Origin of the sequence: Pseudogracilibacillus sp. SO10305 (assembly GCF_037072005.1) — a bacterium.
Taxonomy (GTDB): domain Bacteria; phylum Bacillota; class Bacilli; order Bacillales; family Amphibacillaceae; genus Pseudogracilibacillus; species Pseudogracilibacillus intestinigallinarum.
Genome location: NZ_JAXHDE010000005.1, coordinates 57,672 through 115,342, shown reverse-complemented (window position 1 = coordinate 115,342; position 57,671 = coordinate 57,672). Strand labels below are relative to the sequence as shown.

The window sequence follows — 57,671 nt, the reverse complement described above, 5'->3', positions numbered from 1 at the left end:
ATAAACATGACCGATTTTTTAATATAGAAACTATTTATATTTTAGCCTACTTTTATTGCATACAATTAAAAGTGTACAATAGACGAAAGTTACTTTTTTGGTATAAATAAAGGTACACAAGCCGCAAGTAGCGCGATAATAGCAAATAGGTAGAAATTATATTTATAATTTAATTCCATTGTCATAATAATTCCTACTAATATCGGGCCTGCTACTGCACCAAAACGACCTACAGCACTTGTAAACCCTAAAGCTGTTGCGCGATTGTTAGCATCATAATACTTCATGACAAAACTAGCTAAAACAAATGTTGTACCAGTTGTTCCAAATCCGGCAATTGCAATTAATAGATATAGTAACCCAATATGTAATTTAAAGCTTAATAAAAATATACTTAACATTGCCAAAGAGTACGTCATACTTATGACATATTTCGGCTCCATTTTATCAGCAATATTTCCCGCTAATAAACCACCAAAAATTGCACCTAAATTAAAAATTAATAAAAATGCCATACTGGAAGTCATCGGATATCCAGCTTGTTCCATTATTTTTGGTAACCACGTATTCATTCCATAAATGAGTAAAAAAGCCATAATATAGATCATACTAAATAATATTGTTGGGACAATATATTTTTTTGTAAATACATCTTTTATACCGTTTGATGCTGAACCGGGTTCGTCTTCTAATGTAAAATCAATTTTATATTTATGAATGACCCGTTCTATTTCAGCTTCACGATTTTTCACTTTTAAATATTGTAAAGATTCAGGTAAAATCATTATAATAATCGGTACTAATAAAATTGGAATGACACCTAGCCAAAATAAAGATCTCCAGCCTAAAGTATCCATGAAAAGCATCCCAGATATGGATGCACCGACTCCACCAAAAGCAAAACCTGAATACATGATGACGAACATTAAAGAACGATATTTCATAGGAGAATATTCTGTTGTTAGTGCCGCTGTTGCAGGAACTAAACCTCCAATACCAATCCCTGCTATAAATCGATAAATCGCAAATTCAGTTGGAGAAGATGCCATAGCCGTTAATGCCATTAATACAGATAAAAAGATTAGTGAAAAAATTAATACGTTTTTTCGGCCTATTTTATCTGATAGTATTCCACCAATAGTAGATCCGATAAACATTCCTAATAAAGCGTAACTTCCCATCGAACCGGCTAATCCCGCAGATATGCCCCATTCTTCCGGTGTCATTAATACCGGGAGTACCACTCCATAAACGACTAAATCATATCCTTCAATAAAAATCGCTAACCAACAAATGACAATAACTAATTTCGTCGTTTTACTTACCGAAAAGACATTTTGTTTTTTTTGTAATGCTTTTGTTTCTATGGACATGATGCATTCCTCCTTTAATTGATAATATTTAATGAATCAATCGAATGTAAATTTTTTATTGTTTGTTTTGAAAAATTCCCGTTCGGCTTTTCTTTTAATGTTCGTTGTAAAAACTTTATAATATGAGGGTATAAATCGACATTTGGATAATCTGATATACGTCCACCCTCTACATAAGTCAGTTCATTAAACCAGAAGTGCCCAACATCTTCATATCGATATTGTTCTACTTGGACACCACGCTCCTCTAACGCCTTAATAAAATTAATAGATTGAGTTTCTTTAACAATTTTATCTTTAGCACCCCAAGTTATTAAAAATTCTGTATCAAAATTACTTGATTCTGTTGCATAATCAATATAATTTATCGGGGAAGCGAGTGTATAAAGTTCTTGGTCCTCTTTTAAATCTTTCCCTAAAAATAAAGAGAGCATTTGCTTTGTTCTTACACTCGTAGGATGGTTGTACTCCTCTATTAAGTCGTATATTCCGTAAGCACCAACTACTGCATTTATTCGATAATTATAAGGACGATTGGTCAATGTGTAATAACTGGCTAAATAAGCCCCTGCTGAATCTCCGAAAAGCCCAATTTGATCCAAATTTAAATGTTCTTCATTCGCAATTTTTATTAAATAATTGAAAGCTTTATCCATATCAGAAAAGACTTCAGGGTAAATTTTCCTGGTAGTATGTGCTAATCGATAATTAATCGCTATAACAAAATACCCTTCTTTCGCAAGTGCTTTTCCCCAGTCCACATACATTTCTTTGGAACCAGTTTGATACGCGCCACCATGAATGAGCATAATTATAGATAAATCTCCTTCATAATGAAGCGGTTTATAAATATCAGCAATCAAATATCCTAAATCATTTTCACCATAAACTATATTTTTCTTAATTTGAATATCCATACATCTCATTCTCCTTTTTACAAATAAAAAAACCATAGCTATATAAAGCTTACAATGTCATAAGCTTTGAATAGCTATGGTTTGTCCCTGTCGAAAAGACCACCCATATTCATAAGTTTGATGTGCAGAAAAAATGGAACACATTTTTTCCACTTGTTACGTATAATTTTAATAGAATTTTCCGTCAATTGCAAGCGCTTTAACAAAAAACTTTCTCTTCTAAGCGCAAAACACATATTGCTACATCAGCTTCCAAATTCCACGACTCAAAATTTTCGATAATTTTCGTTCCAATAAACTGTTCGAATTGAGTTAATCTATAATTTTTATTTTGTTCCATAAATAAACGACGTGATTCTAACACAACATTTTTTCCTTCGGGTGTTTCCATTAATATTTTTTCTCGATTCGTCAATATCCCTCTTAAATAATAGATAATTGTATCTTCCGTTACCCTAACCTCCGTCTCCTTTGGCCCTTTTCCACCAATATTTTTAACATATGCATTAACAAAATTACTAAAATCTAATTGAAATGATTGTTTCTCTTTCATCATTTTATAAACCTCCAATAAAATAGGCAAAAAGAGGACAAAACAAACGTTTTGCCCTAAAATACTTACTTGCTTATCTAAAATTACTCACATGATAAAGAAACAGAGCCTAATCCTTCAAATTCAGCTGTCACAGTATCTCCAACTTCAATTGCTATCGCTTCAGACATTGCTCCACTTAAAACGACATCACCCTTTTTAAATCCTTGACCACGTTTTGCCAACATGTTCGCTGCCCACACCATCGCTTTTACGGGATGTCCTAAAACGGCTGAACTTGAACCTGTTTGCTCGACTTTACCATTTTTAGACATTACCATACCGATATTCCCTAAATCGATATCATCCGTTAAAGACAGCTTACTACCAACTACAAATTTTACTGAAGAACAGTTATCCGCAACAACATCGACAAGAGTGAATTTAAAATCTTTATAACGACTATCAATAATTTCCAATGCAGGTGCTACGTACTTTGTCGCTTGTAAAATATCTTCAGCTGTAATTTTATCTCCTTCTATATCTTTATCAATAAAAAACGCAATTTCCGGTTCTGCTTTAGGATGTATTAATTCAGCGTGTTGAATTGGTTCCCATTCGGTTTCCAACATATCCTCATGTAAATAACCGTAGATAGCTTCATTTACACCCATCATTTTTTGTTTCGCTTCACTCGTGAGACCTAATTTAATACCGACTCTTTTCGTATTGTTCTCTTTTAATCTGCGCGCTAAAAGTCCGTCCTGAATATCATATGCTTCATCAATTGTTAATGATGGATACTCGTCTGTAATTTTTATTACTTCATGCACATCTCTTTCCGCATACAGTAAATATTCAATAATATTCTCTTTCTGAATGTCTGTCAAAGCCATGTCAATGCCTCCAAAAATAGTTTTTATTTTTTATTTGCTAAATTAGCTGCAACATCAAGAATCATATCTTCTTGTCCGCCAATCACTTTCATCTTCCCAAGTTCAATAAGAATATCACGCGCATCAATATGAAAGCGTTTCGCCGCTCTTTCTGCATGGAGTAAAAAGCTTGAGTATACGCCGGCATACCCTAACACTAAACTACCTTTTGTAATCTCTTGTGATTGGGTTAAAATTGGGCTAACGATGTCTTCTGCAAGATCCATCATTTTATAAATATCAATACCAACATCATATCCTAGCTTATCCATTACAGCTAACAGTACTTCTGTTTGTGTATTTCCTGCTCCAGCACCTAAACAACGAACACTTCCATCAATTCTCGTTGCTCCTTCTTCGATTGCTGCTAATGTGTTTGCCACAGCTAAAGATAAATTATTATGTGCGTGGAATCCGATTTCAATGTCTAAGGAATTTTTTAAAGCTTTTATTCTTTCACGGACTTCGTTTGGAGTTAAAGCTCCCGCTGAATCAGTTACATATACAGCTTCTGCTCCGTAACTTTCCATTAATTTTGCTTGCTCCACTAATTTTTCAACAGGAACGGAATGTGCCATCATTAAAAAGCCTAGAGCTTCCATCCCTAATTCTCTTGCATAATGAATATGTTGGGCAGACACGTCGGCCTCTGTACTATGTGTTGCAACCCGAACTAACCTAGCTCCTCTGTTATTTGCTTCTTTTAATTCATGCACCGTACCGATACCAGGTAGTAATAATACTGCAATTTTAGATTGTTTTGCTTCCTCTGCAGCTGCCTCGATTAATGTAAGCTCATCTTCTAGTGAGCGACCATATTGAATAGTCGAACCACCTAGCCCATCACCATGACTCACCTCGATATAATGCATTCCTGCATCATCTAATGCCCGAGTAACATCACGAACTTGTTTCTCTGTAAATTGATGCGCAACTGCGTGACTTCCATCACGTAATGCGACTTCTGTAATTTTAATATCTTTCCCTTTACTCATTATTTCCTTCCTCCCACTCTTATGATACTGCGATTAAATTACGCGCAAAATCTTCTCCAACTCTCATAGCTGCGGCAGTCATAATGTCCAAATTACCAGCGTATGGTGGGAAGTAATCTCCTGCTCCTTCTACTTCTACAAATACCGTGACAACATTGCCATCAAATAACGGTTCTTGTTTCAATTTGTATCCCGGGACATACTGCTTTACAACCTCCACACGGTCATGGATTGCTTTTGTAATTTTCTCTTCATCGACATGTTTAACTTCACAATATATGGTGTCACGCATCATAATAGGTGGATCTGCTGGATTTAAAATAATGAGTGCCTTCCCTTTATCAGCACCACCAACTTCTTCAATTCCTCGACGTGTCGTAATTGTAAACTCATCAATATTGGCTCTCGTTCCAGGACCAGCACTTAAACTTGAAATCGTCGCAACTATTTCTCCGTATGTAACATCTGCGACTTCATTAATGGCATGCACAATCGGAATCGTCGCTTGCCCACCACAAGTAATCATATTTACATTTTCTAAATCTGTATTTTCTCCAATACTTTCCACTGCAGGTGAAAAGAAAGGTCCAACAGCTGCGGGTGTTAAATCTACTACAATTTTGTTTAATTCTTTTAAAACCTTTGCATGCAATTCATGTGCTTTTGCCGATGTAGCATCAAAAAATATGTCGGCAATATCTGGATTTTCTATTACCCCATCAATACCATTTGTAATAGTCGTGTATCCTCGTTCTTTTGCACGAGCAATCCCGTCTGAATCCGGATCAATCCCGATCATCGCCGTTAGTTCTATCACATCACTTCGTTCTAATTTATACATTAAATCCGTTCCGATATTACCTGAACCAATAATGGCTGCTTTTACTTTTTTCATCTTTATGCACCTTCTTTTATCGTTTATTCGAATGATACTTCTACAGATCCTAAAGCACCAAAATCTGCTTTAATATGAGCACCTGCTTCAACTTGGACCGCACCAGATAAAGCACCTGGTAAAATTAATTCTCCTTTTTTAAGTACAATATCAAAGGAAGATAATTTATTAGCTAACCAAGCAATCGCTTCAGCAGGATGCCCTAGTGCTGCAGCACCAGCTCCTGTTGAAATCATTTCATCATTTTTAAATAATGTCATACCAACTGTTCTTACATTTACTTCGTGTACATATTTCTTCCCTTCACCAATGACAACTTTTGCGGATGACCCATTATCTGCGACCGTATCAATTAACTTAATTTTCCAGTCTTTGATTCTACTATCAATTACTTCTAAAGTGGGCACAACATAATCTGTTGCCATTAGGACATCTAAAAATGTAATATTAGGACCAACTAGATCTTCTTTTAACACAAAACCAATTTCTGCTTCAATTTTTGGCGCAATCATCGTCTCTGTAGAAATAACAGCTTTATTTGCTAATTCCATATCTTTAAATAAATGACCATAGTCTGGTTCATTTACTTGCAACATGTCTTGCATCGCTTTACTTGTTAATCCAACTTTCTTTCCAATAATACTATTGCCTTCTGCTAGTTTTTGTTTCGCGATTTCCAACTGTATTTCATATGCATGCTCAACTGTTAATGATGGATTCGTCTCTGTAAGAGGCTCCATTTGTTTTCTATTTTTTTCTGCATGATATAATTGTGCTGCATAATCTTTAATAGTATCCATGTATAACTACCACCTTCTTTATTATTCCTTCAAAACCAAACAAGAGAAAGGTGAACAGAACCATTCACCTTTCCATCACATTACTTTTTCATCGTAATTGTTTTTGCTTCTGTATAAAATTCAAAACTATTGCGACCACCTTCACGACCAATTCCACTCGCCTTCGATCCACCAAAAGGAGTACGTAAATCGCGAATATACCAACAGTTCACCCATAATAAACCTGAATCAATCGCAGCTGCCACCCTATGCCCTCTACGTAAATCGTTTGTCCAAACTACCCCTGCTAATCCATAAATAGAGTCATTTGCAATCTGAATGGCATCTTCTTCTGTTTTAAACGGAATGATTACTGGTACAGGTCCAAAAATTTCTTCTTGTGCAACTCGCATTTTATTATCTACATCATACAATACAGTCGGTTTATAAAAGTTACCTTCTTCTAATCCTTCAACTCTTTCCCCACCGTATGCTAATTTTGCTCCTTCATCTAAACCAATCTCAACATATTCATGTACTTCTTTTAAATGATTTTTAGAAACGAGTGCACCCATTTCCGTAGATTCATCGGTCGGATCGCCGACTTTAATTTTCTTCACTGCTTCGACAAATTTCTCTAAAAATGTATCATAAATACTTTCTTGAACGAGAATTCTTGACCCAGCTAAACAAACTTCTCCTTGGTTCGTGAAGATTGCTTCAATCGAACCTGCTACTGCTTCCTCTAAATTAGCATCTTCAAATACAATATTGGCTGACTTTCCACCTAACTCCAGTGATACTGGTGTTAAGTTCTGTGAAGCATTTTGCATAACCGTTCTACCTGTACTCGTTTCACCAACAAATGCAATCCGGCGAACATCTTTATGAACAGCCATCTCTGTTCCAACTGTGCTTCCTGGACCAGTGACAATATTTAATACACCAGGTGGTAAGCCTGCTTCATTAGCTATTTCTCCTAATATAATGGTACTTAACGGTGTATACGATGCCGGTTTTACAACAACACTATTTCCTGCTGCTAATGCTGCAGACGACTTCCAAGTCATCTGCATAAATGGTAAATTCCAAGGAATAATAAGGGACGTTACACCAACTGGGGCATACTGTGTATACGACATAAATTTTTTCATATCATAATGTTCATGAACTAAAAACTTTGCCATTTCTGCAAAAAATCTAAAATTCTTAGCTGCACGTGGAATATCAAACTCTCTACTTTCGGAAATTGGTTTTCCTACATCTAAAGTTTCAATAAGACTTAATTCTTCCACACGCTCTAAAATTAAATCAGACATCCGACATAAAATATCGGATCTTTCTTCCACAGGCATTTCACTCCAAACTCCACTATCGAATGTACGTTTAGCTACTTCTATCGCATACTTAGCGTCTTCAGCTCCCCCATTAGCAACACTTGCTAATTTTTTATTATTAGCGGGATTAATGGAGTCGAATGTTTCGTTTGACATTGCATCGACAAATTTTCCATCTATAAATAACTTTGAATCTTTCACAAACGAATCAATATTGCTCATCTAAAAATCCTCCTAATCAGCCACTTCAACAATCATTTCTATTTCAATCGCTGTATTGTTTGGTAATTGTGCCATTCCGACAGCAGATCTCCCATGTTTTCCTTTTTCTCCGAAAACTTTATCTAAAAGATCTGAAGCGCCATTTGCAACTTTAGGTTGTTCTATAAAATCTAATGTAGAATTTACCATGACTAATAATTTGATCACTCTAGTCACTTTGCTTAATTCGCCTATTTCGCTTTTAACCGCCGTTAAAAGGTTTAATAAAGATTGTTGCGCTGCTTTATATCCTTCTTCAACTGTTAAATCTTGGCCAAGTTTACCGTGATATTGGTCCACTCCTTGTCCAGCGGTGAAAATTAAGTTACCTGTTTTTACACAGCTAACATATGAACCCCATGCTGGTCGAGGTGCTGGCAATGCCAGACCTAATTCCTCAATAATTTGTTCAGGTGTTTTCATTTTAATCCATATCCTCCAAGTCTACATTCAGAAATTGTAACGCATTCCTTCCCAAAATCGCTTTTCTCTGTTCTTCTGTTAATTGTTTTGTTTCATCGACCACTTTCCCTGGATCTATTTCTCTTAATAAAAATGGATAATCAGAACCCATCACTATTTTGTCGTCTCCAAACCGATCGATTAAATATTGTAAATTTAAAGGATCATAGTTTAATGAATCAAAATAAAAGTTTTTCGTATAATGGCTTGGTGGGTGTTCTGTTTTCCTTAAATGCGGCCAGACTTTCCAACCTTGATCAAGTCTGGGAATAATATATGGGAATGAACCTCCACCATGTGCAAAACAAACTTTTAAATTAGGAAACTTTTCTATTACTCCACCATTTACCAAACTTGCTGCCGCTAACGCAGTTTCGCTAGGCATTCCTACTGTATACATAAAGTTATGGCGCGGAAAACGTTCTCTTCCAAGTGTTTCCCATGGATGAATGAATAAAGGGACTCCCCATTCTTCACATTTAGCGAAAAATTCTGTGAATTTAGGATCATCTAAGTTTTCCCCGTTAATATTCGTTCCAATTTCAATTCCTTTCAACCCTAGTTCGTGAATACATCTGTCCATTTCTCTAATAGAAGTTTCCACATCTTGTAATGGTACAGTACCTAATCCGATAAAACGTTTAGGGTATTTTTTTACTGTTTCAGCAATAAAATCATTTTGGATTTTTGACATTTCTTCTGCCGCTTCTGCATCTGCCCAATAAGAAAAAGTAACAGGAATAGGAGAAAGTACCTGAATGTCTACCCCTTCTTTATCCATATCCTTAATTCTCTTTTCCGGATCCCACACCTGGTCTGTCACTTCTCTAAAAACATTTCCTTCGACCATAATATTTGCACCACAAGAACATGTTTTTTCTAAAGTTGGCCATCTATCTGCACCATATTTTTCATTAAAATCTGGGATTTGTTCTGGAATAATATGTGTATGAAAGTCTACTCGTTTTTCCATAGTGACACCTCTTCTGGCATAACGTGTTGACAGTTATCACATGTTCTTAGTTCTTCACTTCCATTAAAATTATCAATCGCTTGTTTTAATTCCACCGCAATATCCGTTAGTTCTAATGTGACACGGTGCATTTCATGGTCACAGTTATCACAGAACCAAACCATATGTTCTTCCACACCATCTCCTCTAGGTTCTTCGATTACCATACCGATTGTGTCTGCGACACGATGTGGTGAATGTGGTACATTTGCCGGGAGCATGAACACTTCTCCTTCTTTTACCGTCACTACTTCTCTTTTACCTTCATCATTAATAATTTCTACGTAACAATCACCTTTAATTTGATAGAAAAACTCTTCCGCCGGACTAATGTGAAAATCACGTCGTCTGTTCGGTCCGCCTACCATCATGACAATCATATTAGAACCAGGAAATAATTCTTTATTATTTACTGGTGGTTGTAATTGTCCTTCATTATCCTTAATCCAACTCTGTAATCCGAATGCTTTAAATTCTCTTGTCATTTTATATTGCCTCCCAATATATTATTTTTTTTCTTCAGATTTAAGAACGCCCCCAACAGCCCATCTGTTTCTAGGAACTTCTGTTACTAATACTCTGATACTTTCTTTTGGTACACTTAAGTTTTTTTCAGCAGCGGAAGTTATATCATCAATTAATAACTTAATATTATCTTCAGATCTTCCTTCCATTATTTGGACTTGTATGATTGGCATTTCTCTAACAACCCCATATCGTCAAATTATTTATGAAAATAAAGGCTCAACTAGATCGTTTTTTCCCTCAATTATTAATTTACGAATTCTAGTTGAAGAAATACGCTCACCGTTCGGACAACATACTGGCTTTATCGTTTCTACATTGAAATATTCTTTTAACAAATGTATATCTCCAGTACGACGATTGCCAAAGCGAAAATCTTCCCCTACAATTATTTTTTTCGGATTTAAACGAATTAGTTCATTAATAAACGACTGTGCACTTGTTCGAATATAAGTATCATCAAACGTGGCAATAATCATTTTATCAATACCTAACTGTGATACTCGTTTTGTTTTTTCTGTAAGATCCGTTAAAATTTTTGCATTTTGAAAAAAATGTCTCGGTGGTGGGTCAAATGTGTAAATAACACTTGAAACATTAAATTGTTTTGCATATTCAACTGTTTCTTTTATGACAGTTTGATGTCCCTTGTGGATTCCATCAAATGCACCAATTGCAATAACTGAGCCATTTAGTTCAATTTCCTTGGAAGATCGAAGTATTTCCAATGCCTTTACCTACCTTTCTAGTCTCTTAGCTTCGTTAATTTTTAACTAAATTTAATCCTTCTTCCAATGCTCTTTCAACACGTGGATAAGTTGGATTTTTTCGTTTATGAGCATTATAAAACATTCCTGCTTTTCTTACCGGGTCACCCGAGTAATAACGTTCATATTGTGCTAATCTCTGTCCAAATGCTTCTCCGCATAAATCCCAAGCAAGCTTAAATAGTCTTACACGTCTTTCGGAAGATACATCTGTTTTGCCGACATAATATTGTTGCATATGTTGGCTAATTTCTGGATTGTTAAAGTCCGCTTCCGTTGGTGACATTAATAATCCACCAGCACCAATTGTTTGTAAAATTTGCACTGCTTTCGGATATGCTTCTGGTAAAATTCCACGAATCGTTTCTAGTGGTACGATACTCGGACGAACTTCACCATGTTCTGTTACTTCATATTCTCTTTCAGCTGTTCTTACTAATGCTCTTACTGTTTCTGCGGCTTGAATTAATTCCGTCAGCTGATTTTGAACATTTAAGAATCCATCTACTCCAATCGAATCGGCTAAAGCACAGGCAACATCGGCAATAAATGTAATTTTTTCACAACCACGAACGGCTGATTGATGGGAAGGCTGTTGGTTTACACCTGTAGCAGCATATAATCGGTTTCCAGCTTCTACATTTTGATTAATAAAAACACGGTCCCATGGAACTAACACATCATCAAATACTAATAATGCATCTGATTCTTCAAAACGTGATGCTAATGGATGATCCCATGTAGAACGCTCTCCTGTTTGTGCTGGTTCACGACAATACATATACAATCCTTCCGTTTCAGATGGCAATGCAAATGAAATGGCATATTTTTCATCACCAGGACTAAACCCTGGATATGAGTAAACGATGACTTCATCTGTAATCGGTGCTAATGTTGCAAGCATCTTCGCCCCTCGTACGATTAAACCTTCATCTGTTTCTTTGACAACACCTAAATGTGTAAATTCATCTTGTTGACCATGTGATGATTGACTTCTATCATTTTGCGGATTTACAATCGCATGTGTTAAAAACAAGTCATTGTCACGAATATATTTGTAATAATTCACAATATTTTTTGCATATTCTTCTCCACCATATTCCCGATAAAACCAATCATTGGCAGCCATTCCAGTTACAACTGTATTTAAAAAATCTGGTGTTCTTCCCATTAATCCAAATGTCGATTGTGCAAATACTTCAAACACATTACGACGTAATTGTAAATGTTCTGGTTCAGTAGGATTTAAAAATGAATTGTTCACTCTTTCTCCTGTTTCCTCACAAACATGTGTAATTTTATCTTGGTATGCTGGATCGTGTTGTATATCATAAAGTTTCGCAATTTCTAAAACTTGTGATTTAAAATATGGATGATCGACGACATTATCAATTTTTTCACCATTTACATATACATTTGGTTTCTGTTTTCTAATTGCCTCAATATAATTTTCACCTGTCCTAATTCCCATTTTTCTTACCCCTTATTCTTTAATTTTAATAATTTCATTATTTTCTGATTGTAAAAATTGACCCTTATAAAAAATTAAACTTTCGTTTTCTGTATAATCAAAATCTTTTACTTCTCCAACGAAGAGTGTATGATCTCCTCCAGGATATTCAGCCCAACATGCACATTCAATTGTAGCTAAAGTGCCTCCTAAGACTGGACCATATTCTGTCTCCTTCTCCCATTCCACCATTAAATCTTCTTGAGGTTTCCCTGCAAACTGTAGTGCTAATTGACGTTGATCTGATGAAAGAATGTTAATCACAAATGAATTTCCTTTTAATTCATCTAACGAATTTGCCTTATTATCTATTGATATAAGTGCTAAAGCCGGATCTAATGAGACAGATGTAAATGAATTTAATGTAATTCCTTTATTATTTCCTTCCTTGTCCTTATAGGTGACAATTGTGACTCCAGTTGCAAAATGTCCAAAACAATTTCTTAATACTTTCGTTTCTATTTTTCTCAACCTCCATTTCAATTGATGTTATACACATTATATTGTTAACGCTTACAAGGGACAACGACGAAATTTCATCACGTGAAACTTTGTGGAAAATTCTGATTTTTTTGTTAAATTATTTTTCGACATTTTATGTTTTTGTGTCTATAAACACCGATGTGATGCTATGTAAGACGATTCCTGAAATAATTAAAAACATTCCAATAAATGATGTAAATTCTGGTAATGGTGCATGTAAAAATAGTAATTCTCCTAATAAAGCGAAAATTACTGCTCCAGTTACCGTCGCTTCCACTCCAGCCAATTTTACATTATCGTCTTTTACTAATTCCGTCGCATAAAAATATAAAATAGTTGCAATGACACCCGCAAATATAGCAACAACAAATGTTTGCCATACTTGATTTACACTTGGTGCACCAACCGTAAACAAACCATAAACAGATAAAATAATCCAAAATGGCATGGAGGCAATCGTCATTCCTAATATTCGTTGTGTCGTTGATAAATTATTTTGTACTACTTGCATCATTTTTCTATTTCCAACTGGATAGGAAACTGATGCAACTATTAACGGTACAATTGTTAATAACACACTTTGTAATGGAACGCTTTTTACATGCTCCATTTGCATTACTGCAACCCCAGCAATAATAATAAAGGAAATAAGTACGGACATTATAGGAATAGATTTATTTTCTTTATTTATAATAGGTGTTAGTAATGAGCCAGCTACTATATTTAACTGGAATGTAGCCGCTACTAACCATCCAGGTGCATGTACCGTTGCATAAGATAAAGTGGAATAAAATAATCCGAAACCAACTGTACTCCATACAATCCATTTCAACGGTTCTTTTTTCATGTTTTCAATTACTTCTACTATATATTTCTTTTTTCTTAAATAAATAAGCAATAAAATGAACATAAAATAATATCTTAATGAAGCACTCCAAATCCAACTTCCTCCCGCAAGCTCCATTGATCGATTGAATATAAATGCTGTTGAAAAAAATAATGAACCAATTATTCCAATTATGATTGGACGCAAAATAACACCTCATTTAATAATTTATAAAATTATAAAAACCCTAATTAGTCTTATAAAATAAAACTAATTAGGGCAATACAAATTTCATTTTAAATGTAGCACAATAAAGGAAACCACTTATTCTGACATTAAATTAGGTATGAACAATACCGCATCTTCCCAATAAGTTAAGATTAATAACATTAATATTGAAACGAGTAAAAATGGCAAAATAGCTTTGACTAAATTTTCAATACTTACTTTTGCGACAGATGAAACAATAAATAAACCTGTCCCAACTGGTGGTGTTAATAAACCAATTGTTAAGTTAATCGTAATGATTACCCCAAAATGAACCGGATCTATGCCATAGGTACCTAATAATGGTGTTAATACAGGAACTAAAATAATTAAAGCTGCAATTCCATCAAGTACCGTTCCTAGTAATAATAATAAAATATTTACTAATAATAAAAATACAAACGGATTTTCTGAAATAGATAACATCATATTCGCTAATGTTTGTGGTATTTGCTCATATGCAATGATAAAACCGAACATATTTGCAGCAACAATTAAAAATGTAATAACAGCTGTATTGATAACTGTATTAATAAATATTTTCGGCAAATATGCTATTTTTAATTGTTTGTATGAAAAACCGATGATCATCGCAATGATACACGCTACTGCTGCTGACTCTGTTGGTGTAAAAATACCACTTAAAATACCATAAATAATAATGAATGGAATCAATAATGCTGGTAAAACATTTAAAAACGATTGCATTATTTCTTTCATCGTTGCTTTTTCAGCTTTCGGATAGTTTTGTTTTCGGTTCATAAAGCCAATTACTATAATAAAACCAACTCCGATTAAAATACCTGGAATAATACCGGCTAGGAAAAGTTTCCCAATCGACGCTCCTGTTAATGTTCCATAAATAATAAATAACATGCTCGGTGGAATAACTGGCGCAACGATAGAAGAAGCAAGCGTTAATGCAGATGAAAAATCGCGTCTATATCCTTCCTTTTCCATTTCAGGAACCATGACTTTACTCATCATAGCAGCTTGGGCATTTGCTGAACCTAAAATAGAAGCTAAAAACATATTTGCTACAATAGCAACATATGCAAGACCACCACGGAAATGTCCGATTAGTACTTTAGCAAAAGAAATTAAACGAGTTGTAATCCCACCATAATTCATTAACTCTCCCGCAAGCATAAATAATGGGATAGCTAGTAAACCAAAATTATCCAATCCTGAATACATTTTCTTTGGTAAAGTTTCTAATAATGTAAGATCCCCTGTAATAAATAAGTAGCAAAGCGATGTGATGGCCAATACTAATGAGATTGGTACACCAATGATTAATAAAATTATGAACACTACAATGGTTAGGAATAAACTCATATCGTATTCTCCTCTATTTCTTTCCCTCTAATATATTGAATAAAATGAGTGAATAAATGTATAAACATAAAACTTAAACCTACTGGTACACTTAAATAAGGGATCCACATCGGAATTCTTAAAGCACTAGATTTTGAATGCGAAAAATTAAAAATCCAATAATAACTAACATATATTAAGATTGCTAAAAAAACTAACATAATAATATGTGTAATAATATTTAAAATTCTTTTGTTTTTAGTTGATAACGAATTAGATAAAAAAGTAATAGATGCTTGGCTTTTATATTTAAAACTAAGGCTACCACCTAAAAATGTTAACCATGCCATAATAAAAATACTTATTTCATTTGCCCAAAACAGTGGACTATTTAAAAAATACCGATAAATAACAGCAAGAAATAAAATGAATGTTAGTGCTGCAATTAATATAATCGAAACAAATTTCTCTATCTTTTCAATGAATTTACTAATCTGATTCATAGCTACCTCCTCTTCCCAAGAACAAAACATAAAAACACGAAGATCATTTATGTTCGTTGTCTTAAACCTATCTGTATAAACAAGTTATCATTTATGTAAACAAAAATTTATTCACATACAATAATCTGATGATTGGTAAAGAGTTTAATGGACGATATAAATGATCATACGTGTCAATAAATATCCAACGTAATTATTTTTATTACATTATTTTCTAAATTGATTAATAAACTCTTCGATAATTGGATCTTTCTCTTTATATTTTTCATCGAATTCTTCTACGAATGGATCAAATAAAGCTGTATCAATTTCGTATAATTCCATACCACGATCTTCTAAAATTTCCATAAACTCCTCTTCTTGATCTGCACGTTTTAATGTAGCGTATTCAGAAGCTGTTGCCATTGCTTCTTTTACAATCTCTTGATCCTCTTCAGACAAATCATTGTAAACTTTACTACTAGCAATCATGACAGAAGGCCATACCATATGATTTGTTAAAGCTCCATAACCTGTTACCTCATTGAAGTTAGATGTCACAGCAGCATCTAAGTCCATTTCCATTCCATCAATAACTCCCGTTTGTGCTGATTGATACACATCTGGTAAAGAAATGGATTCAGGGCTCGCACCGAGTGATCTATACCAATCTTCTAAAGCTGGGCTCGGTGTTACACGTAATGTTAAACCTTTAATCTCATCAGGTGATGTAACTTTTTCTCTAAACATCATCGTACGGTGACCTGAGAAGAAGTAATCTAGAGCAGTTAAACCTTGATCATCCAATGTAGATAAAATTTCTTTCGCGATATCAGTATCACTTGCCTCTAATGCTTCTTCATAAGAATCGAATATGTACGGTGCAAACCATGCACTAAATGCATCAGACTTTGATGTTAAATAAGCATTTGTTATAAAACCAAAATCTAATGAACCCGCTTCCAATTGTTGAACCATATCATCATCACTACCTAATTGTCCGCCTGGATATAATTCAACTGACATTCTTCCATCTGATAATTCATTTAATTCATCTGCAAACTTTTGTGCTGCATCATTCCAAATATGATCTGGTGGTGCAATGTGACCTAATTTAAATTCATATGTGGCATCATCTGCACTTCCACTATCTTTTTTGTTATTAGAACTTGCATCATTATTCCCACCACATGCAGCTAATACAAACATTAAAAAAACAATCCCGAATATAAATGATTTTTTCATTTACTTCCCCTCCTGAATTTAATTTTAATTAAGTAAGTCTATATAACCTATTTCTCTTGATAATTCCTTAGACAAATTAATCACATTTCTAACTAACTGTTCTTTGTTAATAGTATTCATATAACTAGTAGGCGCTACAAAGTTTACTGATGCTATAGTTTGACCTGAGTATGATTGTATCGGTGCAGCTACGGCATATGTGTGTGTATCATTCTCATTTATACTAATAGAGAATCCTTGTTTTTTTACCGTACTTAATTCCTTCTTTAATTCAATTACTTCTGTAATAGTGTTTGGACCATGTTTTTTTAACCCTTGTGCAATCACATCTTGTAAATAACTTCGATTAAAAGCGAGTAATACTTTTCCTGAACTCGTCGTATATGCTGGTTTACGATTCCCTAAAAAAGTTGGAACGTAATCTGCTTGTTTGGAAGATACTCGTAATACGAATACAACATCACCTTTGTCGTACATGCCTATGTGAACTGTACCAACATATTTTTCTGTCAATTCTTTGGCAAATGGTAGTGCTTTATGATAAATATCTTGTTGATACATCACACTATTACTCCACTCCATGAGCTGCCAACCAAGTCGGTATTTTCTGTTTGTATCCCGTATTAACACTCCTTCCCTACATAATGTTTTAACGATGTGATGTGTCGTACTTGGGCTAAGTTCAAGTTTTTCCGCTATTTCTAAATTACTTAAAACAGGATCCTCAACAGAAAAACATTTTAATATATTACATGCCTTTTTAACCGATTCAATCAAACCTTCTACCTCCTTCTCTCTAATATCATAAAATCCAACTATCGTGAAAGCGTTGTCATAGTTTCCCAATAATTATTATATACTTTTTAATTGTTCACACATTAATATTGGGAAAATTCTGATTATTATACTCGGAGTTAATTGGCTATTCTATTTTACAACCAGGCTGACGAAAAAGAATGTAATTTTTGCTAATACCGCTCATGACATAGTAAGAAACAATAACGACCTTACGTGCAATATATCGTAGACATTTTTATTCTTCGTGCTTATTTTTCCCAACCCCCATTTATATTAATATACATACATTTTATTGATAACGCTTTCACAAAACAATAATCTAATTTCACATGATGAAATTAGATTAAAAATTTTGACTCTTTTGTGAATTTATTTCTTTACAAATGTTTATCTCTTTTGTTTCAACATATACCAGCATAACAATGAAGTAATAAGCATTAATGAAGTTACAAATAACCAACCATATGTATAATCATTCGTTACATCGATAATTTTGCCAAAAATTGGCGGTAAAAAAACAACTCCTAACGATCCAAATGTAATACTAATTCCAGTAGAAATTCCGGCTAGTTTTTTATCGACGATTTCTGTTGTCGCATTCATCCAAACTCCATTAAACCCTGATACGGCAAATCCAAATAAAAAAACGATGGTAGCCAATAAATAAAATGAAACATTTTCCGTTAGAAAACTAATAGAACTAGATGTTAGGGCAACAAAAATAGAAATTAATAATAAAACTATTATTCTGTTTCCTTTAAAAATTTTATCACTTACAATCCCCCAAACTATACGTCCGGCGGAGCCACCAATCTCTGCTATGATAAGTAAACTGCCAGCTAATATTAAGGAGATTTGTAATTCATGATGCGCATATAAAATAATAAATGTATTTAATATCATTTGTGAACCACTTAGCATCATCGCACAAATAGTAATTAATAAAAGTATTTTATTTTTAAATAAAGTAATGACGACACGGAATGTATGTTTTTCGTTTTTTACTTTACTTCCTTCAAAAAAATCTTTCGGTTCATAATAAAGTTTATATAATATAAGACCAATCATTAATAAACTTAATGCCGCATATAAAACAGCAACTTTCCATCCAAAATTATTTGCAATTGGAAGTAAAATTAGTGCTGAACATGCAGATCCAACTGTCACCCCCATTTGCTTGATGCCCATTGCCGTTCCTCTATCTTTCAATGGAAACCAATAAACAATTCCGCGATTGGTTGTTGGATGAGAAGCACCATACGCAATTCCTGCAACAATAATTAATAATAATGTGAAAGGAAATGTCTTTGTCATTGATAATAAAAAGAATGCACTACTTAACATAATAATAATTACTAACATCATATATTTTGAACCTAATTTATCTACTAACATACCTGATGGAATAGATACAATCGATTGTCCTAAAAACAATGCCGATGGAAACATTCCAATTTGGGCTGCTGTTAAACTTAAATCTTCTCCAATTAATATTGCTAACGGTGCTATACTTCTAGCTACAAAAGCAATAATAAACTGAATAAGTACTAGATATAAAAGCATTTTCCATTTTGAAGTTTCATTCATATATGTCATAGTCTACATCAACTTTCTCTTTGTCTTTTCATTTTTCAATAAAAAATGAAACACAAATAATAATTAATAGCACCTTCTAATATCTTTAAAATATAGTGAATTAAATATTTGTGTTTCATTCCATACGTGATATTAAATTTTAGTAAAAAGCTTATGCAAATCGAATTTCTTTTACTTTTTCACTGTCTAATTTTTTAATCACTTCAACGATTAATTTTACTGCATTGTCGAAATCGTCACGATGTAACATTGCTGCATGAGAATGGATATATCGTGTTGCTATTGTAATGGATAATGCTGGAACTCCATCTTGTGAAATGTGGATTGCACCAGAGTCAGTTCCACCACCTGCCATGGATGAATATTGAAATGGAATATTCTTTTCTTCCGCTGTTTCCACAACTAGGTTACGTACACCTTTATGCGAAATCATAGAAGCATCATATAAAATAATTTGTGGACCTTCCCCTAATTTACTATCTGCTTCTTGATCAGAAATACCAGGTGTATCCCCCGCGATTCCAACATCCACACCAAAGGCAATATCCGGATTGATGAGGTGTGCAGAAGTTTTTGCTCCACGTAATCCTACTTCTTCTTGAATTGTCCCAACACCGTATACGATATTTGGATGCTGTTCATTTTCTAATTGTTTTAATACTTCAATCGCAATGGCACAACCGATACGATTATCCCATGCTTTGGCAAGTAACATTTTTTCATTATTCATCTGAGTAAATTCAAAATAAGGGATGACTGAATCTCCTGGGCGTACTCCGAACGCTTCCGCTTCCTCTTTACTCGAAGCACCGATATCTATAAACATATCTTTGATTTCCACAGGCTTTTTACGTGCCTCTGGTGATAAAATATGTGGAGGTTTTGATCCAATGACACCTGTTAAATTTCCATTTTTCGTTTTAATCGTTACTCGTTGTGCCAACATTACTTGGCTCCACCAACCACCGATTGTTTGGAAATATAAAAATCCATTTTTATCGATACGAGTAACCATAAAACCAACTTCATCTAAATGACCTGCAACCATAATTTTCGGACCATTTTCATCGCCCGTCTTTTTCGCGATTAAACTACCTAAATTGTCTGTATATACTTCATCTGCATATGGTGCAATATATTTTTCCATCACATCACGTGCTTCTTTTTCATCTCCAGAAATGGCATTTGCGTCTGTTAAATCTTTTAGCATCGTTAATGTTTCATCTAATTTTGCCATCATTTCTTCTTCCTCCTTTAATAATTAATATCCCTCATCTTGTCGTTGAAAATTCACTTCATTTTTTTCGTAATATGCTTTCATAATATCTTGCTCTGAAAAACCAAGCATACTCGCCAATTGGATATACATTTGGAACATCGCTTTATAATGTTCTTTCGTCTGTTCTTTATAAAATTGCATACATGTAGCAAACAACTTGTTAAATGTAATTGTCATATTTTTTTGTTCCGCTTTTTGTGTAGTTTCTAATGTAGAAAATGTATACCCTTTATGTAAACCTAATGACAATAAAAAGTGGATATTATCAACATATTCTTCCAAAATTACTTCTTTCGTTGACGCTGCCTTTTTACTCCAAAATTTAAAACAACGTGTTTCATTTGCTAGCTCCCCAGTTTCAACGAGTAATGCCAAAAAACGCTCTTCTAATAAATCTTTTCCATCTAATTGATGGTTTTTACTTATGTAATCATCTAATTTTTGTTGCATATCAAATAATGTATCCCAGTTCACTGTACAACCTCCCCAAAAATTATTGTATCATATTTTTTATGGAATCGTATACAAGTGCTTTGTTTCTTTTTCTAAAAAAGTTTATACTAAACGATAAAGGAAGGAGTCGATCGTAATGGTTCAACAACATATTCAGCAATATATAAATGGAGAATGGGTGGATGCAACGAATAAAACTACTATCGGTGTCATCAATCCTGCTACAGAGGAAGTATTCGCTCAAGTTGCAGACGGGTCAGCAGAAGATGTCGATAGAGCAGTACATGCAGCAAAAAACGCTTTTCGATCTTTTTCTAAAACAACTGCAAAAGAAAGAATGGATTTATTGCAACGTATTATCGATGTATATGAATCAAGAAAAGATGATTTCATTACAACGATTTCAAATGAATTAGGGGCTACCTTATTTTTAAGTGAAAAAGTCCACTATGTATCAGGCTTAGAACATTTTAAACAGGCAAAACAACAATTGGAAACATATTCGTTTGAAGAAAAACAAGGTGACACCATTATTCGTAAAGAGGCAATTGGGGTAAGTGGATTAATTACACCTTGGAACTTCCCGACAAATCAAACTGTTATAAAGATTGCAGGAGCTTTAGCAGCTGGAAGCACGGTTGTATTAAAACCATCAGAATTAACACCGATTTCAGCCGTTATTTTAGCGGAAGTATTACATGAAGCTGGAGTACCAAAAGGAGTATTTAACTTAGTGAACGGTTATGGACATTCGGTAGGACATGCGATAAGTGGGCATCCAGATATTGATTTTGTTTCATTTACAGGTTCCAATGAAACAGGAAAAAAGATTTCTATTCGTGCCGCAGAAACAGTGAAAAAAGTTGCATTAGAGCTTGGTGGAAAATCACCAATGATTATTTTAGACGATTTTGATATGGAGAAAGCAGCAAAAATCGCACTTTCAAATGTAACATTTAACTGTGGTCAAGTATGTACGTTAGCATCTCGGACATTCATTCCAGCCCATAAAGAAACGGAATTTTTACAAGCATTAAAAGAAATTTATGATAGTTATGTCGTTGGACTACCGACTGATAAATCAACTCGTATCGGCCCTGTCATTTCTGCCAAACAGTTTGATCGGGTGCAATATTATATTGAAAAAGGGGTCGAAGAAGGTGCAACATTATTTTTAGGTGGGACTGGAAAACCCCCTGGATTAGAAACGGGCTATTTCGTAAAACCTACTATTTTTACCAATGTACAAAATGATATGACGATTGCTCAGGAGGAAATTTTTGGACCCGTCATGTCGGTTATGACGTATGATTCCATTGATGAAGCACTAGAAATGGCAAATGATACGATTTACGGACTAGCTGGTTACGTATTGGGAAACAATCCAGAAACTGTAAAATATGTTGCAAATGAAATTCGTGCTGGTGAGATTTCCGTCAATGGTGGTGCGACAGATTATAGTGCACCATTTGGAGGATACAAACAATCTGGCATTGGTCGAGAATGTGGTGTGTACGGGATGGAGGAATATTTAGAAGTAAAAGCCGTCTTAGGCTTTACATGAGTTATAAATTAAAACTACCAGTGTGAACTGTAGTTTGTTCTGTGGCTAAATGCCTTTGTGATCGGCTACAGCTCTTAAAAGGCCCACAGAACGACCTCCTTTTGCACTTCATTATTCACTTTTGGGTTGCATTCTTGCAACTTTGGTATGGATTCTTGCAACTTTGGGTTGCATTCTTGCAACTTCGGGTTGCATTCTTGCAACTTCGGTATGGATTCTTGCAACTTTGGGTTGCATTCTTGCAACTTCGCACCGGATTCTTGCAACTTCGCTATGTATTCTTGCAACTTCGCACCGGATTCTTGCAACTTCGGTATGTATTCTTGCAACTATGGGTTGCATTCTTGCAACTTCGCGCCGGATTCTTGCAACTTCCTGTTCCCGTTTTTGTAGTTTACATTTGCATAACAAAAAATCATCAGGCCACTTTTATCTGAATACCCATATATTGAGATATACGTAATTTTTAGTGGAATACTTACTTCTACACTGTGTCTACATTAGGATTGCCCCTTCTGTTATAAGAGAATCCCATTTTAGCTTAACAAGATAATATGCATTTTCAATAACATCCTAAAAGCTACCGCCCCCTCAGTAAAACTAGGCGTTTTCAAATGTATAATAAAAGGTATGGTACGAAGCGCTTCGTACTTTGCCTTATCATGTTACTTTTTCTCAACTTCTATACTTTTATTTTTTGATTGTAAATGACGAATGAATGCATTTTTTTCTTTAGGAGAAACAATGACCATGTCATATTTATTATAATGTATTTCAAGGCGATCAACTGATAGTGCGGGGGCTGATAAAAGGGATTTTGTCGGCTTTATTTTTCTAATTTTTGCTATATGTACGATAGTCCGAAAAGGTCCTGACACGATATAAAGTTGTTCCTCCGTTACTTTATAATTCGTACCAAACCAAATCCACAAAAGAAATACATTTATTAAAATACCGACAACATATAACATTATGCTTCTATCTATAATCATGAGTAAACACATGAATATAATGGTCCCCCAAATAAACAAAGCTAGCCAAATATCTTTTTTCGATGTAAAATTCACTTCATTGTTTGTATCATAATTTGTCTGTTTCACTCTTGTTTCGTTCCCCATTCTTCAAAAAATTGTACTAAAAATTGTTCCATAAATCGATGACGTTGTTCGGCAATTTGTTTCCCTTCTTCTGTATTCATCGTCTCTTTTAATAAGAGCAATTTCTCATAAAAATGATTAATAGCAGAAGATTTTTCGTTACGATATTGTGCAAGTGTCATATTTGTTCGTGGTTGGATAGTTGGATCATATATCGCTTGCCCTTTTGCCCCACTATATTGAAATGTTCGTGCAATTCCAATCGCCCCAAGTGCATCAAGACGATCTGCATCTTGCACGACTCGTGCTTCTAATGTCCGTACCTTTGTTCCCGTACCACCTTTAAATGATATTGTTTGAATGATTTCCATTATATGATCGATCGCTTCATCCGATACCTCTATTGTTTGGAGCCAATCGACGATTTCTTGTAATGCAGCCGTTTCATCGTTAACGATTTTATCGTCTGCTACATCATGCAATAATGCCGCCATTGTTACGATAAATAAGTTTGCACCTTCTCGTTCTGCTATCTCTTTTGCTAAATTTGTAACCCTCACTATATGATGCCAATCGTGCCCAGTCGTTTCATTTAATAATTTATCCTTTACCCATCGTTCCGTTTGTTCTATTTTGTCCAACGTATTCTCCCCCACCATTATCATTATCTAGTAAAATTATTACATCTTTTCGTCCGAATTACTACCTTTTATACAATCTAAAAGTACATATCCAAAAACTAATCCAACTACTGTCGGTAAAATATAATCTCCAACGATGAACACATGCATAACAGTGAATAAGTTGAAATAGGAGAGAACAAATAAAATTAATACGAATAAATTCGGTAATGCAACAACAAAAAATTTCATCCAATCATATGACCACTTGTTATATTGCTTCCATTCTAGTATCAATTTTGGTAGACGAAGCAACATACCTAAAATTATAGGAAAAACAACTGTAAAAATCATTAAAGGAAGAAAAAGAAATTCTTCTTTCATTAAAATCACAAGAGACATTCGCCACTGTATTGCATAATAAAATAAAAAACCTATGACAAGCATCCAACAAAACATATACAAAAAGCGTTTCATCATGTACCTACTTTCTAATCGTGTTCTTTCTATCTTAACATGTTTTTTGTATTGTAAAAGCAATTTTTTCGTGCTATTCCATTATATTAGGGTTTCTTTCATAAGCGAAAATAAAAAAACACAAAACCTTCCATAGAAAGTTTTGTGCTTTATTTATAGTGTCTTATTTAGTTGCTGCTTTAGCTTGATCTACTAATTTAGCGAATGCGTCTGCATCGTTTACAGCTAATTCAGCTAACATTTTACGGTTAATATCTACTCCAGCAACTTTTAAACCGTGCATTAATTTGCTGTAAGAAATATCGTTTAAACGTGCTGCAGCGTTAATACGTGCGATCCATAATTTACGGAAATCACGTTTTCTTTGTTTACGGTCGCGGTAAGCGTAGTTACCTGACTTCATCACCTGTTGTTTTGCGTTTTTGAATAATTTATGTTTTGCACCATAATAACCTTTTGATAATTTTAGAACACGTTTACGACGAGCGCGCGTAACTGTTCCACCTTTAACTCGTGCCATTGTTTCTACCTCCTAAGATTGTTCCTCTAATATATTGTGTAATTTTCCTATTATCTAGGTAACATTTGATCGATACGTTTTAAATCACTCTCAGAAACCATTGAGTTTTTACGTAATTTACGTTTTTGCTTCTGTGATTTGTTCGCGAATAAGTGACTTGTATATCCTTGTGCGCGTTTTAATTTTCCAGATGCAGTTCTTTTGAAACGTTTTGCAGATCCTCTATGTGTTTTCATTTTTGGCATGTCAATTTCCTCCTTAAATAATCCAGTAAACAAATTACTTTTCAGTGATTGGTGCAAGCATCATGAACATTTGACGCCCTTCCATTTTAGCTTTCGATTCAACAGTAGCGATATCTTTTACCTCTTCTGCTAAACGATTTAGGACTTCTTGACCTAATTCTTTGTGCGTAATGGCACGCCCTCTAAAACGGACAGATGCTTTTACTTTGTCACCATTTTCGATGAATTTACGTGCGTTTCTTAGTTTCGTATTGAAGTCGTGATCACCAATTCCTGGAGATAAACGAACTTCTTTCACGTTGATAACACGTTGTTTCTTACGTGCCTCTTTTTCTTTTTTCTGTTGTTCGTAACGATACTTACCGTAGTCCATAATACGACATACTGGCGGTTTAGCACCAGGAGCTACTAAAACTAAATCTAAGTTTCTCGTTGCTGCAATCTCTAATGCTTCATCACGAGATTTTACTCCTAGTTGATCACCATTTGCATCAATTAGACGTACTTCTCTTGCACGAATCGACTGATTCACATTCATCTCTTTGCTAATATCTAGCCACCTCCGAAAATTTTTGATCCAGAATGACAAGATGATGAGCTTATCCAATTAAAAAATGTGGGCACACGAGTGCACCCACATTTATCTTCATCATTTTGAAAGATATTTAACCAGCCAACGACATAATGTGTTAGTCAGGTGAGAAGCGGGTGCTCCTACTTGTCTTTTAGATCGTGTCGAATGAATTCATTCAACTTTTATATAATAACATGCTACATTGCATTTGTCAAACAGACTTTTACTTTTTACTTACCTTTTCTGTAACTTCCTGTTGGATGAACGTAACAAACTCATCAAGGGACATTGTTTCTGTCTCTTTTTGACCATAACGACGAATATTTACTTCATCAGATTCCATTTCCTTATCTCCTAATACTAATGCGAAAGGAATTTTCTTCGTCTGTGCTTCACGGATTTTATAGCCTAATTTTTCTTCACGAACATCTACATCTACACGAATGCCTGCCATTCGTAAAGTATCTTCGACTTTTTTCGCATAATCTGCATGAACAGCTAATGATACTGGAATAATTTGTACTTGTACAGGAGCAAGCCATGTTGGAAATGCACCTTTATATTCTTCGATTAAATATGCTACAAAACGTTCCATCGTTGACACAACTCCACGGTGAATAACGACAGGTCGATGGTGTTTCCCATCTTCTCCAATATAAGATAAATCAAATCTTTCCGCAACTTGATAGTCAAGCTGAACTGTTGATAATGTTTCATCATGTCCTAATGCTGTTTTTACTTGAACATCAAGTTTCGGTCCATAAAACGCCGCTTCCCCAATTGCTTCAACATACGGTAATTCGAGTTCATCCATCGTCTCTTTCAATGCTGTTTGTGCCATTTCCCACATGTAATCATCGTCAATATATTTCTCTTTATCTTCAGGATCTCTATAAGATAAACGGAAATAATAATCTGTAATGCCGAAATCTTTATATACATGTTTAATTAATTCGACGACACGAATGAATTCATCTTTAATTTGGTCTGGACGAGCAAAAATATGGGCATCGTTTAACGTCATTCCTCTTACACGTTGTAACCCTGCTAACGCTCCAGACATTTCATAACGGTGCATCATACCAAGTTCAGCAATTCGAACAGGTAAGTTACGATAACTATATAAATTGTTTTTATATACCATCATATGGTGTGGACAGTTCATTGGACGTAGGAAAAGCTCTTCATTGTCCATATCCATAACTGGGAACATATCTTCTTGGTAGTGGTCATAATGTCCACTAGTTTTATACAGCTCTGCACTTCCTAATACAGGTGTATAGACGTGGTCATATCCTAATTTTTCTTCTAAATCTACAATATAACGCTCAATAATACGACGAATTGTTGCTCCTTTTGGTAACCATAATGGTAAACCTTGTCCCACTTTTTGAGAAATAGTAAAGATCTCTAATTCTTTTCCTAATTTTCGATGGTCGCGTTCTTTACGCTCTTCTAAAAGTTGTAAATAATCTTTTACTTCTTTTTCTTTTTCAAATGCCGTTCCGTAAATACGTTGCAACATTTGATTGTCACTATCTCCTCGCCAGTAAGCTCCAGAAATACTTAATAGTTTAAATGCTTTAATTTTCGAAGTTTGTGGTACATGAACTCCACGACAAAGGTCAAAAAATTCGCCTTGCTTATAAATCGTTACTTGTTCGTCTTCAGGAATGGCATCGATTAATTCTAATTTTAAATCGTCCCCAATTTCCTCGAACATTTTTTTCGCTTCCTCACGTGATACTTCAATACGCTCAATTTCTAAATTTTCGTCAATAATACGTTGCATTTCTTTTTCAATTTTTGGTAAATCTTCTGGTGTAATAACATGTTCTAAATCCATATCATAGTAAAACCCTTCTTCGATTACCGGACCAACACCAAATTTCACATCACCAAATAAACGTTTGACAGCTTGAGCTAGTAAGTGTGCTGTCGAGTGACGCATAATATCAATACCTTCTTCATCACGGTATGTAATGATCTCAATCGCGGCATCTTTTTCAATTGGGCGTCGTAGATCATAATGTTCACCGTCTAGCTTAATTGCTACCGCTTGTTTTCTTAAACCGGGTGAAATTGATTGGGCAATTTCTTCCCCTGTTACCCCTTGTTCAAACTCTTTTGTATTTCCATCAGGAAACGTCATTGTAATCATTCTAAAACACTCCTTCTTATATAGTTGAAATTATGCTTGTAAAAATAAAAATACTCCTCCCTTAAAAACTAAAGGGACGAGTATATATTCGTGGTTCCACCCTCATTTTCGAAACGTAATAAATACGTAAAAATGATTCGACTTCATTCTTTCGTTAACGGTGAAATCCGCTACAATATACTATTATTTCCATTGTAGAGTTCAAAGGTGGTAATTATTTCGAATCAATAGCAAAAGCTCTCAGTCAATGGCTTCTTTTCCTGTCTATGATTACTTGAAACAATCGTGTCCTTTTCATAACTTCTCATATCAACTTTTTCTATTAAAAAGTATACCAATAATATAAATTTTTTTCAATTAATTTTCCTTCACACGAAACGGAAAATACTTTTTTTGCAATGGGGTCACTTTTTCTTCAAAAATATTACGTAAAGCTGTTACCTTTGTATCTGCTAAATCGTCTGTATACACATATATTTGTTTTGGTAAAAATGTAATGACTGGTGTGACATCATATTCTAATGTATCGATTCCAAATAAATATAACGGTTCTTTTTCTAAATGATGCTCAATTTGTTCTTGCACAATTTTTTCTCCACGATATGTAAAAAATTGAAATGTATCTTCATGTAAAATATGTATTTCATCTATTTTGCTCGGTCGGCTTTGAATGTATACACGAATTGCATGAATAAAATGCTGGTATCGTTCCTCTTCTTTCCACTCATCAATTGCATAACCGACAATTTGGGTCATTTTTCGTTTTACTTCTTGGCGAGAAAATAAACACATCTCATCAAAATGGATATATGTTCGATCAAAAATATAACGTGAAAATAATGGCCGTAAAAATTTTTGAAATGTTTCATGGTGCTTGTACAATCTCTCATGATGAATATTCGCAGTAATGACCCAATCTGTCCAATGCATAATCGCTTCAACCTCTTCATCTTTATCGTAATGAAATGTATCTTGAATGATTTCTTTCATCATACGGTGAAATCGAAATTGCATAAAAAGTTGGATCATACATGCTTTTATACTATCATCTGGCACATGTTGTAAAATGGTCAGTTCATTTTTATGTCGACTTTGATTTTCCCAATGTAAGTGGATTTTCTTTTCTTTTTGAAATAGAAGTTCACAAAAATACATGAGTTCGTCTTCGCAATGAAAATAAATTTTTCGCAAATAAACACCGTCCTTCATCCATATATGTATTATCACTATATGGATGTATGAACGGTTTCATGAATGATTTATATAAAATTGTATAACTTTATAGCTTACATTATCTTCTACGATTTTCTCCATTTACAGGCACTTCGATGCTAACTTGTTTAATACGTTCCATAATACGACCTGCTTTAACCTTTTCGACATCGCCTCTTGTCGTTGTTGCTAAAATTTCTTCTAATTGAGCCATCGTATAATTCGATGTGAAAAACACGGGCAATTTCTCCATCATACGGTATTGCAAAATTGCGCCAAGTACTTCATCACGGAACCATGCAGATAATGTTTCAGCCCCGATATCGTCTAACATAAGAACATCGGCTCTTTTAAAAGCATCAACTTTTTGTTGTACTGTATTGTCTTTAATAGATGCATTCATTTCTCGTACGAATTCTGGCATATAAATAAGCATCGATGAAATATTAAATTGTTTCAATCGATTAGCAATGACGCCAAGTAAATATGTTTTTCCAACACCGAACGGTCCAGAGAAGAAAATCCCACGTTCTGGTAGTTTTTCTTCTGCCGCATTTAAAAACTGCGTCATATTTTTAATGGCATTCGTACGATTTTGATCAATATGCACATCATCAATACGTGCTTCTAAAATCTCTTTCGGCATATGAACACTTCTTATTAAATCACTCTGCTCAGTTTGTGCTTCTTCAGCTAATCGATTCCGACATTTTTCATACGATATATGGATTTCTTCATTCTTGTATTCCAGAATGGGTGAATATCCTTGCAACATATTTTTACACGTTTCAACACTCGTACAACGATCACATTGATGTGATTGTGTAATATATTCATACAATTTATTTAAATTACGTTCAATTTGCTCATCGGTTATTTCTTCGTGTGCTTGTAAAAATTGACGGACAAGCGGATGGGATGTAATTTCACGTTTCATCGCATTATGTCGTTCCTGAAACGATTCATTATTTTGAATCCATCTTTGAAGTGAATGTTGAATTGGTTTCATGTTCATCAGTCCTTTACAACATTAGTTGTTCTCAGAAGCATGTCTACGTAATGCCTCAAGCAATGCTTCTTGCTCTTTTAAATCTGCTTCTGATATAGCTGGCTTTTCTTTCTCTTCCTTTTTATGCCGTTCATTAAACCATTCTGGAATAACTTCTTCTTTTCCAGATGCTCGGCGTTGATAATTTTTTTGTACGGATCGTTTTTTCGGTTGGTTCATCTGCTCCCGGGCAAATTCCACTGCTTCTCTAGCTGTTTTCAATTTTTTCCGTGACCAATGGGCCGCGATCGATTCAATATAATTACGTGTCAGTTTATCATTCGACTGCAATAGCACATAATGGATAAGTACATTCATAACAGGAATAGGTAATGCTTGTTGGAGCATAATATCACTAACTAATTTTAAATCTTGACTTGTCGCATTATGACCCATAGATTGATCTTCTAAAATATCTTTCGGGGAGGCTGTTTCAAACCATTCGATCAGTCGATCTAATTTAGTAGAAGAACGCTTATTATTAGTAGCTTTTACTTGCGATGGTTTCTTTTCTTCTAGCTGTACTTGAACGACATTGTGTTTTGCTTGGAACAAATCATGACATGCTTGTTTCAATTGAGCAATATCGATTTTATTGTCATCTGTCAATGCCCAATTAACAGCTTGTTCCATTTCATACATTTCCAAATCATATAAATGCAACAACTGGGTCATGATTTGACGATGTTGATCTGTCATCACTTCTTTTACAGAAATGTTTTTTCGCTGTAACATAAAATAAATCGAATCAAAAGAAACTTCTGTCAACGGGACTTTTGGTATTTCTTTTTGTTTTTCCTCCATAGAAACCGGTGGTGTTTTCGGTGTAAATGTTTGAAATATATCGTTAAATGAAGCTGTCACTTCTTCGCCACGTTCGATTTGGTTTGATGTTGCATAAAATTTGCGAAGTGTCTCGAATTTTATTTTTCCAATATGACGATACAATAGTTCCGATAACATCATATCTTGAAAAAAATACGCCGGACGAAAAGGTGCTTGAAGTACATAGGTGAAAACAGTTTTGTTTTCCAGCACGGTTTCAAATGTTTTTAATAAACCGATTCCTTCTAGCTTTCGTCTAGCGACATATATTTTATCTAATGGCATAGATAAATAGTTCATTAATGTATGATGTGTTTGTATTTGTTCGTCTGTTTGTAATGGTTCTTCTTTTAACAATAAGGTATATAAACTAATCGGTTCTATCCCAATTAATGGTTGATATAAATGGATGAGTGACGCGTCATAATCAACAGGAAGACTGTCGATCAATTGTACGCGATATCCGTCTACAGGCAATATCTTCCCTATATGTTGCATCTTTTTCACCCTTTACTTCTCCTCTTTTACGTTCGATTGTAAAATATCTTTTAACTCATCTAAAAATAAAGTAATATTATCAAATTGACGATACACAGAAGCGAAACGAACATAGGCTACATCATCTACCTTTGCTAATCTTGACAGTACCATTTCACCAATTTGTTCACTACTAATTTCCGCCTCATCACATTGGCGGATTTCTTGTTCTACATCTAATGCTATTTCTTCTATTTTCTCAATCGTCACTGGACGCTTTTCACATGCTCGCATTAATCCACGTATTAATTTTTCACGTTCAAATTCTTGACGTGTTCCATCTTTTTTCACGATAATAATCGCTGTCTCTTCTTTACGTTCATATGTACGAAAACGATAGCCACAACTTTCACATTCTCGGCGACGACGAATTGCGTCCCCATCTTCAAATGGTCTTGAATCTAAGACTCGTGAATGTTTATGGTAACATTTTGGACACTTCATCCTTTTCAACCCCATTCAATTTCCTTCATCTATTACTATACATTTTAACACGTTTCGATCAATTTACATAACATAAAAGAGATTAGTGGATAAGGAACCTTATCTACTAATCTCTTCGTTCATTATGCATTTACTTTTTCGTCAATTTTTTTACCGATAAAATTCGCTAAGTCAACAACTCGTGAAGAGTAACCCCATTCATTGTCATACCAAGCTAACACTTTTACTTTTTTATCTCCCATTACCATAGTGGATAATCCGTCGATGGTTGCAGAACTTTCAGTTGTTGCATAGTCAATAGATACTAATGGTAATTCGTTATAATCTAAAATTCCGTTTAATTTTCCTTCTGCTGCTTTTTTGAATGCTTCATTCACCTGTTCTGCTGTCACGTCTTTTTCAACGTCGACAACTAAATCAACTAAGGAAACATTTGGCGTTGGAACACGTAATGCCATTCCATGTAATTTACCATTTAAATGTGGTAACACTTCCCCTAATGCTTTTGCAGCTCCTGTTGATGTTGGAACAATTGATTGGCCGCAAGCACGTGCACGGCGTAAATCTTTATGTGGGTTATCTAAACTAACTTGGTCACTCGTATATGCGTGAACAGTTGTCATTAATCCATTTACAATTCCAAACTCTTCGTCCAACACTTTAGCAACTGGTGCTAAACAGTTTGTCGTACAAGATGCGTTTGAAACGATATGTTCTGTTTCAGGATTGTATGTTTCTTCATTTACACCTAATACAATTGTGTTATCCACATTTGTTCCTGGTGCAGTAATGATTACTTTTTTCGCTCCAGCTTGTAAATGACGGCTCGCACCTTCTTTTGAGTTGAACTTACCTGTCGCTTCGATAACAATATCAATATCTAAGTCTTTCCAAGGTAATTTTTCTGGTTCACGAGAGTTTGTATGAATAATCTTCTCACCATTAATTTCAAATCCGTCTTCTAAAATATTAATGTCACACTCAAAGATTCCATGTACACTATCATATTTGATTAAGTGTGCTAAAGTTTCTTCTGGATAACTTGCATTTATCGCAACAACATCAATATCCTTATTTAAAATCGCTTGACGGAAAACCATACGTCCAATTCTTCCAAATCCATTAATGGCAATTCTTGTTCTTCTCATTTAGAGTCCTCCCAATATATGTGCTACACTGTTTCTTTTTTCTCACAAATTAGTATAACACATTAGCGCTTAAATGTGCTACTAAATATGTCATGTTTTCTTGAAATTTTATTTTATTGGGATATTCCAATTAGATAAAATATCTTCTAATTGCTTATATGACGCTTCTTTCGTGCCATTATTATCAACGACAGCATCTGCCATTTTTTCCTTCTCTTTGACAGGAATTTGCGAATGGATTCTTTGTAAAGCAGCTTCTTTTGTGCTTCCATCACGTTCCATAACTCTTTTAAGTTGTGTTTGTTCTGAAACAGAAACAACGATAACCTTTTCCACATAGTCAATTAGATTGCTTTCATATAGTAATGGAATATCTAATACGACACAAGGAACACCTTGAGCTACATATGCTTCACGTTGACGGATCATTTCTTTTCGAATTTCTGGATGTGTAATTGCATTTAATGCTTTACGTTTCGCTTCATCTGAGAATACTATTTTCCCTAATGCAGGACGGTTTAATGTGCCATCTTCATCTAGCACTTCATTGCCAAATGTTTCTACAATTTCATTGTACGCTTTCTTACCAGGCTCTACAATCTCCCTTGCCACAACATCTGCATCTACAATTGGAATACGTAAAGATTTCATATGATCGGCAATCGTACTTTTTCCTGTTCCAATACTTCCAGTTAATCCGATAATTAATGTCACTATTCCCTACCCCTTACTGTTTAATAATTTTTGTCGTCTTTTGACATGTCGGGCAATAATGGGTGCCACGTCCAGCAACTTTTATTTTCACAATAACATCATTACAATGTTTGCACGGTTCATCTTCTTGTCCATATGCAAACAATTGTTGTTGAAACATTCCCATTTCCCCTTCACCATCCACATAAGAACGGATAGTCGTTCCACCTTGCATCACCGCTTTATCTAATACTTCATATGCATAATAAAAAATCGCATCCAGTTCTTTTTCTGTTAACGTATTCGAACGACGCTCTGGATGAACTTTTGCTAAAAAAAGCACCTCATCTACATAAATATTTCCAAGTCCTGCAATAATAGTTTGATCAAGCAATGCTGCTTTTATTAACCTAGTTGTTTTTAATAATTTTTCTTTCACATATGGTTTTGTATATGTCGGATGAAATGGATCAGGCCCCAATGTTTGTAATGGGGCGACCGTTAATTCTGTTCCAATTGGAAATACGTGCATCGTGCCGAATTTACGTACATCGTTGTACCGTAATTCTGTACCGTCTGTAAAATGAAAAATGACATGTGTATGTTTATCCATCGGTTCATTTTTATCGACTACACGATATTTCCCTTCCATGCGTAAATGGGAAACGAGGACAACATCATCAAAGTAAAAAAGTAAAAACTTTCCATGTCGTCCCATTTTTCGAATTGTTTCTCCAACTAATAACTGTTCAAAATGAATAATATCATCAGGATGTTTAATTATTTTCGGCCATTGAACTGTAATGGCATCTATTGTTTTGCCAAGTACAAATCGCTCTAATGTTCGTTTAATCGTTTCTACCTCTGGTAATTCAGGCATCTCTCTTTCCTACTTTCTCTTATGCATCAAACCAATTTTTCCCGTATGAAGCATCTACCTTTAATGGAACTTGTAATGATACTGTTTTTTCCATTACTTCTGGAACAATTTTATTTAATATGTCCATTTCTTCCTCAGGCGCTTCTAAGATCAATTCGTCATGCACTTGTAATAATAATCGTGCACGTAAGTTCTCTTTTTCTAATCTTGCCTCTAAATCAATCATCGCTTTTTTAATAATGTCAGCTGCACTACCTTGAATCGGTGTATTCATCGCCGTTCTTTCTGCAAAGCTTCGAATATTAAAATTGCTACTCGTAATTTCCGGTAAATAGCGACGACGGTTCATAATAGTCGTTACATATCCTTCATGTTTTGCATCTTGAACTATTTCCTTCATATAATTTTGGACGTCGGGATAAATTTCAAAATATTTATCGATAAACTCTTTCGCTTCTTTTCGAGTAATTTGTAAATTTTGTGATAACCCATAATCACTAATTCCATAGACAATCCCAAAGTTTACTGCTTTTGCCTGACGTCGCATGTCTGATGTAACATCTGCCTCATCTACATGGAATACGTCTGCAGCGGTTCTCGTATGAATATCTTTGTCTTCTTTAAACGCTGCAACAAGTCGTTCATCTTCCGATATATGTGCAAGTACTCGTAATTCAATTTGTGAATAGTCGAATGCGAAAATAAGCCAATCTTTCTCAGATGGAATAAATGCTTCACGAATTTTTCTTCCCTCTTCTAAACGTATTGGGATATTTTGTAAGTTCGGCTCTGTAGAACTTAAACGACCAGTCTGTGTTAATGCTTGGTTAAATCTTGTATGAATTTTATTGGAATCAGGATGAACGACCTTTAATAAACCTTCTACATAGGTTGATTGTAGTTTTTTCAATTGACGATACAATAAAATATGTTCGATGATTTCGTGTTCACCTTCTAGTTTTTCTAATACATCTGCAGCGGTCGAATAACCAGTTTTCGTTTTCTTAATGACTGGTAAACCTAAATCTTCGAATAAAACGACCCCTAATTGTTTTGGTGAATTAATATTAAAATTTGAACCAGCAAGCTCATGGATTTTCTTTTCTATTTCATCTAATCGTGTAAGTAGGCCTTCTCCCATCTCTTTTAAACGATCTACATCTACTTGGATTCCTGTATGTTCCATTTTCGCTAAAATTTTTGCTAATGGAATTTCTAAGTTTTCAAAAAGGTCTATCTGCTCATTATCTTCTAACAATGTTAAAAATGTATCACGTAAAATAGAGATATTTGCAGCCTTTCTAGCGACATAGTCATGGAATACTTCCTCTTCTGGAACGGCTTGTTTTTTCCCTTTACCATATACTTCCTCATGGAATGGCAATTGGCTTGTCGCATTACGACGTGCGATAGCGGCTACTTCTTCATTATTATCTGCTGGATTAATAATATAGGCAGCTAATAGAAGGTCAAAATCAATTCCTTTTATATCGATCCCTTCATGTAGTAAAGAAACGATTACTTGTTTTGCATCAAAAACTGTTTTCTTTTTCGTTTCATCTTCTAACCATGTTTTAAAAGCATCATCTTTTAACGCATCTTTTGTCCGAATAATATACGTTGTTTCTTCATTTGCAATCGCAAAAGCTTCAATCGGTGCTTCATGATAATTCTCTGTCATCATTTCTACTACAATCGTGTCATTTCCTGTTAATGTCGCATCTTCTACAGTTGAAATGACTTCAAATGAAAAGTTATCGTCCACTATTTCTTCATCTTCAGAAGGTTCTCCACCAATTCGTTCTAACAATGTACGAAAACCTAAATCCATAAAAATTTCATACAGTTCATTTGTTTTATATCCTTCATATTGTAACTCTTCCAAAGATACATCGATTGGCGAATCGACATTAATCGTTGCCAATTGTTTACTCATGAACGCATCTTCTTTATAAGTAATTAAATTTTCTTTTAACTTTTTCCCGGAAATGTCATCAATATGTTCATATACATTTTCTAATGTATTATATTCTTTTAGTAATTTCGTTGCTGTTTTCACACCGACACCTGGGACGCCAGGTATATTATCAGATTTATCTCCCATTAATGCTTTTAATTCAATGATTTGTTCAGGTGTTAATTCCATTTCATCTAATAATGCCTCTTTTGTATAAGATGCAACTTCACTTACCCCTTTTTTCGTTAGATCTACGGTCACATGATCTGAGACAAGCTGTAACATATCTTGGTCACCAGAAATAACTTTTACTTCAAACCCTTTTTCTTGTCCTTGTTTTGCTAACGTCCCGATTATATCGTCTGCTTCATACATATCTAATTCATATCGTGCAATATGGAATTTATCTAATAATTCTCGTGCAATAGGAAATTGCTCTCTTAATTCAGGTGGTGTTTTTTGTCTACCACCTTTATATTCTTTATACGTCGAATGACGAAAAGTAGTCTTACCTGCATCAAAAGCCACAAGCATATGTGTCGGTTTTTCTTCTTCTAAAATTCTTAGTAAAATATTCGTAAATCCGTATACTGCATTCGTATATACTCCACGGTCATTGTTCAGTAATGGTAATGCATAAAATGCACGGAATAATAAACTGTTGCCATCAATCATGACTAATTTGTTTGTCATTTATTTTCCTCCTATTTAAACGCTAGTCCTCTCTTTAGTATAATGTAAAATCGTTTTCGTTCCTAGTAATGATGTTTTAATTGTCTACAGTAAAAAAACTTCCATAACGGTATTATATCGTTATGGAAGTTTTTTATTTGTTAGCGCTGTTCTTTTGGGAAATAGATGGAAAAAGTTGTACCTTTCCCTAGTTCACTATCTACTTTAATCTCTCCATCATGCAATTCAACGATATGTTTCACAATCGCTAAACCTAAACCTGTACCACCTGTATTTCGACTACGAGCTTTATCTACACGATAAAAACGTTCGAAAATACGTGGAACGGCATCTTGAGAAATTCCAATTCCCGTATCTGATATGTGAAAACCAATACGATCCTCTTCATCTGAAATAGATAAAGAAACTTTCCCTTGTTCGGGTGTATAACTAATCGCATTCGATAATAAGTTTATTAACACTTGCTTCACTTTTTCTTCATCTGCTGAAAATGCTAGTGCCATATCTTCAGGGAATTCCACTTCAATTTCTTTACGTTTTGCATGTTGTTCAATTAACGGACGAATATCGGCAACGATTGCATCTGAAAGAATATCTTCTACATGAATTTTGGATTCATCTTTTTCTAAATTGGATAAAATGAGTAAATCATTAATTAATAATTGAATTCGTTTACTCTCATCAAAAATAATTTTCAAAAATTGATTACGAGTTTCTGGGTCCTCTTGTGCTCCGTCTAATAATGTTTCTGAGAAACCACGAATCGATGTAATCGGTGTTTTTAATTCGTGTGACACATTGGCAACGAAATCTTTACGCATTACTTCTAATAACTTAAACTCTGTAATATCATAGACGACTAACACAGCACCTTTTAACATATTACGCTCATTAAAAATAGGTGCCCCAACAATTTCCAAATAAACTTTTTCACCATTTTTATCAACTGAGAACAAATGTTTTACATGTTTTTCATATAAAAAGGTTTCTTGTACGGTATGATGAATTTGTTCGCTTTCAAGTACATCGTAATAAATATGCCCGACATAATCTTGTGGTGTTTTGCCGAACATAGATAAAAACTTTCTGTTAACGACATGAATATAGCCTTTTTCATCAATTAAAACAAGCCCACTCTCAGAGTTTTCTATAACTGTCGTTAATTGTTCAGCTTGAATTTGTTCAGAAATGGTTAGTTCACTTAAATTTCGTGCTAATGCATTCACTTTTGAACTAACTTCCCCAATAGTGCCCTCCATTGACTGGTTCACTCGCGCATTATAATTCCCTTGTAATAATTTATCCATCGTTTTCGCTACTTTTTCTACCGGCTTAATATATTTATCGTAAAAATAAGATATAACGAGCAATAAAACGATAAATTCAATAACGAGTACAGCTAATAGCACATAATAATTCGTGACAACCGGGAATAAAACGACGCCACTAATGAGTAAAATCGCAAGAACGAGGAATGTATATCCCCTTAATTTTTTTGACAACAACTTTTTCATTTAGGCTCCTCCAATTTATAACCAAAGCCCCGTACAGTTTTAATATATCGTGGTTTTCTCGTATCTTCTTCAATTTTTTCCCGAATATTACTTACTTGTACGTCGACTATTCTAGTATCACCAACAAAATCATACCCCCATACAGCACTCAGTAACTGTTCACGGGATAAAATTTGTCCTTTATGTTGAATCAAATAAACGAGTAATTCAAATTCTTTACGTGTTAATTCTAAATATTCCCCTTTGAAATCTGCTTCGAATTTCTTTGGTGCAATAACTAAATCACCAACTTTTAATGTTTCATCTTCATAAACTTGATGACGTTCAGTTCGACGTAATATCGCTTGAATTCTAGCAACTAATTCTTTCGGACTAAACGGTTTAGTCAAATAATCATCTGCTCCCATTTCAAGCCCATGTACTTTATCGTACTCATTATCTTTTGCTGTTAACATTAAAATCGGTGTGAAATTTTCTTCCTGACGCACTCGTTTACAAACATCAATCCCATTTACTTTTGGTAACATTAAATCTAGAACAACTAAATCATATGTATTTTCACCTAATTTTTCAATACCTTCTTCTCCATCATATGCAACATCTGTTTTATATCCTTCTTTTTCTAAGTTGAATTTAATTAGTGTTACAATAGCTGGTTCATCTTCTATAATTAAAATTGAACGATCCACAGCGCTACCTCTTTTCTTATCAAGAATATCAATATACATATATTTTACAATATTGTTACGATAGATTGGGAGATTTATCGAAAAATTAATATAAAATTTACAATCCGTATATGAAAACTGCCCACCAATATCCGTGCATATTTCATTTTGTACTATCATATCTAATGCTATCATTTATTTAATTTGCAATAGACAATGAATCTAAAAAATCCTTTTTCGAAAGGAACGAAAAAAGGATAGATAAAAAAACAAAAACGCTTTATCAAAATATGATATATAAAAAGAAACTTCGCCTTCGTACGAAAACAAAGCCGAAGTTTCTTTCATTTACTTCTCACATTTTAAGTTCACATTTTTGTTTATGTGTAAAATTATAGGTTTTTGATTAATTCATCCGCGAATTCAGAACATTTTACTTCTGTAGCTCCGTCCATTAGACGAGCAAAGTCGTATGTTACAACTTTAGAAGCAATTGTTTGGTTCATTGATTCTGAAATTAAGTTAGCAGCTTCCGTCCATCCTAGGTGCTCTAACATTAATACGCCTGATAATAATACTGACGATGGGTTAACTTTATCTAAACCTGCATATTTAGGAGCTGTACCATGAGTAGCTTCAAAAATAGCATGTCCAGTAATGTAGTTAATGTTTGCTCCTGGAGCAATTCCGATTCCACCAACTTGTGCAGCTAATGCATCAGAAATATAATCTCCGTTTAAGTTCATCGTTACAACAACTTCATGTTCTTTCGGACGAGTTAAAATTAACTGTAAGAAGATGTCAGCAATTGCATCTTTCACGATGATTTTTCCAGCAGCTTCAGCATCAGCTTGTGCTTTGTTTGCTGCTTCCTTACCTTCAGCTTCTACGATACGATCATATTCAGCCCATGTGAATACTTTGTCACCATATTCAGCTTCTGCAACTTCGTAACCCCAATCTTTGAATGCACCTTCAGTAAACTTCATAATGTTTCCTTTGTGTACTAAAGTAACACTCTTACGGTCATGCTCAATCGCATAATCAATTGCAGAACGTACTAAACGCTTCGTACCTTCAGCTGATACAGGTTTAATTCCGATTCCTGAAGTTTCAGGGAAACGAATGTTTTTTACGCCCATTTCATCTTGTAAGAAGTTAATTACCTTTTCAACTTCTGGTGTACCTTGTTGCCACTCAATACCAGCGTAAATATCTTCCGTATTCTCACGGAAAATAACCATGTTTACATCTCCAGGGTTTTTAACTGGTGAAGGAACACCTTCGAAATATTCTACCGGACGTAAGCATGTATATAAGTCTAATTCTTGACGTAATGCTACGTTTAATGAACGGAATCCTCCACCAATTGGAGTTGTAAGAGGTCCTTTAATTGCGATTTTGTATTCATCAATTGTATCTAAAGTTTCTTGTGGTAACCATTCACCAGTTTCGTTGAATGCTTTTTCACCAGCTAGAACTTCTTTCCATTCAATTTTCTTCTCACCGTTGTATGCTTTTGCAACTGCTGCATCTAATACACGGCTTGCTGCGTTCCAAATATCTGGTCCAGTTCCGTCTCCGATAATGAAAGGAATTACTGGATTATTTGGTACTTGTAATACTCCATCTTCAATCGTGATTTTATTAGTCATCTTCAAAAAACCTCCTAAATATTTTCATACTTTTAACCATTCCATTATTTACCAAACTGTAAAATGGTTTCTTTTTCTCTCTTTCTAGAATATACCATTTTTTAATAGAAATAGTAATTATTTTGTTTCAGACATACGTAGTAGTAGCCAGATGACCGGCTACTACATAGTTTGTATTCAAAATATATTAACGATTTTCAATTGCGACGAAGCTACGTAAAGCTGGTCCAGTGTAATCAGCACGTGGACGAATTAAACGGTTGTTGTCATATTGTTCTAAAATATGTGCTAACCATCCAGACATACGGCTTACAGCAAAGATTGGTGTAAATAAGTCATGGTCAATCCCTAAACTATGATATACACTTGCTGAATAAAAGTCAACGTTTGCAGGTAGACCTTTATGTTCTTTAATGTACTCTTCAATCTTTACAGACATACGGTATAACTCTTCTTGATTGTGTAATTTTGTTAATTTCTCTGACATTTCTTGTAAATGTTTTGCACGTGGATCTCCTGTACGGTAAACACGGTGTCCCATACCCATAATTTTTTCTTTATTTGCTAATTTTTCTTCGATATATGGAATCGCATTTTCTTCTGATCCGATTTCCGTTAACATGTTCATTACTTGTTCGTTCGCTCCACCATGTAAAGGTCCTTTTAAAGCACCGATTGCAGCAGTTACACCAGAATAAACGTCTGATAATGTCGCCACACATACACGTGCTGTAAACGTGGAAGCGTTTAACTCGTGATCCGCATGTAAAATTAATGCTTTATCGATTGCTTCAATTTCGATATCTTCGCCTTCTTTATCATTTAACATGTATACGAAGTTTTCAGCGAATGTTAAGTCTGTTTTTGGAGTTACAGGCTCTAAACCTTTACGAATACGTGAGAAAGCCGTTACAATTGTCGCGACTTGTGCTTGTAAACGAACTGCTTTACGACGGTTTGCTTCTGACTCCATCACGTCTGCTTCTTCATCATATAAACCTAATAGTGAAATAGCTGTACGTAATGCTGCCATTGGATGTACTTTTGACAAGTCATATGATTTTAAATGATCAATGATTCCTTGAGGTACTGCCATATTTTCTGCTAATTCTTTTCTTAATGCTTCATACTGTTCCTGTGTTGGTAATTCACGGTTCCATAATAAGTAAACAACTTCTTCAAAAGTTGCGTTTTCTGTTAATTCATCGATAGAATACCCTGCATACGTTAATTTGTCGTCAATAATGGAACAAATCGATGATTCCGTTGCAATAATTCCTTCAAGACCTTTAGATACTGACATTATAAATCTCTCCTTTTAATTTAAATATCTTTTATTTCATAGAAATCAAAAGTTTTAAGTAAATGAAATTTTGTACATTCATTTTTCTATTACCCGTATTATAATGGATTTTTTCCTCAATGTGAATTGAAAGCTATTACATTTTGAATTCAAATTCAGTATTTTGGATAAGTATTTGTTTTATTCAAGTTTGTATTTCGACAGTTCAACCATTTTTAAAAGCAAATAAAGTCTATTTTCAAGCGATTCAACATATTGTATAAAAACAGATGTTTTCGCTTACATTTTTTCAATAATTGTTTCGAAAAGGTGATTTATATGACTCATTTTAGCTTACGTTTCCTATTTTTAACGATTATTTTAGTATGTATATATTATGTTATCCAGTTATTTTCATTTCTTTTTATCCCGATATTTGTCGCAATCCTTATCACGATTTTTTTGCGACCTATTGTACGTACACTCAAACATTGGACAAACTTGCCTAAATGGATTGTCATTATTACTGTGCTGTTTACTTTTTTTATTAGTATAACCGGATTAACGATTGTGACATTCTTCTTCATTAGTAAAGAATTGGAAGCGATTATGCAAGCGAACAATTGGAATCTTACTGTTGTTACCGCTTATATAAAAAATATAAGTGTAAAAGTTGCAGCCATTCTACCGAACATCGATTTAAACGCACTAATAGATTATAGCATCCCACATTTCTTTCATCAACTAGAAAAAAATGGTATGCATATGATCAAAGGATTATTTGAAATTATTTCATCTATTATTCAATCCTTCACATATATTATTACTTTTTTATTCATCGTGTTATTTATCGTTTTCTTTTTATTAAAAGATGAAACTGATATCACTAATTTTTTCAAAAAAATAACTCCTTCCACATTGATGCTGTATGTGAAAGAAGTGCAAATGACATTACATACGTCTATTTTCCGTTTCATTAAGGCACAATTTTTGCTCGTATTACTTACATCTATAATTATTTTTATTTGTTTACATATATTCCAGTTTACACATGTTACATTCATTACTATTATGACGTTTATTATTGACTTCATACCGTATATCGGTATTGGCTTATTGTTTATTCCAATGATTATATTTCATTTTCTAACGGAACAATATGTACCTACGATCCAACTTAGTAGCCTGTATATATTTCTCGTTTTGCTACGTCAAATTTTAGAACCGAAATGGTATGCTGCATCCATCGGTTTACATCCACTCGTCGTATTTTTTGTATTAATTAGTATGATACACCAATTCGGTATGATTGGAATTATTTTTACCCCAATCGTCATCATTCTTATTAGTGTTTTTTATTATACTCGGGTGTTTCAATTAATATGGCACTATTTAAAAACTGGATCATTCAATCCTCCTTAACTTTCTTATTCTTTTCTTCCGGTCGATTGAATGCTTCATAAATAAATATGATAAATGCTACAAGAAAAATAAAATACGTATAATCTACCAAATGTTTAGGTGTTGTGAGCATATATAAAGAAAAACTTATGGCTAAAGAACCAAACACATTCAAATAAAATCTCATCCGTTTCGTCATCTAAGCCACCTCTTTTTATTTTAGTATACAGTAAATATTCTTACTGTAACATCGTATATGGATACAAAATATAAAGAAGTTAGAACATAGTTGATGAATTAGTGTAAAACGGTGCTGTTTTGTAGCATATACTATCATTTCACACTAGCTGTTTATATGTTCTAACTTCTATCTTTAAAATTTCCGATAAATGATCTTTCGTTTCGCTATTTGTCGCATAAAAATGGCATATATGACATATTTAAATGGCTTTCTCGTAAAAGGTATAACGAGTAAAAATCCAATTAAATCTGTTACGAAACCAGGAATAACGAGCATGATTCCACCTAAAATAATACAAAGACCATCTAATAATTCATTTTTTGGTACTTGACGATGTTGGAGGCTCGACTGGATATTGCGCATCGTTTCTATTCCTTGTTGACGCACTAACCAAATACCAATAATCCCGCTCATTAAAATACCTAGCACAACATATCCTGCACCAATTTTACTTCCAGTCCAAATAAATACACCTATTTCAATTGATGGAATGAGTAAAAATAATAGTATATATACGTACATTTCATTCTTCCTTTCTTACATGTGAGGAATTTTACAGTACGCTTGCATGACCTTGGTGAATATTTCCTGTTCCACCATCAATCGTAATATCTTCACCATCTTTAATTGACGAAAACGCATCTTCTACCCCAATAATCACCGGTATGCCGGTACTTAAACCGACGACAGCTGCATGGGAAGTTAAACCAGCTTCTACCGTTATTATTCCACCTGCTTTTTCAATCGCAGGCATCATATCACGGTCTGTTGCATGCGTCACTAAAATATCACCAAGTTTCATTCGTGCATTCGCATCTTCTGCATCATTTGTTACAATTGCTTTTCCATATGCATAATGACGGCCTACTCCTTGCCCTTTTGTAATAACATTTCCAATTACATGTACTTTCATCAAGTTCGTTGTACCTGTCACACCTACTGGTACACCTGCAGTAATAATTACTTTACTTCCTCGTTTAAATAAATTCGTCTCAAGTCCTTTATTAATCGCCGTATCTAATATTTCATCCGTCGTATGAGCTTGTTCACTTAATACTGGGTACACTCCCCATGTTAACGAAAGACGACGTAACACTTTTTCTGAAAAAGTGACAGCGATAATCGGTGCTTCAGGACGATATTTCGAAATCGTTCGAGCAGAATGACCTGATTGTGTAGGAGTTAAAATAGCACTTACCCCTAAGTTTGCTGCCGTATGTGAAACAGATTGGCTAATTGCATCTGTAATAGTCATTTCAATTTTACGCGAACGGTTTTTAAGTAATTGAGCGTGGTCTAATCCAGTTTCTGCTTTATATGCAATTGTATGCATCGTTTCTACAGATTCTACTGGGAATTCTCCTGCCGCTGTTTCACCCGATAACATAATCGCATCTGTTCCATCTAAAATAGCATTCGCAACATCTGAAGCTTCTGCACGTGTTGGACGAGGGTCCCATTGCATAGAATCTAACATTTGTGTTGCGGTAATAACTGGTTTTCCAATTAAGTTACAACGGTGAATTAAATCCTTTTGAACAAGTGGTACTTCTTCAGCGGGAATTTCCACCCCTAAATCTCCACGAGCAACCATAATACCGTAACTTGCCTCTAAAATTTTATCGAAATTGTCAACACCTTCACGATTTTCAATTTTTGAAATAATTTGAATGTCGTGTCCGCCATGTTTTTCTAACCATTCTTTAATTTGTAAAACATCTTCTGCTTGACGAACAAATGAAGCAGCAATAAAATCAACATCTTCTTCAATTCCGAAAATGATATCTGAACGATCCTTTTCTGTCATGGAAGGTAAGTTAACTCGAACGTTTGGAATATTTACACCTTTTCGGTTCTTCACCATTCCACTATTCACAACTTCTGTGACAACTTCTTTTGCATCGTAATCGATTGCTGTTACTTTTAATGCAATTAATCCATCGTCTAATGTGATGACAGTGCCGACTTCTACGTCATTAATTAACTTATCATATGTGACGGAAAAACGTTCTTTCGTTCCTTCAACCTCATCCATACAAATAATAACTTGCTCACCACGTTTTAAATATGCTTCTCCATCTTTAAAAGTTTTCGTACGAATTTCTGGTCCTTGTGTATCTAATAAAATAGCTACTGTCTTATCTAATTCTTTCGCTACTTCACGAATATTTTTAATTCGTTCACGGTGTTCGTCATAATCTCCATGTGAGAAATTTAGGCGTGCAACATCCATGCCACCTATCATTAATTTTCGTAATTTTTCTTTTGATTCTGATGCCGGACCAATCGTACAAACTATTTTCGTTTTGCGCATTCGCATATTCATAGCTCCTATCTTTCTGTTTAGTTTTATATTGATAATTGTTTTGATAAATTGTATAAATATTCGTCTACTTCGTGTTTTTCTTGTAAAACTACCTCATAATCTTGTGGGATTAATTCATTTTTCCACATCGTTACAATTTTACTTGTTTCACCTTCTAACAGTAAATCGACTGCCCTTCCACCTAATCTACTTGCGAGGACTCTATCTGTGGCTGTTGGTGTTCCACCACGCTGGATGTACCCTAATACTGTTACTCTCGTTTCAAGACCAGAAAGTTCTTCTATTTTACGACCATATTTAAACCCTTCGGCAACTCCTTCAGCAAGTACGATAATACTATGTTTCTTGCCTCGTTCTTGTCCATTTTTTAAACGAGAGACGACCTCCTCCATCGGTGTTTCAATTTCCGGAATAATGATACTTTCTGCTCCACCTGCTAACCCAGCATATAAAGCGATGTCTCCAGCATTTCTTCCCATTACTTCAATCACATATGTTCGTTCATGGGAAGTTGCAGTGTCACGAATTTTGTCAATTGCTTCAATGACGGTATTTAATGACGTATCAAAGCCAATAGTTCGATCTACACGAGCAAGATCATTGTCAATCGTCGCTGGAATACCGATCGTTGGAATGCCAAGCTCTGCTAAAGATTGTGCCCCTTTTAAACTACCATCACCACCAATAACGACTAATCCATCTATTTCATGTTTACGTAATTGATTAACAGCTAGAAGTTTTCCCTCTTCTGTCATAAATTCCTTACTTCGAGCGGAATAAAGAACTGTTCCACCTCGATGAATAATATCTCCAACAGAACCGAGTTCCATTCGTCTCATATTCCCTTTTATAAGGCCATCAAACCCATTATAAATACCAATTGGAACGATATGATGGTAAAAACATTTACGTACGACCGCACGAATTGCCGCATTCATTCCCGGTGCATCTCCACCACTCGTTAACAGACCAATTTTTTTCATTTTGTACCTCCTACATTGAGCCGTTGCATGAATTAGTATAACTTTTTTTATTTAAATATTGATTTGGCATAACGTTATTCTACATTTAGTACATACTATTCCCTTACATGGAGAAAGGATGGCCATTATAAACGTATCGTAAGTAGTTCGTAATAGAAAATAATTCTATTACCTCTATCTTATCACATTTATAAGACCATCCTTTTATTTATCCATTATTATACTTCACCGAATTCGCCCATCTGTTTAAACTTTTCCCAACGTTGGTTTAATAAGGCTTCTTCTGTTTCTTTCGTTAATGTATTGATCGATTGCTGTAATACCTTATCAATATTGGCAGCTTGTATTTCCACATTTCGATGAGCTCCACCTTGAGGTTCTGGAATGATCTCATCAATAATATGGAATTTCTTTAAATCATAAGAAGTAATTTTCATCGATTCAGCCGCTTTTTTCGCTTGTGTAGCATCTTTCCAAAGAATCGATGCTGCACCTTCTGGCGAGATAACAGAGTAAGTAGAGTTTTCTAGCATATGCACGTGGTTTCCAACCCCTAATGCTAATGCTCCACCACTTCCACCTTCACCGATTACGATACAAATAATTGGCACTTTTAACCCTGCCATTTCTTTTAAATTATATGCAATCGCTTCACTTTGTCCACGTTCTTCCGCTGCTTTTCCAGGTTCTGCACCTTTCGTATCGATAAACGTCACAATTGGACGATTGAATTTCTCTGCTTGTTGCATATGACGAATCGCTTTACGATATCCTTCAGGGTGTGGCATCCCAAAATTACGACGAATGTTTTCCTTCGTTTTCTTTCCACGTTGGTGGCCAATAATCGTTATTGGTTTGCCATGATAAAAGGCAATTCCTGAAACAATCGCTTCATCGTCACCAAAATAGCGATCTCCATGAAATTCGATAAAATCCGTAAATAAGTGCTGTATATAATCCAATGTCGTTGGACGCATTTGATGTCGTGCAATTTGCACACGATCCCACGGCTTTAAGTTCGAATAAATATCGTCTGATAATTTTTTTAAACGTTTTTCTAACGTATCGATTTCTTCTGTTAAATCAATTTCACTCGTTTGTGATAGAGCTTTTAATTCATTAATTTTATCTTTTAAATGAACGATTGGTTTTTCAAATTCTAGCACTTGGTTCATCGAGTTTGTCCTCCTTCAACTGAAACGACCTTTGTTTCAGGAGTTTTTTCTTCTGCTACTTCTTCTACTGCATGTAATGCTAAAATGGTCGTTAACAATTCTTTCATCTCATGACGATGAACGATACGGTCCAATTGTCCATGTTTAAATAAAAACTCCGACGTTTGGAAATCTTTCGGTAACTTTTCACGTGTCGTCTGTTCGATTACTCGTCTTCCAGCAAAGCCGATTAAAGCACCTGGTTCGGCAAAGTTGTAATCACCTAACGATGCAAAACTTGCCGTCACTCCACCTGTTGTTGGGTGTGTCATCACGGAAATCATTAGGCCACCCGCTGCAGATAAACGTTCAATAGCAACAGATGTTTTTGCCATTTGCATTAAACTTAAAACACCTTCTTGCATTCGTGCTCCACCTGATGCTGTGAAAATGATAAATGGAATCGAAAGTTCTCGTGCACGTTCTACTGCTCGAGCAATTTTTTCACCGACAACGGAACCCATACTTCCCATACGGAAGTTTGCGTCCATCACAGCAAAAGCTGTCGGAGATCCACCGATAAGCCCTTTACCCGTGACAACCGCTTCATTTAATCCTGTTTTCTGACGGTCTTTGTCCACCTTTTCCATATACTCTGGAAAATCCATTGGGTTTTCAGAAATTAATTCTTTATCCCACTCTTCAAATGTTCCATCATCAAACAAGCTATTAATTCTTTCCCAAGCATTTTGCTGGTGATGATAATCACAATTAGGACAAACGTGAATATTCTTTTCTAATTCTTTTCTGTAATATATTTGTGAGCAATGATCACACTTCATCATGATGCCTGCTGGTACTTCTGATTTTGCTTTTTCGTCTGGTATGACGACATTATTTTTATTTCTTGTAAAGATTTTTTTCAGCAATGATTTCCCTCCTTATTAACATTGCTTCTGAGCAAGTAATGTATAAAATATAAGATGTATAAGTTCCAATAATATATAACTATAGAGATACATTATCATGCTCATTTTTACTATACTTTAAAAAATTATACATTTCTAGTATTTTTATCATCTTTTCTATTTTAATGTATAAGGAGGCAATGTATCAAATATTATTTGTTTTCTAATGCACTTAATTGTCTCGTTTTTTCAGCAATCTCTTCAGGTTCTACTTCAATTCTCGCGACACCACTTTCCATCGCAGCCTTTGCAACCGCTTTAGCAACAGCTGGTGCAACACGTGCATCAAACGGATTTGGAATGACATAATCTTCGTTTAATTCTGTTTCAGTAATTAATTCTGCAATAGCTTCTACTGCGGCAATTTTCATTTTTTCATTTATTCTAGTCGCGCGCACATCTAATGCACCACGGAAAATTCCTGGGAATGCTAAAACGTTGTTCACCTGGTTTGGAAAATCTGATCGTCCCGTACCAATTACTTTCGCTCCTGCTTTTTTCGCATCGTTTGGTAAAATTTCCGGATCTGGGTTTGCCATTGCAAAAATAATCGGGTCTTTATTCATTTTTTTCACCATTGCTTCTGTTAATGCTCCACCGACAGATACACCGATAAATACGTCTGCACCTTCAATGACATCTTCTAAGGAACCTTCTAATTTTTTCGGGTTCGTTTGTTTTGCCACAATTTCTTTTACTTTATTCATTCTTCTAGGGCGTCCATCGTAAATGGCTCCTTGAGAATCACACATAATAATTTCGCCCACACCGAATTGATTTAATAAATTAATAATCGCAATCCCTGCTGCTCCTGCACCATTTGCAACGACTTTAATTTCTTTAAATGATTTGCCTACTAATTTTAATGCATTTAGTAATCCTGCAACCGTCACAATTGCCGTACCGTGTTGGTCATCATGGAAAATTGGAATATTTGTTTCCTTTTTTAAACGATCTTCAATAATAAAACAATTTGGGGCTGCAATATCCTCTAAATTTACTCCACCGAATGTTGGCTCAATTAATTTCACTGTATTAACGATATCGTCAATATCATTTGAACCGATACAAATTGGGAATGCGTCTACTCCAGCAAATGATTTAAATAGAACAGCCTTTCCTTCCATAACTGGCATTGAAGCTTCTGCACCAATATCCCCTAAACCTAATACAGCTGTACCGTCACTAACGACTGCAACCATATTCCCTTTCATTGTATAATCATACACGGTTTGTTTATTTTTATGGATTTCTTTACAAGGTTCTGCAACACCTGGTGAATAAGCTAAACTTAAGTCTTCAGAATTTTTCACTTCTACTTTCGTCTGTACTTCTAACTTCCCCTGGTTCACTTTATGCATATGTAAAGCTGCATCTCTTAATTTTGACATTGTATACATTCGCCCTTTCATTCCTACATTTCTCTTCCCACATGTCTGTCTCGTACAGTTGCATGTTTATAATATTTATTATTATAGCAAAAGATTTTTAAAAAGATAGTATTTTTTCTTATCATAAGTGATTATTTATTTTAATACAACGAAACCGGCTCCGAAAAATGTATGTAATTGCTGCATTATTTCATCGTTTACATTTAGTTTATATTGCTTTTCTAACATATATGCTTTATTTTCCCGTTCATCAAAAATAACGATGTGTCCATCACCTTGATTCGTTCGTGCAATCTGACGTAAAAAAGATAGCGCTTCTTCACGAGAACGGTCTTTCGATAATTTAATATATATTGTTTTCGGAGCAGATTGTTTCCATGCTTCTAAATCAAATGGAGTAATTTCGTTTGCAATCAACTGCTTTTTCTCACGGAAACTATCTGTTTTCCCTTGAATCATAACAATACTTTCTTCTTTAAACCAATGACTAATTTGTCTATATACAGATGGAAATACGACGATATCTATTTCTGAAAATTCATCCGATACCGTAGCAAACGCCATCGTTTCTGATCGTTTCGTATGTGTTTTACGAAAACTTTCTACGATACCGACTGTACGTATTTGACTATTTTTTGCTAATTCTTTTATTTGTGCAATCGATTGGACTTTTTCTAAAGATAGTTTTGTTCGAATACTTTCAAACGGATGGCTTGATACATACATATTTAAAATATTTTTCTCTTCTTGTAATTTTTCCATTAAAGAAAAGTCCTCCATTTCTACGTAGGCGGTTGACATATCCATCTTGGAAAATAATGTGCTACCAAATAACTCTGTCCGTTCATACGCTTGATCAATCGAGGCGAGTAAACTAGCTCGATTATCATATAAATCATCCAAGGCACCAGCTAAAATAAAAATTTCCAATGCATTTCGCTTCAACCCCTTGCAACGAAATGTAAAATCAAATAAATCTTTAAAGGCACCTTCTTTACGTGCTTGCATGATCAATTTAGCTGTTTCATAACCAATTCCCTTCATCGCTAGAAGTCCGATACGAATATTTCCTTCCTCCACAGAAAAATAAGCAAAACTTTTATTGACAGAAGGAGGTAATATTTGAATCCCGAATTGTTTCGCCTCACTTATATACGAAATCATTTTCTCAGGCTCATTTGCGACGGCACTTAATATATGGGCAAAAAAGTGTGTCGGATAATTCGCTTTTAAATAACTTAACTGATAAGCAATTTTACTGTATGCAACAGAGTGACTTTTATTAAACCCATAATCCGCAAATTTTATAATCCAAGAAAAAACTTCTTCCGCAATCGTTGCATCATACCCCTTTTGGGCACATCCTTGTATAAACCTTTCTTTTATATGTGTCATTTCCTGGTGGTCTTTTTTACTTACCGCACGACGTAATATATCAGCTTCTCCCAAAGAAAGCCCTGCAAAGGTATGTGCGATTTGCATAATTTGTTCTTGATAAATTAACACACCATATGTTTTTTCTAAAATTGGTGCTAAATCAGGATGAAGATAGGAAAAGTTTGTCGTGCCATGTTTTCTTTCAATATATGTCGGAATATAGTCCATCGGCCCTGGACGAAACAATGCGTTTACTGCGACCACATCGTCTAAGGATGTCGGTTTTAATCGGCGTAATACACTTTTCATTCCGTCAGATTCTAATTGGAAAATACCGTTTGTTTGCCCTTTTTGCAGTAATGCAAATGTTTTAGGATCATTTTCTGGTAAATGATGCAAATCAATCTTTACTTTTTCTGTCCGTTCAATGGACGTAACAATTCGTTCTAATAAAGTTAAATTACGTAATCCTAATATGTCCATTTTTAAAAGACCGATTTTTTCGAGTTCATTCATCGCATATTGTGTTAAATACGTCTCGTGAATCCCATGTGTTAATGGAACATGTTGGATCAATTTATCTTTCCCGATGACAATTCCCGCCGCATGTGTCGAAATATGACGAGGCAATCCTTCTAATTTCATCGCAATAGAAAATAGACGGCGCAATTTTTCAGAAGCTTTAATATATTTTTTTAAATCAGGAGAATCTTGCACCACTTCTAAAATTGTTGATTGTCGCTGTTGTGGAAGTTTTCTTAATATATATTGTTGATCTTCATCGTGCACTTGCATCGTCTTCATTAATTCCCGTAATAAAGAGCGTGCTGCAAATGTGCCAAATGTAATAATTTGTGCAACATAATCTGCGCCATATTTCTGTTTCACATATTGGATTACTTCATCTCGACGATTATCCGAAAAGTCAATATCGATATCTGGCATCGATACTCGATTCGGATTTAAAAAACGTTCAAAAAGTAAATCATATTTTAATGGATCGACATCTGTAATATGCAATAAATAACTAACGATAGAACCTGCTGCCGAACCACGACCAGGACCGACGACAATTCCATTGTCTTTTGCATATTGTACAAAATCTTGCACGATTAGAAAGTAATCATCAAATTGTAAATCATGAATCACTTGGAGTTCCATGTCTAAACGTTTTTTCGCTGCCTCTAGTTGATCTGGATATCGTTCTTGTAAGTTTTTTTCACATAATGTACGTAAAAACGAAGCTGCCGTCTCCCCTTCTTCTACCGGAAATGCTGGAAGTTGCACCCGATTGAAATCAAAATGTACGTAACATTTTTCGACAATTTCTTCTGTTCGATCCATCAATTCAGGCCAATATTGAAATACTCGCTTCATTTCATCTTCTGATTTCATATATCGTACTTGTTTTTCTTGTACGTTTTTCTCATCCCATTTTCTTCCATCATGCATCGCTTGCAAACAATCATATGCGATATAATCTTTTTGTTCTGCATAACGAACATCATGAATGGCGACAGCTTTTATATAAAATGTTTGTTCCAATGTACGGAATTTTTCTATATTTGTTTCTTCCATCATAGTATGGGAAATGCCAATATACAGATCTTCTTTATTCATTTTCGATGAAACAGTTTGAAGGAATTTATCTAGCTGGTCTTCCGTCCATGTTTTTTGTACGTACTCATTGTCTGCTGAAACAATCGCAATGAGCTCATCCATTGCTAACTCCTCAATCGTAGGCGATTCTTCCGTCTCTAATACCGTTGACATTTTGATTAGCTGTTCATATCCTGTATTATTTTTTGCGTAAAAAATAATTGGAATGGATATCCCTTCATATATATAAGGAACAACTAATCCTAAAATAGGTTGAATGCCACGACCAATACAAGCCTCATAAAATGCCACTGCTCCGTATAAAACACGTTCATCTGTCAAGGCTATTGCACGATAATTTAACATTTCCGCATGTTCGACAATTTTATCAATCGTCATAGTACTTTGAAATAAACTATAGCCGCTTCGTACTTGTAAATGTGTAAATGACATTATCTTCCCTACCTTTAATAGTTAGTATATCTATTATATCGATTTGTCTCATAGAATACATAAACGATGCATATATTGAATGTGAAACGGAGGTTGTACAATGGAAGAACGGTTTTTTACTTCATTTATACATTGTTATTTTATTGCCCTCGGTGTCATCATCGGTGGAGCGATTATCGGTAGTATCGGTTCATTCTTAACTGGTGAAGCTCCATTAAATGCAATGTTACGTATTGCTCAATCTTTAAAAATTTGGGCCATCGTCGCCGCCATCGGAGGTACATTTGATGTCATCGAAAATTTCCAGCGCGGCTTTTTAGATGGCTCTACATTAGATTTATTTAAACAATTATTATTTATTATTTCCGCTATGTTCGGTGTGAAAACAGCATTTTTAATTTTATCATGGTTCATAATAAAGGATGTAACGTAATGCATTTTTCACCTTATCATAAAAAACCGACATGGCAAAAGTTTCTCGCAGGGATGTTTTTCGGTGCGGTTGTCGCTTACACCGTATTTACATTTATGTACGGAAAAATGTATGAAAGTCTGCTAGCAAAAAATATTCAATTACATGCTGATATCGCTACATTGACGAAACAATATGATGCACTTATAGAACAGAAAGAAAAACTGGAACAAACGATGCCATATACGATTGGTTCAACGGAAGTCCGCTTTACGAATGAAAAACAGTTTCAACAAGATGCACTCATCCAACACCAATTAACAAATATGATTAAGAAAGAATTGGAAACTTTTATCGGAAAACCTGTACAAAGTGTCGCAGAAAACGATACCCTCCTTATTAAATTAATTGAAAATAATGTTTATACGATAGATGACTTAACATTTGAACTCCAAGTAAAAAAATTATTCATTTATGAAAAGCTTACATTATTTATTCAATTAAAAAAGGTCAATTAGTGAACATTTTTTGAATTTTACAAAAACTTTATAGTATAAACCGAAAATATCCGATAAAATGATAGTAAGATCATTATTTATAGAGAAAGAAAAAGCGGAAAGGATGGATGACATATGACTGTGTTAGATCGTAGAGAAATGCGGGATGAAAAAATCGCTCTTTTAAAAGAAGGACGAGCAGTATATGCGGAATCGCCTGAATTTATTCGGCTCATTAAGCGTGGCATTCATAAAGAAGATATGTGTGTAACATTTGAAGAAATTAATGGTGGTTGCTGGTTTATCCCTGAAAATCTCCAATCCGATGAATAAACAGACAAAAAGAGCTTAGAACCGTTTAACGAACAAACCTTTCAACATAAAAAACAAGTGTCAAACTTCTTCCTTTTATGTCGGCTCGTAATTCCATAACGGTCTAGCTCTCTATTTTTAATTATCCTTTATACGCTGCACAAAGTGCTTCTAAATCTTCCATAAAACGGTCTGCTTCTTCCCAAGATGATACAGATGCTCCTGAAGCTAATGGATGTCCTCCACCATTGTATTTTTGTGCAAGCTCATTAATGACTGGTCCTTTTGATCGTAAGCGGACACGAATAACATCTTCTTCCTCAACAAAAAAGATCCATGCTTTAATCCCTTTCACTTCCCCTAATGTTCCAACTAATTTTCCTGTTTCTAACGGAAGTACATCAAATTGCTCCAAAACTTCTTTCGATAATACAATTTTACTAACACCGGATTTTGTTAAAGTGAAATTTTGTAAAATATATCCACGTAAACGAGCGATTTTTACTTCTACATTGTACAATCCATCATACAATGCTTGACGATCAAATGGATACTCAATTAAATCTGCCGCATAACGGAATGTTTTATTATTCGTACTCGGAAATAAGAAGCGTCCTGTGTCCCCAACAATTCCACCGTAAATAAGCTTAGCCCCATATTCACTTAATTTCCATTCACCTTGTCCAAATAATAATAGTTCATAAATCATTTCCGAAGTAGAGCTAGCCGTCGTATCGACCCACATAATATCTCCGTAAGGGTCTACATTTGGATGGTGATCAATTTTAATTATTTGTTTCCCTAATTTATATCGCACATCACTAATTCGACCGGTGTTCGCTGTATCACATACAATGACAAGCGCATCTGTAAATATATCATCAGCAATGTCATCCATTTCAGCAAGAAATGTTAATGCAGGATCTTCCTCCCCTACAACGAACACGTTTTTCTCTGGAAAAGTTGTGCTTATCATTTCTTTCAAACCACATTGTGACCCTAATGCATCAGCATCTGGACGGACATGGCGGTGTAAAATAATCGTATCATTTTCTTTTATCGCATCTAATATTTGTTGTTTTGGCATTATTATTCCTCCCATTAGTTTCTTCATATCGTGAATATCTCTAGCATTTATTTACATTTGTCGCTACAATAGTAATAGAATTTTGAATATAGGAGTCGTGTTACTTATGTTTATTTTTGCAACGCTAATTATTATTTCAATCGTGCTCTACATTTATTATAAAGTAGCTATCTTAAAAACGAAAGATGGTCTTACACAAAGATATTTCAATGCGAAAGCACGAATTTTTTTAGGTTTATTTTTATTTTCATTCGGTGTAAACCAATATATTGCCTACCAAACGAAATTAATTTTATTTATCAGTGTCGTCTTCCTCTTCCTTGGTGGCCTACAAATGTTTGATGGTTTTAAAGAAGCAAAGCATTATCGTAACGAATATAAAAGACTACATCCAAATGAATAAATAGAAAGTAGGATGAGGTTAGGTCAAATAGAAAGTAGGAACACTTTAGTTCCTGACACTTTCATAACGTCCAACCTCATCCTTTTTTTATCTATCTAAAAGTTGTGCCATGAGCATTCCTTGGGCAACTAAATGTTTTCCGTTATATACTTCAACATTAATTTTTGCATATAAACGTCCTGCATCAAGCAATCTTGGTTTGATTGT

The 57,671-nt window shown here is 34.6% G+C and carries 59 protein-coding genes and 2 other annotated features (1 of these 61 only partly in view); of the genes, 6 read left to right on the top strand and 53 right to left on the bottom strand.

Features of this window, described 5'->3' with window-relative positions; genetic code table 11:
- Positions 1-89: 89 nt before the first annotated feature.
- The 23 genes from SPD45_RS06280 to SPD45_RS06170 all read right to left on the bottom strand — a co-directional run bounded on the left by SPD45_RS06280 (position 90) and on the right by SPD45_RS06170 (position 21,067).
- A complete protein-coding gene (locus SPD45_RS06280; RefSeq protein WP_336266879.1) occupies positions 90-1,373 on the bottom strand; it encodes an MFS transporter in 1,284 nt (427 codons plus the stop codon).
- A gap of 14 nt (positions 1,374-1,387) precedes the next feature.
- Positions 1,388-2,290, bottom strand: a complete 903-nt coding sequence (locus SPD45_RS06275) for an alpha/beta hydrolase (RefSeq protein WP_336266878.1) — start codon at positions 2,288-2,290, stop codon at positions 1,388-1,390.
- A 199-nt stretch (positions 2,291-2,489) separates the two neighbouring features.
- A complete protein-coding gene (locus SPD45_RS06270) occupies positions 2,490-2,846 on the bottom strand; it encodes a Na-translocating system protein MpsC family protein (protein ID WP_336266877.1) in 357 nt (118 codons plus the stop codon).
- 80 nt (positions 2,847-2,926) lie between these two features.
- Complete coding sequence (locus tag SPD45_RS06265; RefSeq protein WP_336266876.1) at positions 2,927-3,718, bottom strand: 2-keto-4-pentenoate hydratase; 792 nt, start codon at positions 3,716-3,718, stop codon at positions 2,927-2,929.
- A 23-nt stretch (positions 3,719-3,741) separates the two neighbouring features.
- Positions 3,742-4,752 carry a 4-hydroxy-2-oxovalerate aldolase gene (gene dmpG / locus SPD45_RS06260; RefSeq protein ID WP_336266875.1) on the bottom strand — a complete coding sequence of 337 codons (1,011 nt, stop codon included), beginning with the start codon at positions 4,750-4,752 and terminating at the stop codon, positions 3,742-3,744.
- A 19-nt stretch (positions 4,753-4,771) separates the two neighbouring features.
- The gene (locus SPD45_RS06255) at positions 4,772-5,647 is read right to left on the bottom strand and encodes an acetaldehyde dehydrogenase (acetylating) (protein ID WP_336266874.1); all 876 of its coding nucleotides are present in this window, start codon (positions 5,645-5,647) and stop codon (positions 4,772-4,774) included.
- A 23-nt stretch (positions 5,648-5,670) separates the two neighbouring features.
- Positions 5,671-6,447, bottom strand: coding sequence for a 2-keto-4-pentenoate hydratase (locus tag SPD45_RS06250; protein ID WP_336266873.1), 777 nt, complete (start codon positions 6,445-6,447; stop codon positions 5,671-5,673).
- Between the two features lie 80 nt (positions 6,448-6,527).
- Entirely contained in the window at positions 6,528-7,985 is a 1,458-nt protein-coding gene (locus SPD45_RS06245) for an aldehyde dehydrogenase (protein WP_336266872.1), read from the bottom strand.
- Between the two features lie 12 nt (positions 7,986-7,997).
- Complete coding sequence (locus tag SPD45_RS06240; RefSeq protein WP_336266871.1) at positions 7,998-8,447, bottom strand: RidA family protein; 450 nt, start codon at positions 8,445-8,447, stop codon at positions 7,998-8,000.
- Position 8,448: 1 nt separating this feature from the next.
- On the bottom strand, positions 8,449-9,459 hold the full coding sequence (locus tag SPD45_RS06235) for an amidohydrolase family protein (protein ID WP_336266870.1): 1,011 nt from the start codon (positions 9,457-9,459) through the stop codon (positions 8,449-8,451).
- Entirely contained in the window at positions 9,444-9,983 is a 540-nt protein-coding gene (locus SPD45_RS06230; RefSeq protein ID WP_336266869.1) for a 3-hydroxyanthranilate 3,4-dioxygenase, read from the bottom strand. The genes SPD45_RS06235 and SPD45_RS06230 overlap by 16 nt, the downstream gene beginning before the upstream one ends.
- A gap of 21 nt (positions 9,984-10,004) precedes the next feature.
- Complete coding sequence (locus SPD45_RS06225) at positions 10,005-10,196, bottom strand: 2-hydroxymuconate tautomerase (RefSeq protein WP_336266868.1); 192 nt, start codon at positions 10,194-10,196, stop codon at positions 10,005-10,007.
- A 30-nt stretch (positions 10,197-10,226) separates the two neighbouring features.
- Positions 10,227-10,751, bottom strand: a complete 525-nt coding sequence (locus tag SPD45_RS06220) for an FAD synthetase family protein (RefSeq protein WP_336266867.1) — start codon at positions 10,749-10,751, stop codon at positions 10,227-10,229.
- A 34-nt stretch (positions 10,752-10,785) separates the two neighbouring features.
- Positions 10,786-12,261, bottom strand: a complete 1,476-nt coding sequence (locus SPD45_RS06215) for a 4-hydroxyphenylacetate 3-hydroxylase family protein (RefSeq protein WP_336266866.1) — start codon at positions 12,259-12,261, stop codon at positions 10,786-10,788.
- A gap of 12 nt (positions 12,262-12,273) precedes the next feature.
- The gene (locus SPD45_RS06210) at positions 12,274-12,771 is read right to left on the bottom strand and encodes a flavin reductase family protein (RefSeq protein ID WP_336266865.1); all 498 of its coding nucleotides are present in this window, start codon (positions 12,769-12,771) and stop codon (positions 12,274-12,276) included.
- A 124-nt stretch (positions 12,772-12,895) separates the two neighbouring features.
- Positions 12,896-13,816: a DMT family transporter gene (locus SPD45_RS06205; RefSeq protein WP_336266864.1), complete on the bottom strand. Its 921-nt coding sequence runs from the start codon at positions 13,814-13,816 to the stop codon at positions 12,896-12,898.
- Positions 13,817-13,933: 117 nt separating this feature from the next.
- Entirely contained in the window at positions 13,934-15,214 is a 1,281-nt protein-coding gene (locus SPD45_RS06200) for a TRAP transporter large permease (protein WP_336266863.1), read from the bottom strand.
- The gene (locus SPD45_RS06195) at positions 15,211-15,696 is read right to left on the bottom strand and encodes a TRAP transporter small permease (protein WP_336266862.1); all 486 of its coding nucleotides are present in this window, start codon (positions 15,694-15,696) and stop codon (positions 15,211-15,213) included. The genes SPD45_RS06200 and SPD45_RS06195 overlap by 4 nt, the downstream gene beginning before the upstream one ends.
- Before the next feature lie 207 nt (positions 15,697-15,903).
- On the bottom strand, positions 15,904-16,920 hold the full coding sequence (locus SPD45_RS06190) for a TRAP transporter substrate-binding protein (protein WP_336266861.1): 1,017 nt from the start codon (positions 16,918-16,920) through the stop codon (positions 15,904-15,906).
- Positions 16,921-16,944: 24 nt separating this feature from the next.
- Positions 16,945-17,697: an IclR family transcriptional regulator gene (locus SPD45_RS06185; RefSeq protein ID WP_336266860.1), complete on the bottom strand. Its 753-nt coding sequence runs from the start codon at positions 17,695-17,697 to the stop codon at positions 16,945-16,947.
- A gap of 408 nt (positions 17,698-18,105) precedes the next feature.
- Positions 18,106-19,314, bottom strand: coding sequence for an MFS transporter (locus SPD45_RS06180; RefSeq protein ID WP_336266859.1), 1,209 nt, complete (start codon positions 19,312-19,314; stop codon positions 18,106-18,108).
- A 151-nt stretch (positions 19,315-19,465) separates the two neighbouring features.
- On the bottom strand, positions 19,466-20,551 hold the full coding sequence (locus tag SPD45_RS06175) for a M42 family metallopeptidase (RefSeq protein WP_336266905.1): 1,086 nt from the start codon (positions 20,549-20,551) through the stop codon (positions 19,466-19,468).
- Positions 20,552-20,575: 24 nt separating this feature from the next.
- On the bottom strand, positions 20,576-21,067 hold the full coding sequence (locus SPD45_RS06170; protein ID WP_336266858.1) for a dUTP diphosphatase: 492 nt from the start codon (positions 21,065-21,067) through the stop codon (positions 20,576-20,578).
- A 115-nt stretch (positions 21,068-21,182) separates the two neighbouring features.
- Between SPD45_RS06170 and SPD45_RS06165 the strand changes: the two genes are divergently transcribed.
- Positions 21,183-22,610 (top strand): aldehyde dehydrogenase family protein, encoded by a 1,428-nt coding sequence (locus tag SPD45_RS06165; protein WP_336266857.1) that lies wholly within the window; start codon positions 21,183-21,185, stop codon positions 22,608-22,610.
- A 74-nt stretch (positions 22,611-22,684) separates the two neighbouring features.
- Here the strand turns inward: SPD45_RS06165 and SPD45_RS06160 are convergent, their stop codons facing one another.
- The 20 genes from SPD45_RS06160 to citZ all read right to left on the bottom strand — a co-directional run bounded on the left by SPD45_RS06160 (position 22,685) and on the right by citZ (position 42,881).
- Positions 22,685-22,939 carry a hypothetical protein gene (locus tag SPD45_RS06160; RefSeq protein ID WP_336266856.1) on the bottom strand — a complete coding sequence of 85 codons (255 nt, stop codon included), beginning with the start codon at positions 22,937-22,939 and terminating at the stop codon, positions 22,685-22,687.
- Between the two features lie 336 nt (positions 22,940-23,275).
- Positions 23,276-23,710, bottom strand: coding sequence for a PH domain-containing protein (locus SPD45_RS06155; protein ID WP_336266855.1), 435 nt, complete (start codon positions 23,708-23,710; stop codon positions 23,276-23,278).
- Positions 23,707-24,366, bottom strand: a complete 660-nt coding sequence (locus SPD45_RS06150) for an HD domain-containing protein (protein ID WP_336266854.1) — start codon at positions 24,364-24,366, stop codon at positions 23,707-23,709. The genes SPD45_RS06155 and SPD45_RS06150 overlap by 4 nt, the downstream gene beginning before the upstream one ends.
- A 21-nt stretch (positions 24,367-24,387) precedes the next feature.
- Positions 24,388-24,804, bottom strand: a complete 417-nt coding sequence (locus SPD45_RS06145; RefSeq protein WP_336266853.1) for a hypothetical protein — start codon at positions 24,802-24,804, stop codon at positions 24,388-24,390.
- A gap of 163 nt (positions 24,805-24,967) precedes the next feature.
- Complete coding sequence (rplT, locus tag SPD45_RS06140; protein WP_336266852.1) at positions 24,968-25,324, bottom strand: 50S ribosomal protein L20; 357 nt, start codon at positions 25,322-25,324, stop codon at positions 24,968-24,970.
- A 50-nt stretch (positions 25,325-25,374) separates the two neighbouring features.
- Entirely contained in the window at positions 25,375-25,569 is a 195-nt protein-coding gene (rpmI, locus tag SPD45_RS06135) for a 50S ribosomal protein L35 (protein ID WP_336266851.1), read from the bottom strand.
- A 34-nt stretch (positions 25,570-25,603) separates the two neighbouring features.
- Complete coding sequence (gene infC / locus SPD45_RS06130; RefSeq protein WP_336266904.1) at positions 25,604-26,107, bottom strand: translation initiation factor IF-3; 504 nt, start codon at positions 26,105-26,107, stop codon at positions 25,604-25,606.
- 64 nt (positions 26,108-26,171) lie between these two features.
- Positions 26,172-26,295, bottom strand: a sequence feature (ribosomal protein L20 leader region).
- Between the two features lie 71 nt (positions 26,296-26,366).
- Entirely contained in the window at positions 26,367-28,304 is a 1,938-nt protein-coding gene (gene thrS, locus SPD45_RS06125) for a threonine--tRNA ligase (protein WP_336266850.1), read from the bottom strand.
- A 69-nt stretch (positions 28,305-28,373) separates the two neighbouring features.
- Positions 28,374-28,611: a binding site (T-box leader), on the bottom strand.
- Positions 28,612-28,661: 50 nt separating this feature from the next.
- Complete coding sequence (ytxC, locus tag SPD45_RS06120) at positions 28,662-29,495, bottom strand: sporulation protein YtxC (RefSeq protein ID WP_336266849.1); 834 nt, start codon at positions 29,493-29,495, stop codon at positions 28,662-28,664.
- 100 nt (positions 29,496-29,595) lie between these two features.
- Positions 29,596-30,525 carry a primosomal protein DnaI gene (gene dnaI, locus SPD45_RS06115; RefSeq protein ID WP_336266848.1) on the bottom strand — a complete coding sequence of 310 codons (930 nt, stop codon included), beginning with the start codon at positions 30,523-30,525 and terminating at the stop codon, positions 29,596-29,598.
- 21 nt (positions 30,526-30,546) lie between these two features.
- Complete coding sequence (locus tag SPD45_RS06110) at positions 30,547-31,887, bottom strand: replication initiation and membrane attachment family protein (RefSeq protein ID WP_336266903.1); 1,341 nt, start codon at positions 31,885-31,887, stop codon at positions 30,547-30,549.
- Between the two features lie 12 nt (positions 31,888-31,899).
- Positions 31,900-32,370 (bottom strand): transcriptional regulator NrdR, encoded by a 471-nt coding sequence (nrdR, locus tag SPD45_RS06105; protein WP_336266847.1) that lies wholly within the window; start codon positions 32,368-32,370, stop codon positions 31,900-31,902.
- A 122-nt stretch (positions 32,371-32,492) separates the two neighbouring features.
- Positions 32,493-33,518, bottom strand: a complete 1,026-nt coding sequence (locus SPD45_RS06100; RefSeq protein WP_336266846.1) for a glyceraldehyde-3-phosphate dehydrogenase — start codon at positions 33,516-33,518, stop codon at positions 32,493-32,495.
- 108 nt (positions 33,519-33,626) lie between these two features.
- Positions 33,627-34,232 carry a dephospho-CoA kinase gene (gene coaE, locus SPD45_RS06095; protein ID WP_336266845.1) on the bottom strand — a complete coding sequence of 202 codons (606 nt, stop codon included), beginning with the start codon at positions 34,230-34,232 and terminating at the stop codon, positions 33,627-33,629.
- Between the two features lie 13 nt (positions 34,233-34,245).
- Complete coding sequence (mutM, locus tag SPD45_RS06090) at positions 34,246-35,091, bottom strand: DNA-formamidopyrimidine glycosylase (RefSeq protein WP_336266844.1); 846 nt, start codon at positions 35,089-35,091, stop codon at positions 34,246-34,248.
- 19 nt (positions 35,092-35,110) lie between these two features.
- Complete coding sequence (gene polA, locus SPD45_RS06085; protein ID WP_336266843.1) at positions 35,111-37,741, bottom strand: DNA polymerase I; 2,631 nt, start codon at positions 37,739-37,741, stop codon at positions 35,111-35,113.
- 140 nt (positions 37,742-37,881) lie between these two features.
- Positions 37,882-39,255: a two-component system histidine kinase PnpS gene (gene pnpS / locus SPD45_RS06080; RefSeq protein WP_336266842.1), complete on the bottom strand. Its 1,374-nt coding sequence runs from the start codon at positions 39,253-39,255 to the stop codon at positions 37,882-37,884.
- Positions 39,252-39,944, bottom strand: coding sequence for a response regulator transcription factor (locus SPD45_RS06075; protein WP_336266841.1), 693 nt, complete (start codon positions 39,942-39,944; stop codon positions 39,252-39,254). The genes pnpS and SPD45_RS06075 overlap by 4 nt, the downstream gene beginning before the upstream one ends.
- Before the next feature lie 371 nt (positions 39,945-40,315).
- Positions 40,316-41,578 carry an NADP-dependent isocitrate dehydrogenase gene (gene icd, locus SPD45_RS06070; protein WP_336266840.1) on the bottom strand — a complete coding sequence of 421 codons (1,263 nt, stop codon included), beginning with the start codon at positions 41,576-41,578 and terminating at the stop codon, positions 40,316-40,318.
- A gap of 187 nt (positions 41,579-41,765) precedes the next feature.
- Complete coding sequence (citZ, locus tag SPD45_RS06065; RefSeq protein WP_336266839.1) at positions 41,766-42,881, bottom strand: citrate synthase; 1,116 nt, start codon at positions 42,879-42,881, stop codon at positions 41,766-41,768.
- A 318-nt stretch (positions 42,882-43,199) separates the two neighbouring features.
- On the opposite strand from citZ, the gene SPD45_RS06060 reads away from it, so the two are divergent.
- On the top strand, positions 43,200-44,282 hold the full coding sequence (locus SPD45_RS06060; protein WP_336266838.1) for an AI-2E family transporter: 1,083 nt from the start codon (positions 43,200-43,202) through the stop codon (positions 44,280-44,282).
- Here the strand turns inward: SPD45_RS06060 and SPD45_RS06055 are convergent.
- The 8 genes from SPD45_RS06055 to dnaE form a co-directional block, all read right to left on the bottom strand.
- Positions 44,269-44,460 carry a hypothetical protein gene (locus SPD45_RS06055; RefSeq protein WP_336266837.1) on the bottom strand — a complete coding sequence of 64 codons (192 nt, stop codon included), beginning with the start codon at positions 44,458-44,460 and terminating at the stop codon, positions 44,269-44,271. The genes SPD45_RS06060 and SPD45_RS06055 overlap by 14 nt on opposite strands.
- A 174-nt stretch (positions 44,461-44,634) precedes the next feature.
- Positions 44,635-45,024 carry an FxsA family protein gene (locus SPD45_RS06050; RefSeq protein WP_336266836.1) on the bottom strand — a complete coding sequence of 130 codons (390 nt, stop codon included), beginning with the start codon at positions 45,022-45,024 and terminating at the stop codon, positions 44,635-44,637.
- Between the two features lie 31 nt (positions 45,025-45,055).
- On the bottom strand, positions 45,056-46,816 hold the full coding sequence (gene pyk / locus SPD45_RS06045; protein WP_336266902.1) for a pyruvate kinase: 1,761 nt from the start codon (positions 46,814-46,816) through the stop codon (positions 45,056-45,058).
- 35 nt (positions 46,817-46,851) lie between these two features.
- Positions 46,852-47,811, bottom strand: a complete 960-nt coding sequence (pfkA, locus tag SPD45_RS06040; RefSeq protein WP_336266835.1) for a 6-phosphofructokinase — start codon at positions 47,809-47,811, stop codon at positions 46,852-46,854.
- 218 nt (positions 47,812-48,029) lie between these two features.
- Positions 48,030-48,986, bottom strand: a complete 957-nt coding sequence (gene accA, locus SPD45_RS06035) for an acetyl-CoA carboxylase carboxyl transferase subunit alpha (RefSeq protein WP_336266834.1) — start codon at positions 48,984-48,986, stop codon at positions 48,030-48,032.
- Positions 48,983-49,894, bottom strand: coding sequence for an acetyl-CoA carboxylase, carboxyltransferase subunit beta (gene accD / locus SPD45_RS06030; protein ID WP_336266833.1), 912 nt, complete (start codon positions 49,892-49,894; stop codon positions 48,983-48,985). Before accD ends, accA begins: the two co-directional genes overlap by 4 nt.
- 191 nt (positions 49,895-50,085) lie before the next feature.
- Entirely contained in the window at positions 50,086-51,324 is a 1,239-nt protein-coding gene (locus SPD45_RS06025) for an NAD(P)-dependent malic enzyme (RefSeq protein WP_336266832.1), read from the bottom strand.
- 135 nt (positions 51,325-51,459) lie between these two features.
- Complete coding sequence (gene dnaE / locus SPD45_RS06020) at positions 51,460-54,753, bottom strand: DNA polymerase III subunit alpha (protein ID WP_336266831.1); 3,294 nt, start codon at positions 54,751-54,753, stop codon at positions 51,460-51,462.
- Between the two features lie 100 nt (positions 54,754-54,853).
- Here dnaE and SPD45_RS06015 point away from each other — a divergent pair, with 100 nt between their 5' ends.
- The 3 genes from SPD45_RS06015 to SPD45_RS06005 all read left to right on the top strand — a co-directional run bounded on the left by SPD45_RS06015 (position 54,854) and on the right by SPD45_RS06005 (position 55,995).
- Entirely contained in the window at positions 54,854-55,186 is a 333-nt protein-coding gene (locus SPD45_RS06015; protein WP_336266830.1) for a YtrH family sporulation protein, read from the top strand.
- Positions 55,186-55,683 carry a sporulation membrane protein YtrI gene (ytrI, locus tag SPD45_RS06010; protein WP_336266829.1) on the top strand — a complete coding sequence of 166 codons (498 nt, stop codon included), beginning with the start codon at positions 55,186-55,188 and terminating at the stop codon, positions 55,681-55,683. The genes SPD45_RS06015 and ytrI overlap by 1 nt, the downstream gene beginning before the upstream one ends.
- 114 nt (positions 55,684-55,797) lie before the next feature.
- Positions 55,798-55,995: a hypothetical protein gene (locus SPD45_RS06005; RefSeq protein WP_336266828.1), complete on the top strand. Its 198-nt coding sequence runs from the start codon at positions 55,798-55,800 to the stop codon at positions 55,993-55,995.
- Positions 55,996-56,116: 121 nt separating this feature from the next.
- Here SPD45_RS06005 and SPD45_RS06000 read toward each other — a convergent pair whose 3' ends face one another.
- Positions 56,117-57,061, bottom strand: a complete 945-nt coding sequence (locus SPD45_RS06000) for a DHH family phosphoesterase (protein ID WP_336266827.1) — start codon at positions 57,059-57,061, stop codon at positions 56,117-56,119.
- Between the two features lie 106 nt (positions 57,062-57,167).
- Here SPD45_RS06000 and SPD45_RS05995 point away from each other — a divergent pair, with 106 nt between their 5' ends.
- Positions 57,168-57,464: a YtpI family protein gene (locus SPD45_RS05995; protein WP_336266826.1), complete on the top strand. Its 297-nt coding sequence runs from the start codon at positions 57,168-57,170 to the stop codon at positions 57,462-57,464.
- A gap of 87 nt (positions 57,465-57,551) precedes the next feature.
- Here SPD45_RS05995 and SPD45_RS05990 read toward each other — a convergent pair whose 3' ends face one another.
- On the bottom strand, positions 57,552-57,671 hold the end of the coding sequence (locus SPD45_RS05990) for a DRTGG domain-containing protein (protein ID WP_336266825.1). The gene runs 1,188 nt beyond the window's last position; the window shows 120 of its 1,308 coding nt (coding positions 1,189-1,308); its start codon lies beyond the right edge, outside the window; its stop codon occupies positions 57,552-57,554.

Bases quoted from the DNA above. Each gene is read 5' to 3' on its own strand.
- SPD45_RS06280 (WP_336266879.1), bottom strand. From the start codon at position 1,373: ATGTCCATAGAAACAAAAGCATTACAAAAAAAACAAAATGTCTTTTCG.
- SPD45_RS06275 (WP_336266878.1), bottom strand. From the start codon at position 2,290: ATGGATATTCAAATTAAGAAAAATATAGTTTATGGTGAAAATGATTTA.
- SPD45_RS06270 (WP_336266877.1), bottom strand. From the start codon at position 2,846: ATGATGAAAGAGAAACAATCATTTCAATTAGATTTTAGTAATTTTGTT.
- SPD45_RS06265 (WP_336266876.1), bottom strand. From the start codon at position 3,718: ATGGCTTTGACAGACATTCAGAAAGAGAATATTATTGAATATTTACTG.
- dmpG (WP_336266875.1), bottom strand. From the start codon at position 4,752: ATGAGTAAAGGGAAAGATATTAAAATTACAGAAGTCGCATTACGTGAT.
- SPD45_RS06255 (WP_336266874.1), bottom strand. From the start codon at position 5,647: ATGAAAAAAGTAAAAGCAGCCATTATTGGTTCAGGTAATATCGGAACG.
- SPD45_RS06250 (WP_336266873.1), bottom strand. From the start codon at position 6,447: ATGGATACTATTAAAGATTATGCAGCACAATTATATCATGCAGAAAAA.
- SPD45_RS06245 (WP_336266872.1), bottom strand. From the start codon at position 7,985: ATGAGCAATATTGATTCGTTTGTGAAAGATTCAAAGTTATTTATAGAT.
- SPD45_RS06240 (WP_336266871.1), bottom strand. From the start codon at position 8,447: ATGAAAACACCTGAACAAATTATTGAGGAATTAGGTCTGGCATTGCCA.
- SPD45_RS06235 (WP_336266870.1), bottom strand. From the start codon at position 9,459: ATGGAAAAACGAGTAGACTTTCATACACATATTATTCCAGAACAAATC.
- SPD45_RS06230 (WP_336266869.1), bottom strand. From the start codon at position 9,983: ATGACAAGAGAATTTAAAGCATTCGGATTACAGAGTTGGATTAAGGAT.
- SPD45_RS06225 (WP_336266868.1), bottom strand. From the start codon at position 10,196: ATGCCAATCATACAAGTCCAAATAATGGAAGGAAGATCTGAAGATAAT.
- SPD45_RS06215 (WP_336266866.1), bottom strand. From the start codon at position 12,261: ATGGGAATTAGGACAGGTGAAAATTATATTGAGGCAATTAGAAAACAG.
- SPD45_RS06200 (WP_336266863.1), bottom strand. From the start codon at position 15,214: ATGAGTTTATTCCTAACCATTGTAGTGTTCATAATTTTATTAATCATT.
- SPD45_RS06195 (WP_336266862.1), bottom strand. From the start codon at position 15,696: ATGAATCAGATTAGTAAATTCATTGAAAAGATAGAGAAATTTGTTTCG.
- SPD45_RS06190 (WP_336266861.1), bottom strand. From the start codon at position 16,920: ATGAAAAAATCATTTATATTCGGGATTGTTTTTTTAATGTTTGTATTA.
- SPD45_RS06180 (WP_336266859.1), bottom strand. From the start codon at position 19,314: ATGACATATATGAATGAAACTTCAAAATGGAAAATGCTTTTATATCTA.
- SPD45_RS06175 (WP_336266905.1), bottom strand. From the start codon at position 20,551: ATGGCAAAATTAGATGAAACATTAACGATGCTAAAAGATTTAACAGAC.
- SPD45_RS06165 (WP_336266857.1), top strand. From the start codon at position 21,183: ATGGTTCAACAACATATTCAGCAATATATAAATGGAGAATGGGTGGAT.
- SPD45_RS06150 (WP_336266854.1), bottom strand. From the start codon at position 24,366: ATGGTGGGGGAGAATACGTTGGACAAAATAGAACAAACGGAACGATGG.
- SPD45_RS06145 (WP_336266853.1), bottom strand. From the start codon at position 24,804: ATGAAACGCTTTTTGTATATGTTTTGTTGGATGCTTGTCATAGGTTTT.
- rplT (WP_336266852.1), bottom strand. From the start codon at position 25,324: ATGGCACGAGTTAAAGGTGGAACAGTTACGCGCGCTCGTCGTAAACGT.
- rpmI (WP_336266851.1), bottom strand. From the start codon at position 25,569: ATGCCAAAAATGAAAACACATAGAGGATCTGCAAAACGTTTCAAAAGA.
- infC (WP_336266904.1), bottom strand. From the start codon at position 26,107: ATGAATGTGAATCAGTCGATTCGTGCAAGAGAAGTACGTCTAATTGAT.
- thrS (WP_336266850.1), bottom strand. From the start codon at position 28,304: ATGATTACAATGACGTTTCCTGATGGAAATACAAAAGAGTTTGAACAA.
- dnaI (WP_336266848.1), bottom strand. From the start codon at position 30,525: ATGAAACCAATTCAACATTCACTTCAAAGATGGATTCAAAATAATGAA.
- SPD45_RS06110 (WP_336266903.1), bottom strand. From the start codon at position 31,887: ATGCAACATATAGGGAAGATATTGCCTGTAGACGGATATCGCGTACAA.
- nrdR (WP_336266847.1), bottom strand. From the start codon at position 32,370: ATGAAGTGTCCAAAATGTTACCATAAACATTCACGAGTCTTAGATTCA.
- SPD45_RS06100 (WP_336266846.1), bottom strand. From the start codon at position 33,518: ATGAGAAGAACAAGAATTGCCATTAATGGATTTGGAAGAATTGGACGT.
- mutM (WP_336266844.1), bottom strand. From the start codon at position 35,091: ATGCCTGAATTACCAGAGGTAGAAACGATTAAACGAACATTAGAGCGA.
- polA (WP_336266843.1), bottom strand. From the start codon at position 37,741: ATGACAAACAAATTAGTCATGATTGATGGCAACAGTTTATTATTCCGT.
- pnpS (WP_336266842.1), bottom strand. From the start codon at position 39,255: ATGAAAAAGTTGTTGTCAAAAAAATTAAGGGGATATACATTCCTCGTT.
- icd (WP_336266840.1), bottom strand. From the start codon at position 41,578: ATGACTAATAAAATCACGATTGAAGATGGAGTATTACAAGTACCAAAT.
- citZ (WP_336266839.1), bottom strand. From the start codon at position 42,881: ATGTCAGTATCTAAAGGTCTTGAAGGAATTATTGCAACGGAATCATCG.
- SPD45_RS06060 (WP_336266838.1), top strand. From the start codon at position 43,200: ATGACTCATTTTAGCTTACGTTTCCTATTTTTAACGATTATTTTAGTA.
- SPD45_RS06055 (WP_336266837.1), bottom strand. From the start codon at position 44,460: ATGACGAAACGGATGAGATTTTATTTGAATGTGTTTGGTTCTTTAGCC.
- SPD45_RS06050 (WP_336266836.1), bottom strand. From the start codon at position 45,024: ATGTACGTATATATACTATTATTTTTACTCATTCCATCAATTGAAATA.
- pyk (WP_336266902.1), bottom strand. From the start codon at position 46,816: ATGCGCAAAACGAAAATAGTTTGTACGATTGGTCCGGCATCAGAATCA.
- pfkA (WP_336266835.1), bottom strand. From the start codon at position 47,811: ATGAAAAAAATTGGTCTGTTAACGAGTGGTGGAGATGCACCGGGAATG.
- accA (WP_336266834.1), bottom strand. From the start codon at position 48,986: ATGAACCAAGTGCTAGAATTTGAAAAACCAATCGTTCATTTAAAAGAT.
- SPD45_RS06025 (WP_336266832.1), bottom strand. From the start codon at position 51,324: ATGTCAAAATTAAGAGATGCAGCTTTACATATGCATAAAGTGAACCAG.
- dnaE (WP_336266831.1), bottom strand. From the start codon at position 54,753: ATGTCATTTACACATTTACAAGTACGAAGCGGCTATAGTTTATTTCAA.
- SPD45_RS06015 (WP_336266830.1), top strand. From the start codon at position 54,854: ATGGAAGAACGGTTTTTTACTTCATTTATACATTGTTATTTTATTGCC.
- ytrI (WP_336266829.1), top strand. From the start codon at position 55,186: ATGCATTTTTCACCTTATCATAAAAAACCGACATGGCAAAAGTTTCTC.
- SPD45_RS06005 (WP_336266828.1), top strand. From the start codon at position 55,798: ATGACTGTGTTAGATCGTAGAGAAATGCGGGATGAAAAAATCGCTCTT.
- SPD45_RS06000 (WP_336266827.1), bottom strand. From the start codon at position 57,061: ATGCCAAAACAACAAATATTAGATGCGATAAAAGAAAATGATACGATT.
- SPD45_RS05995 (WP_336266826.1), top strand. From the start codon at position 57,168: ATGTTTATTTTTGCAACGCTAATTATTATTTCAATCGTGCTCTACATT.